At 50.1% G+C, this 57,671-nt stretch carries 51 protein-coding genes and 1 pseudogene (2 of these 52 cut by a window edge); 18 read left to right on the top strand and 34 right to left on the bottom strand.

Translation table 11 applies throughout. The annotated features are described in order from the left end of the window. The 4 genes from KCG43_RS03280 to KCG43_RS03265 all read right to left on the bottom strand — a co-directional run. Positions 1–261, bottom strand: partial view of a YciI family protein gene (locus KCG43_RS03280; protein ID WP_218383247.1) — the 5' portion only. Its footprint begins 591 nt before the window's first position; the window shows 261 of its 852 coding nt (coding positions 1–261); its start codon is at positions 259–261; its stop codon lies off the left edge, out of view. Between the two features lie 131 nt (positions 262–392). Continuing rightward, positions 393–1,670 carry an RNA polymerase sigma factor gene (locus KCG43_RS03275; RefSeq protein ID WP_218383246.1) on the bottom strand — a complete coding sequence of 426 codons (1,278 nt, stop codon included), beginning with the start codon at positions 1,668–1,670 and terminating at the stop codon, positions 393–395. Positions 1,671–1,731: 61 nt separating this feature from the next. Continuing rightward, the gene (locus KCG43_RS03270; RefSeq protein WP_192016793.1) at positions 1,732–2,424 is read right to left on the bottom strand and encodes an aspartate/glutamate racemase family protein; all 693 of its coding nucleotides are present in this window, start codon (positions 2,422–2,424) and stop codon (positions 1,732–1,734) included. Positions 2,425–2,564: 140 nt separating this feature from the next. Continuing rightward, positions 2,565–3,137 carry an acyloxyacyl hydrolase gene (locus KCG43_RS03265; RefSeq protein WP_218383245.1) on the bottom strand — a complete coding sequence of 191 codons (573 nt, stop codon included), beginning with the start codon at positions 3,135–3,137 and terminating at the stop codon, positions 2,565–2,567. 171 nt (positions 3,138–3,308) lie between these two features. Here KCG43_RS03265 and KCG43_RS03260 point away from each other — a divergent pair. Then, positions 3,309–4,265 (top strand): annotated as a pseudogene (locus tag KCG43_RS03260) (transposase). Between the two features lie 226 nt (positions 4,266–4,491). On the opposite strand, the gene KCG43_RS03255 reads toward KCG43_RS03260, so the two are convergent. From KCG43_RS03255 to KCG43_RS03210, 10 genes are all read right to left on the bottom strand, one after another. Beyond that, on the bottom strand, positions 4,492–4,962 hold the full coding sequence (locus KCG43_RS03255) for a GrpB family protein (protein ID WP_218383243.1): 471 nt from the start codon (positions 4,960–4,962) through the stop codon (positions 4,492–4,494). Positions 4,963–5,121: 159 nt separating this feature from the next. Next, complete coding sequence (locus tag KCG43_RS03250) at positions 5,122–6,126, bottom strand: S66 peptidase family protein (protein ID WP_218383240.1); 1,005 nt, start codon at positions 6,124–6,126, stop codon at positions 5,122–5,124. A 143-nt stretch (positions 6,127–6,269) separates the two neighbouring features. Next, entirely contained in the window at positions 6,270–6,827 is a 558-nt protein-coding gene (locus tag KCG43_RS03245; protein ID WP_218383237.1) for a hypothetical protein, read from the bottom strand. Positions 6,828–7,059: 232 nt separating this feature from the next. After that, positions 7,060–7,308 (bottom strand): DUF3297 family protein, encoded by a 249-nt coding sequence (locus KCG43_RS03240; protein ID WP_120511066.1) that lies wholly within the window; start codon positions 7,306–7,308, stop codon positions 7,060–7,062. 372 nt (positions 7,309–7,680) lie between these two features. Then, positions 7,681–8,805 carry a DUF3800 domain-containing protein gene (locus KCG43_RS03235; protein ID WP_218383235.1) on the bottom strand — a complete coding sequence of 375 codons (1,125 nt, stop codon included), beginning with the start codon at positions 8,803–8,805 and terminating at the stop codon, positions 7,681–7,683. 133 nt (positions 8,806–8,938) lie between these two features. After that, positions 8,939–9,964 (bottom strand): hypothetical protein, encoded by a 1,026-nt coding sequence (locus KCG43_RS03230; protein WP_218383233.1) that lies wholly within the window; start codon positions 9,962–9,964, stop codon positions 8,939–8,941. 478 nt (positions 9,965–10,442) lie between these two features. Next, complete coding sequence (locus KCG43_RS03225) at positions 10,443–10,976, bottom strand: copper-binding protein (protein WP_218383231.1); 534 nt, start codon at positions 10,974–10,976, stop codon at positions 10,443–10,445. Between the two features lie 87 nt (positions 10,977–11,063). Continuing rightward, the gene (locus KCG43_RS03220; protein WP_218383230.1) at positions 11,064–14,192 is read right to left on the bottom strand and encodes an efflux RND transporter permease subunit; all 3,129 of its coding nucleotides are present in this window, start codon (positions 14,190–14,192) and stop codon (positions 11,064–11,066) included. Next, positions 14,189–15,898, bottom strand: coding sequence for an efflux RND transporter periplasmic adaptor subunit (locus KCG43_RS03215; RefSeq protein WP_218383227.1), 1,710 nt, complete (start codon positions 15,896–15,898; stop codon positions 14,189–14,191). Before KCG43_RS03215 ends, KCG43_RS03220 begins: the two co-directional genes overlap by 4 nt. Before the next feature lie 2 nt (positions 15,899–15,900). Then, on the bottom strand, positions 15,901–17,277 hold the full coding sequence (locus KCG43_RS03210) for a TolC family protein (protein WP_370630662.1): 1,377 nt from the start codon (positions 17,275–17,277) through the stop codon (positions 15,901–15,903). A 692-nt stretch (positions 17,278–17,969) separates the two neighbouring features. Here KCG43_RS03210 and KCG43_RS03205 point away from each other — a divergent pair. Then, the gene (locus KCG43_RS03205) at positions 17,970–18,512 is read left to right on the top strand and encodes a hypothetical protein (RefSeq protein ID WP_218383223.1); all 543 of its coding nucleotides are present in this window, start codon (positions 17,970–17,972) and stop codon (positions 18,510–18,512) included. 50 nt (positions 18,513–18,562) lie between these two features. On the opposite strand, the gene KCG43_RS03200 is transcribed toward KCG43_RS03205, so the two are convergent. The 4 genes from KCG43_RS03200 to KCG43_RS03185 all read right to left on the bottom strand — a co-directional run bounded on the left by KCG43_RS03200 (position 18,563) and on the right by KCG43_RS03185 (position 22,152). Beyond that, positions 18,563–19,081: a protein disulfide oxidoreductase gene (locus KCG43_RS03200; RefSeq protein WP_192017473.1), complete on the bottom strand. Its 519-nt coding sequence runs from the start codon at positions 19,079–19,081 to the stop codon at positions 18,563–18,565. Positions 19,082–19,085: 4 nt separating this feature from the next. Then, positions 19,086–21,185, bottom strand: a complete 2,100-nt coding sequence (locus tag KCG43_RS03195) for a protein-disulfide reductase DsbD (protein WP_218383221.1) — start codon at positions 21,183–21,185, stop codon at positions 19,086–19,088. A gap of 59 nt (positions 21,186–21,244) precedes the next feature. Next, the gene (locus KCG43_RS03190) at positions 21,245–21,625 is read right to left on the bottom strand and encodes a hypothetical protein (protein ID WP_218383216.1); all 381 of its coding nucleotides are present in this window, start codon (positions 21,623–21,625) and stop codon (positions 21,245–21,247) included. A gap of 137 nt (positions 21,626–21,762) precedes the next feature. After that, positions 21,763–22,152, bottom strand: a complete 390-nt coding sequence (locus KCG43_RS03185; protein ID WP_218383215.1) for a DUF805 domain-containing protein — start codon at positions 22,150–22,152, stop codon at positions 21,763–21,765. 282 nt (positions 22,153–22,434) lie between these two features. Here KCG43_RS03185 and KCG43_RS03180 point away from each other — a divergent pair, with 282 nt between their 5' ends. Next, a complete protein-coding gene (locus KCG43_RS03180) occupies positions 22,435–25,254 on the top strand; it encodes an FAD-binding and (Fe-S)-binding domain-containing protein (RefSeq protein WP_218383214.1) in 2,820 nt (939 codons plus the stop codon). A 242-nt stretch (positions 25,255–25,496) separates the two neighbouring features. On the opposite strand, the gene KCG43_RS03175 is transcribed toward KCG43_RS03180, so the two are convergent. Together KCG43_RS03175 and KCG43_RS03170 are read right to left on the bottom strand one after the other, a co-directional pair. Further along, positions 25,497–27,161 carry a methyl-accepting chemotaxis protein gene (locus tag KCG43_RS03175; RefSeq protein WP_218383213.1) on the bottom strand — a complete coding sequence of 555 codons (1,665 nt, stop codon included), beginning with the start codon at positions 27,159–27,161 and terminating at the stop codon, positions 25,497–25,499. 257 nt (positions 27,162–27,418) lie between these two features. After that, positions 27,419–28,219, bottom strand: a complete 801-nt coding sequence (locus tag KCG43_RS03170; protein ID WP_192017480.1) for a THxN family PEP-CTERM protein — start codon at positions 28,217–28,219, stop codon at positions 27,419–27,421. 542 nt (positions 28,220–28,761) lie between these two features. Here KCG43_RS03170 and KCG43_RS03165 point away from each other — a divergent pair. The 7 genes from KCG43_RS03165 (at position 28,762) to KCG43_RS03135 (ending at position 35,144) form a co-directional block, all read left to right on the top strand. Beyond that, positions 28,762–29,580 (top strand): phosphate ABC transporter substrate-binding protein, encoded by an 819-nt coding sequence (locus tag KCG43_RS03165; RefSeq protein ID WP_218383210.1) that lies wholly within the window; start codon positions 28,762–28,764, stop codon positions 29,578–29,580. A gap of 91 nt (positions 29,581–29,671) precedes the next feature. Beyond that, on the top strand, positions 29,672–30,583 hold the full coding sequence (gene pstC / locus KCG43_RS03160) for a phosphate ABC transporter permease subunit PstC (protein ID WP_218383208.1): 912 nt from the start codon (positions 29,672–29,674) through the stop codon (positions 30,581–30,583). Positions 30,584–30,588: 5 nt separating this feature from the next. Next, the gene (gene pstA, locus KCG43_RS03155) at positions 30,589–31,473 is read left to right on the top strand and encodes a phosphate ABC transporter permease PstA (protein WP_161458648.1); all 885 of its coding nucleotides are present in this window, start codon (positions 30,589–30,591) and stop codon (positions 31,471–31,473) included. Positions 31,474–31,490: 17 nt separating this feature from the next. Beyond that, entirely contained in the window at positions 31,491–32,240 is a 750-nt protein-coding gene (gene pstB, locus KCG43_RS03150; protein ID WP_161446686.1) for a phosphate ABC transporter ATP-binding protein PstB, read from the top strand. 237 nt (positions 32,241–32,477) lie between these two features. After that, positions 32,478–32,858 (top strand): hypothetical protein, encoded by a 381-nt coding sequence (locus KCG43_RS03145; RefSeq protein ID WP_218383206.1) that lies wholly within the window; start codon positions 32,478–32,480, stop codon positions 32,856–32,858. Positions 32,859–32,970: 112 nt separating this feature from the next. Continuing rightward, a complete protein-coding gene (locus KCG43_RS03140; protein WP_218383204.1) occupies positions 32,971–34,608 on the top strand; it encodes a mechanosensitive ion channel family protein in 1,638 nt (545 codons plus the stop codon). Between the two features lie 101 nt (positions 34,609–34,709). After that, the gene (locus tag KCG43_RS03135) at positions 34,710–35,144 is read left to right on the top strand and encodes an META domain-containing protein (protein ID WP_192017486.1); all 435 of its coding nucleotides are present in this window, start codon (positions 34,710–34,712) and stop codon (positions 35,142–35,144) included. A gap of 25 nt (positions 35,145–35,169) precedes the next feature. Here KCG43_RS03135 and KCG43_RS03130 read toward each other — a convergent pair whose 3' ends face one another. Continuing rightward, positions 35,170–36,849 carry a CHASE domain-containing protein gene (locus KCG43_RS03130; protein WP_192017487.1) on the bottom strand — a complete coding sequence of 560 codons (1,680 nt, stop codon included), beginning with the start codon at positions 36,847–36,849 and terminating at the stop codon, positions 35,170–35,172. Between the two features lie 213 nt (positions 36,850–37,062). Here KCG43_RS03130 and metR point away from each other — a divergent pair, with 213 nt between their 5' ends. Next, on the top strand, positions 37,063–37,974 hold the full coding sequence (metR, locus tag KCG43_RS03125; protein ID WP_192017488.1) for an HTH-type transcriptional regulator MetR: 912 nt from the start codon (positions 37,063–37,065) through the stop codon (positions 37,972–37,974). A 56-nt stretch (positions 37,975–38,030) separates the two neighbouring features. Here the strand turns inward: metR and KCG43_RS03120 are convergent, their stop codons facing one another. Beyond that, positions 38,031–38,219 (bottom strand): DUF4250 domain-containing protein, encoded by a 189-nt coding sequence (locus KCG43_RS03120; protein WP_027253265.1) that lies wholly within the window; start codon positions 38,217–38,219, stop codon positions 38,031–38,033. A 115-nt stretch (positions 38,220–38,334) separates the two neighbouring features. Further along, positions 38,335–38,958, bottom strand: a complete 624-nt coding sequence (locus KCG43_RS03115) for a hypothetical protein (RefSeq protein ID WP_255557832.1) — start codon at positions 38,956–38,958, stop codon at positions 38,335–38,337. Positions 38,959–39,238: 280 nt separating this feature from the next. On the opposite strand from KCG43_RS03115, the gene KCG43_RS03110 reads away from it, so the two are divergent. After that, on the top strand, positions 39,239–40,447 hold the full coding sequence (locus tag KCG43_RS03110) for a GGDEF domain-containing protein (RefSeq protein WP_192017490.1): 1,209 nt from the start codon (positions 39,239–39,241) through the stop codon (positions 40,445–40,447). A 22-nt stretch (positions 40,448–40,469) separates the two neighbouring features. Here the strand turns inward: KCG43_RS03110 and KCG43_RS03105 are convergent, their stop codons facing one another. Next, positions 40,470–41,672 carry an MFS transporter gene (locus KCG43_RS03105; protein ID WP_192017491.1) on the bottom strand — a complete coding sequence of 401 codons (1,203 nt, stop codon included), beginning with the start codon at positions 41,670–41,672 and terminating at the stop codon, positions 40,470–40,472. 112 nt (positions 41,673–41,784) lie between these two features. Here KCG43_RS03105 and KCG43_RS03100 point away from each other — a divergent pair, with 112 nt between their 5' ends. Beyond that, a complete protein-coding gene (locus KCG43_RS03100; RefSeq protein ID WP_192017492.1) occupies positions 41,785–42,678 on the top strand; it encodes a LysR family transcriptional regulator in 894 nt (297 codons plus the stop codon). A gap of 280 nt (positions 42,679–42,958) precedes the next feature. After that, on the top strand, positions 42,959–44,149 hold the full coding sequence (locus KCG43_RS03095; RefSeq protein WP_192017493.1) for an amino acid aminotransferase: 1,191 nt from the start codon (positions 42,959–42,961) through the stop codon (positions 44,147–44,149). Positions 44,150–44,298: 149 nt separating this feature from the next. Here the strand turns inward: KCG43_RS03095 and KCG43_RS03090 are convergent, their stop codons facing one another. Together KCG43_RS03090 and KCG43_RS03085 are read right to left on the bottom strand one after the other, a co-directional pair. After that, the gene (locus KCG43_RS03090) at positions 44,299–44,604 is read right to left on the bottom strand and encodes a hypothetical protein (protein WP_027253270.1); all 306 of its coding nucleotides are present in this window, start codon (positions 44,602–44,604) and stop codon (positions 44,299–44,301) included. A 224-nt stretch (positions 44,605–44,828) separates the two neighbouring features. After that, a complete protein-coding gene (locus KCG43_RS03085; RefSeq protein ID WP_192017494.1) occupies positions 44,829–45,221 on the bottom strand; it encodes a MarR family transcriptional regulator in 393 nt (130 codons plus the stop codon). A gap of 355 nt (positions 45,222–45,576) precedes the next feature. Between KCG43_RS03085 and KCG43_RS03080 the strand changes: the two genes are divergently transcribed. Next, positions 45,577–46,242 (top strand): DUF2982 domain-containing protein, encoded by a 666-nt coding sequence (locus tag KCG43_RS03080; protein WP_255557831.1) that lies wholly within the window; start codon positions 45,577–45,579, stop codon positions 46,240–46,242. Between the two features lie 7 nt (positions 46,243–46,249). Here KCG43_RS03080 and KCG43_RS03075 read toward each other — a convergent pair whose 3' ends face one another. From KCG43_RS03075 to KCG43_RS03045, 7 genes are all read right to left on the bottom strand, one after another. Continuing rightward, the gene (locus KCG43_RS03075; protein ID WP_192017495.1) at positions 46,250–46,903 is read right to left on the bottom strand and encodes an MBL fold metallo-hydrolase; all 654 of its coding nucleotides are present in this window, start codon (positions 46,901–46,903) and stop codon (positions 46,250–46,252) included. Between the two features lie 66 nt (positions 46,904–46,969). Further along, complete coding sequence (locus KCG43_RS03070) at positions 46,970–47,521, bottom strand: YcbK family protein (RefSeq protein WP_027253274.1); 552 nt, start codon at positions 47,519–47,521, stop codon at positions 46,970–46,972. 155 nt (positions 47,522–47,676) lie between these two features. Continuing rightward, on the bottom strand, positions 47,677–49,464 hold the full coding sequence (locus tag KCG43_RS03065) for a murein L,D-transpeptidase (protein WP_218383201.1): 1,788 nt from the start codon (positions 49,462–49,464) through the stop codon (positions 47,677–47,679). 137 nt (positions 49,465–49,601) lie between these two features. After that, positions 49,602–50,744: a DUF1513 domain-containing protein gene (locus tag KCG43_RS03060; RefSeq protein ID WP_218383199.1), complete on the bottom strand. Its 1,143-nt coding sequence runs from the start codon at positions 50,742–50,744 to the stop codon at positions 49,602–49,604. Continuing rightward, positions 50,725–51,735, bottom strand: coding sequence for an imelysin family protein (locus KCG43_RS03055; RefSeq protein ID WP_218383198.1), 1,011 nt, complete (start codon positions 51,733–51,735; stop codon positions 50,725–50,727). Before KCG43_RS03055 ends, KCG43_RS03060 begins: the two co-directional genes overlap by 20 nt. A 9-nt stretch (positions 51,736–51,744) precedes the next feature. Continuing rightward, the gene (locus tag KCG43_RS03050) at positions 51,745–53,181 is read right to left on the bottom strand and encodes a di-heme oxidoredictase family protein (protein ID WP_218383196.1); all 1,437 of its coding nucleotides are present in this window, start codon (positions 53,179–53,181) and stop codon (positions 51,745–51,747) included. Positions 53,182–53,286: 105 nt separating this feature from the next. After that, entirely contained in the window at positions 53,287–54,540 is a 1,254-nt protein-coding gene (locus tag KCG43_RS03045; protein WP_218383194.1) for an imelysin family protein, read from the bottom strand. A gap of 558 nt (positions 54,541–55,098) precedes the next feature. On the opposite strand from KCG43_RS03045, the gene KCG43_RS03040 reads away from it, so the two are divergent. After that, positions 55,099–55,599: a MarR family winged helix-turn-helix transcriptional regulator gene (locus KCG43_RS03040; protein WP_192017501.1), complete on the top strand. Its 501-nt coding sequence runs from the start codon at positions 55,099–55,101 to the stop codon at positions 55,597–55,599. A gap of 134 nt (positions 55,600–55,733) precedes the next feature. Then, the gene (locus tag KCG43_RS03035; protein ID WP_192017502.1) at positions 55,734–56,594 is read left to right on the top strand and encodes a LysR family transcriptional regulator; all 861 of its coding nucleotides are present in this window, start codon (positions 55,734–55,736) and stop codon (positions 56,592–56,594) included. Here KCG43_RS03035 and KCG43_RS03030 read toward each other — a convergent pair. Next, positions 56,539–57,309 (bottom strand): TSUP family transporter, encoded by a 771-nt coding sequence (locus tag KCG43_RS03030; RefSeq protein ID WP_192017503.1) that lies wholly within the window; start codon positions 57,307–57,309, stop codon positions 56,539–56,541. The two genes, KCG43_RS03035 and KCG43_RS03030, sit on opposite strands and share 56 nt — an antisense overlap. A gap of 244 nt (positions 57,310–57,553) precedes the next feature. On the opposite strand from KCG43_RS03030, the gene KCG43_RS03025 reads away from it, so the two are divergent. After that, on the top strand, positions 57,554–57,671 hold the 5' portion of the coding sequence (locus tag KCG43_RS03025) for a hypothetical protein (protein ID WP_192017504.1). It continues 26 nt past the right edge of the window; 118 of the gene's 144 nt are visible here — the first part of the coding sequence; the start codon lies at positions 57,554–57,556; its stop codon lies beyond the right edge, outside the window.

The following is a 57,671-nucleotide window of genomic DNA, read 5'->3' as shown; positions in this document are numbered from 1 at the left end:
CATTGAGCTGACGTTCCAGACCCAATAACCGGCCACTAACTCATTGGTTTCGGCAAATGGCCCTTTAGTCACGGTACGCTCACTGCCCTTAAAACGTACGCGAATGCCTTCACTGCTGGGTTTTAAACCGTCGCCCGATGCCATGACACCGGCTTTCACCAGAGTTTCGTTGAACTCGCCCATGGCCAGTAACAATTCCTGGGTTGGCATCTTGCCGGCTTCCGAACTTTCACTGGCTTTCACAATTACCATGACTTTCATTGTGCTTCTCCTGTCTGTGTATTCAGGTTGATTTAAGAGCGGCTTCTTTTTGCTCTCTACACAATAGTCGAGTGAAGCTTTAGCAAATCGACAACCGGTGAAAATTTTTTGATCTTTTGACAGGTAACTATTTAAGGTGTTGTCAGCAGTGCCAGTTTTCGTCTGAGAATACGCTGTTCCGGGGCTTGCTGAACCAGGCTCAGAGCGTGCTCAAATGCTGAGATAGCTTCTTGCACCCGACCGGCACGGCTGAGCAATTCGCCATAGGTCGCATAGGTGAGGTGATAGGTTTGGAGGACTTTTTGTTCAAGCAGATTTTCAACGATCTCGATCCCTGCCTGCGGACCATCACGCATCGCCACGGCGACAGCCCGATTAAGCTCAATGACTGGCGAGGGTGCTACTTGAAGCAGCAGGGAATAAAGTGACACTATCTGGACCCAATCCGTGCTGGCCATATCCGCCGCCTGGGCGTGAACCGCCGCAATCGCGGCCTGTAATGTGTAATAGCCAATATTTCTGGTTTCCAGAGCACTCTGTACTAAGGCAATCCCCTCTTGTATCAGAACGGCATCCCACAACCTGCGATCCTGATCTTCCAGCAATACAATATCGCCTTGCTGATCTGTTCGGGCGCCTCGGCGGGATTCATTGAGCAGCATGAGCGCCAGCAGGCCAGACACTTCAGCATCGGGCAGCAAGGATCTCACTAAACGCGCCAAACGAATGGCTTCCGCCGTCAGCTCGGAACGTGTGACACGCTCCCCCGCCGACGCAGAGTAGCCTTCGTTATAGACCAGATAGATGACAGACAACACAGATTCAATTCTGTCCGGCAACTCAGTTTCTGAAGGCAGCTGAAAGGGAATGTTCGCTTCGCGGATTTTTGCCTTACCCCGCACAATGCGCTGGGCCATGGTGGATGGCGATGTCAGAAAGGCACTGGCAATTTCTTCCGTGGTCAAACCACACACTTCCCTCAGCGTCAGCGCGACCTGCACTTTGGCATCTATGGCCGGATGGCAGCAGGTAAAGATCAACCTCAGCTGATCGTCTTCAATCACCTGATCATCGAATTCGAATGGGCTTTCAGTGTCAGAGCGGATAAAGGATGTGTCATTGGGAGCATCGAACAGCTCTGAGACAATCTCGACTTGCCGTTTTTGCCGGCGCAGATGATCGATGGCTTTGAAGCGTCCGACAGACACCAGCCAGGCGCTGGGGTTATCAGGAATCCCCTCTTTCGGCCACTGAGTTAACGCCGTGCTGAACGCATCGTGCAAAGCCTCTTCTGCGAGATTAAAGTCACCCAACAAACGAATTAAGCTCGCATACACTTTACGGGCCTCGTTGCGATACAGGTTCTCTATTTTGCTTTGTACCGCTTGGCTTGTTACAGGTGATTTCATTCGTCTCTCTCGCGCTGTTCGGTTTCCTCTGAGCCGTCTGAAGCTGGCGGTTTGCAGCACTTCACGACATAGCCCATTCCACGGCTTTGGCGGCATGGATGGCCGTCGTGTCGTACAGAGGGATACCAGCATGCTCCTGAGAGATTAACATGCCTATTTCAGTGCACCCCAAAATAACAGCATCAACACCAGCCAGCTCTAATTCATTGACTATACGAATATACTCATGACGAGATGTCGCATTAATATTACCCAGGCAAAGTTCGTTATAAATGATGTCATGAACCAGCTTTCGATCTTTTTCGCTGGGTATGACAACCTCAAGACCATACTTTTCCGACAAACGATCTTTATAGAAAGATTGTTCCATTGTAAAAGCAGTGCCTAATAGACCCACCTTGCTGATCCCGTCTTTTACGAGTTCTTCGCCAGTTGCGTCAGCAATATGAAGCAGGGGAATCCTGATGCTCTGCTCTACCTCTGGGGCAACTTTATGCATGGTATTAGTGCAGATCAACACGAAGTCGGCCCCCGCAGACTCTACACTTTTTGCCGCATCAACCAGTATCTCAGCCGCACCTGTCCAGTTGCCACTGTGCTGTAATTTTTCAATAGGAGCAAAATCAACACTATGAAGAAGGATTTTAGCTGAGTGGAGACCACCCAACGTATTTTTTACACCTTGGTTAATTTTCCGATAGTACCCGATCGTACTTTCCCAACTCATTCCGCCTATCAGTCCAATTGTCTTCATGCGCTCTCACCGCTCCCTGAATATAGTCCTGCATATACAAATACGCGGACAGACACAACAAATGAATCACTCAGCCTGTTTAACGTGCCTGTCCTTGTTAGCACCGTATAACATGTCTGTCCCTGTAATCCCGCAAGCAATCAAAACCGATAGCTCAATTCAATCATGTGGAAATCAGCCCCTGTTGTATCAGATCCATTCACACCAGCATCGGAATAATGAAGAAAACGATAGCCTAACCCCAGATTGTTAAACAGCGGCACACCAACGCCAAAAGTCAGGGCAAACTGGAAAGGCCCGCCATAATCTTGCACTCCGAAGCGATACTTACTGAATAGTGCCCCACCGGCTCCTAAATCCAGCGTAAACCTGCCGTTTTCACTGCCCAGGGTCAATTCGGGGATAGCAGAGACAACAAAAGCATTTCCCCCGGTCGCCTGCAGCATTCCGGCACTCACCATCAAGCGCGTGCCCATTCCCCAACCTGAAGTTGAATAATCCTGCCATGGTAAGCTGAAATTCGCCGCCACGTCATACGCCTCAAAATCCTCCGGCGCATCATCTCCAAGTAATGTCTGCTCTGAAACACGGGCGCGAATACTAAGACTCTGTAATTTCAGCTCTTCCGGGTAGCTCTGGCTGGAGGAGAAAAGGCAACAAAGGGCAATCAACACCCGTCTGAGCAACATTAAATGGCGGTGAGAACCGATCATAGATCTACCAGGACAGACATCAGTTCTACAAGGACAGACAGGTGAAGAAAAAAACAACTTCATCAATTTCATGAGATTCTGACCCAGATCCCCACTTCGTGATTTGCTCCTTTTTCCGGCCAGCACAGACGTATACTGTATATTCATCCAGTTCAATTATTGTGACTCCCAATGACGACAGCACGCAGCCAACTTATCAGTATAGAAGCTACGCCCTAGTACCATTGTGTTTCCCGCTGTGTTCGCCGCTCCTTTCTTTGCGGCTACGATGAACTGACCCAGACCAGCTATGAACACCGGCGGGGATGGGTTGAGAAGCGGTTAAAACGGATTGCCAGTGTCTTTTGTGTGGATGTTTGCGCCTACGCCATTATGAGCAATCACTACCATGTCGTTCTGCATATCAACAAGGAGCAGGCCCACTGCCTCTCGAACCATGAAGTTATAGAGCGCTGGCTCACCTTACATCGCGCCCCTGTGCTGATTCAGCGGTTTTTGAAGCACGAGGCCTTATCCGAGGCCGAACAGTCTGCTTGCTTAACCCTCATCAAAACCTGGCGCGAGCGGCTTTGTTCCATCAGCTGGTTCATGCGCCTGCTCAATCAGTACATTGCCAGCAAAGCCAATCAGGAAGACGACTGCACTGGCCATTTTTGGGAAGGCCGCTTCAAAAGCCAGGCATTGCTGGATGACAATGCTTTAGCTGCCGCCATGGCGTACGTCGATTTAAATCCGATCCGGGCCGGTATCGCGGAGACACCGGAAACCTCCGCCTACACTTCCGTTAAAGCGCGCATTAAATCGCTTCAAAAGAACGAAGCAACGGCGCCCAATCTTTTTCCCTTCGCGGGCAATCCGCGCAGCAATATGCCAGAAGGACTGCCTTTTCACCTGTTCGATTATATTGAACTGGTTGAGTGGACCGGACAGCAAATCAGAGAAGGAAAACATCACCATATCCACTCAACCCAGCATCCCATCCTTGAACGGCTCGGTTTTAATACAGCTTCGTGGTTGAATATCTGCACCAAGATAGCAACAGGCCCCCTCATTGGCACCACCTCGTCAATTCAAGCTGTTTTGCCGAAATTGAACCGGCAGCGCCGAACCGGTGTACAGCTCCCTTAACCCATTCACAGCAAACAGATCCTCAACAGCGATACATTCGTATGCTGCTGCTCGCCTGGAAATCATGCCAGAGGTATAAAATCTCACTTTGCATTCCAGCACGCTGTAAATCAGTCTTTATAAAAAGAATATGAAAGCGAATTTTTGAATCTGGTACAGGTCTGTCTGGCTCTGACTTATGCGTGACTGTCCTTGTAACTATCATGACTGTCCTTATTATCTCTTGCTATACCTGCGCTAAAACGTGCTCAATAAACGTTGACTTCTTTTCACGGTACTCGTCGTGTGACAAACCCTCGCACGATTTCTTTAACACATTGTACTGAACCACTAAATCTGGAGATGCGCGTAACCTGTCACGAAAATCCACAAAGCACTCGAACTCTGAGCCTATCGCTACCACCTGAAAAGCCACATCTTCGCTTGTTGACTCAAGCATGCATAGTTCAGCTGTTCTCAGTGTGTTTCTCTTTTCTTGGAACCCCAAGGTGAGCAAAATACGCGCAGAAGCTTCCAGCTCGTGCGCATCAACGCCGATCAAGATATCAAGATCACCTTTTGAAATAGCGCCTGGAACAGATGACGCTCCCACATGCTCGACTCTTGCTGCTGGCAACAGCCTCCGTATTTGATTCAGATAATAATCAAACCGCTCATGACAGGCTTTTTGATACTGATCCGGACTAAGAAATTTCATATTTCCTCTTAATCATCAATTGTCCTAACTACGAATAGTATGCCTGTCCTGATAATGGCTATTGTCCTAACCACGCATAATATGTCTGTCCTGGTAATGGCTATTGTCCTAACCACGCATAATGTGTCTGTCCTGGTAACGAGCTCTCTGAATCATTGGTTATTTCCCGGCTAACCACTGGCTTTCCAGCTGAAAAATCTGATTATCAAAGTCAATGCTGGCTTGCACACCTAAAGGTGTCACCAACATGGGATGAGTATGACAACTGTCAAAGCCATATAATATTGGCATGTTCTGACCATTAAGAACTTCAAGCAAGACGTCTAATGGCGAACGATTTGTTCCTTTGTCATCAAAAAGCTCATGCTTACCAAGCACAATCGCTCCAACCTTGTTAAAGACGCCACAAGCCTTTAAGTGAGCAAACGAACGTTCAACAGTTTCAATTCCTTTTAATGAGTCTTCAATGAACAGTATGTCACCTGAGTGTATTTCAGGCATATAATGGCTTCCCCAAATACCTGCCATTGTATTTAGATTACCGCCAATAATACGCCCGGTGATTTTCCCGCCCCCAAGAAATATCCATTCGTTGCTGAAAACAGGCTTTGCCGTGTTTTGTGTTTCCCAATCCAGTTTAACGTCTGTCCAGCGTTCAGGCATGAGATATTTATATTCACTTTTCTCTGAACTCAATATATCCAGAAATGACTGAAAAGTGTCATCAACTAAAGGCGGAAACTCACCAAACGATGCCACTAAAGCGGGTCCATAAAAAGTGACAAGACCCGTTTGTGCATAAATACCAAGTAAAAGTGCAGTCACATCGGAATAACCAACAATGATTCTTGGATCTTTTCTCAGAGCCTTGTAATCAATATATGGCAATAATGAATTACTGTTATTACCGCCAATGGTCGACATAATGCATCGAATGCTTGGATCTCGGATAAGCTGATTGAACTCTTCAGCCCTGGCCTGAATTGATCCAGAGCGATATGAGTCTGAACATCCTGTCAAGGCTCCTTCAACCAGCTCAAACCCTTGACCTTCCAGGTAGGCTTTCGCTCTTGAAAATCGATTGGGTGCGAATACTGTTGCGGGTGAAGACGGTGAAAAGAAGCCTATTTTGTCACCAATAGTTAACGCTTTTGGGAATATCACAAGTCACAAGTCTCCATGATTTTAAGAACACAATAACACCTGCCGAAGGGATGTGAATCATGCTACCTGGATATGGTGTCATATAAGATGAAAACACAACGGCCTTTGACATTTCATGGCACAATCCCTTGCCATACAAACAGTCACAGTTTTTCTGATAACTTCTTAAGGTACGATTTTGCCAGGTCATTATTGCCACGACTTAGCCACTTGATGCAATCAAACAGTTCCCAGATTAAACCTTTATCACCGTTGATATATACTGGAAAATCATCATGCTTAGGAGCTGCTTCGTCTGTTAATCGGCTTTCTATTATACCCTTTTTATCGAAAAGCACGTTAAACGGCCTTGAAATATTAAAGGGTTCGCTTAAATCGAGGCAATGAATCTCTGCACTTGTCAAGTCATCAAATATGTACTTTTTGAAATAAGCATTCTCATTATGAAAACCGTCGAGACAATAAAAGATGTCTTTTTCTGATTCAAAATCTGAAAAACATGAATCAACCGAGCTATGACAAATATTTTGGGTAAAAATAATAATATCTGCGTCCGAAACACGGTCACCTGTGCCTGCTGCAAGTGAGCCCAGCAATACAGCTGCTATGACATTTTCATCAGGATAAAAAGCGGCACATGCAGAATTAATGAGTTCTTTTTGAAGTGGTAATTGCTCGAGTTTAAGACCTTCCTGGTTCAAAATCACCTCCTTTTATATAGCGCCACAATCAGGGATGAATAAGCACATTTTATAACTCATCAATGACGTAAACGTTTAAACTGCAATAAACGCCAAACATTTAGTAACAAGTATAAATAACGAGCATGGGGATATGAAAGCTGCCGATATGTTTATATAGACAGTTGAACCAACACATAGAGCCAGCAATTCTCTCACTCTATGTGTTGGATTATAAGCAGTAAAAAACCACTTATTTATAGAAAGCTTCTACTTCGCCTTTCAGTTTGATCAGCATTGGCTGACCAAAACGATCTTTTGCTTTCGGTGAAGGGATTTTGACCCAACCCTCACTGATGCAATATTCTTCAACATCAGTACGCTCTTTGCCATTCAGACGAATGCCGATATGGTGTTCAAAACACTCCGCCACATAGTGTGGGCTGCGAGGGTTACCGGCAAGATGATCGGGTAAAGCTGGTTTATCGTTAGTGTCGCTCATGTTCATGACCTGATGTATGAATAAAGTGCGCCATTGTAGACAATGCCCGCCCGAGGCTCAACAAGGTAACGAGACTATTTCGCCTGTGCTTTGACGTGACTGTCCTTGTAAATACACTCAGCTTGCCGACATGGCAGTTGTCTGTGAAAACCGAGCCATTGAAAGCAACACGGGACTGCCCAAGCTGCCAGCAAGCAATGCACTGCGTCGGCATCACCCGACCGAGATAGCCGAAAGGCAAACACAATAAGGAGAATGGCGCAGCATCATCAACGAGGAGAAAGCCAACGCAAGACCGAATTCAGGCGGTAACCCATTGAAGTGAAACACACCGTGGTCACTTCCCGGCTGCGCGACACGTATCCTTATTTGTTATATTTTTTTGTTAAACATGAAATCTGCATGCTTTATATGTTCTGATGCACTTGAAACGTAATGCAGCATTTGTTGGTCAACTCGATCCGTTTTTAAGATTAGCTCTTTTATTAACTCCAAATTTTGTTTCTGCAAAGGATTCAGTGTATCTTTGATGCTACTTATTTCATCTGTACATATATCATCAATAAATGTAAAATAATTTTTAAAAAGCCCGCTTATCACATCAGAAAGTTGAACTTCATAATAATCTTTTGAATTAACAAACTGATAGTCTCCTCCACTTAGTATTGGGTCATGATCCTTTATAAAGTTGAAGTGTTCCTCGATTTTGAACTCATTATCATATATATGGCTCGATGCAGGATATTGTTCTAGCCTGTAACGATAAAACACCTCCAAGCCATCAATTAAAACACCTTCATTTTCTTCATAAACTAGCTCTAGCTCAGATGCTTTTGAGCAAAGCTCAAACAGTTTCTGAAGTCTCTTAAGCTTCAGGTTATCCTCGCTTGATAACTTAAACTTCATTCGAGCTGCTGGTGAGGTAGCCAACTTACATATTTTTTTGAGCTCTTTAATGAGCTTCGTTACTTTCTTTCCTTTTACATTTGGGTAATCACAACTTTTCAGAGCAGCTATGAAAGGTTCTTTCCGGATTTTTAATAATAAATAGAGCGCATCTTTGTGATACTGAGTATAGTTATACCTCCCCCCTGCGGGGGCATAATTTAGTGCGCTATTTGAATCAGCATAATCACACAGATCATCGATAATATCTAAAACTGCCCAATACTCCATGTTCAAATTACTGTAATGTATTAAGTAGTCACTATCTTTAATCCAAGTCAGTAAGTTCCTTAATTTGGCAGACTTGAGGTTATCAAGAAAGGTACCTGTAGCGACATTTTTAAACTTCATTTCAGCGGAGTTTGCAGGCAGATTTATCTTCTTGTTTAAAAGTTGAATCTGACTTTCATCTACGGCAATACCAGAATCAGGTAAAGCAACCCCAGCTAACAAGAAACATGGCGATGGACTTTCATGTGCATCTGTATTGAAGCCATTACTCTTAATTCTCAACACACGGATATTATTTGATTCATCATAATAAAACTTCATATACATCCTCAATTTTTATTTCTATCGAAAAATATAACGCATTGCTAAACGGCAATAAAATATCTGGCTAAAATTAGCGAGGAACGAGCAAAATCCAGCTGTTTTTTGTCCGTTTAAGCAACTTGTTAAATGGCTAACTATTCATATATAAATACGAAGCTATAACGCCTGCAACAATATTTAGAGCTAAAGACCAGCCAGTTTGTTTTAAGAATAATTTTCCATGCTGCTTATTTCTATCTATTGATTCGGCATTTAGCTTTTTATCACCAGAGGTAAAATTAAATACAACTTTTTTCCCATTGATATTATCTAAAGCACCATAGACCTTACTCGCTAGGATATGCCCAATCTTTCCTATTGGATTGAAAGCGTACAATCCTAAAAATAACCAGATAGCCATAACATGCATCGGCATTGAGGCACTATAAATATTAGTATTAACCCATAAGAAACTTGAAACCCATAGCATTGCATACATGAAAATAACTGAGTGATGTGTTAATTCAGCAAGAGTTTGACGACGCTTTTTAAACCAGTAGTAGAAATCTGTAATCAAAGCAGGTTCTTTACGGCAACTCACCCAATCACTAACTTCATTAATTAGCTCTTTACTAATTTGCGCGTTAATAAAGTCAACTCTACAAAAAGCAGGAGCGGTCATAACATCTATTTGATCAAAGTCGTCAGAATTTCCTGAAGCCATCATTTGCATGAATTTACCAGGTTTCATGTCTGAAGATACACGTACAAGTAATGTATGTCTTTGAGGGGAATCGAATCCTTGAATGTCGACCATAAAATCCCATTTTATTACGATTTCCTCAATGCAGTCGGGCGACTGCCAATGATGTTCCGTAAATTCAGCCCAAGTACCAAACTCTTGAATATCCGCTCCTTCATATCCAATATTTAAAGATGTGATCTGAGCATATATATTGTGGACTTGTAATTTTCTCGTAATACAATCATTTAACTCTATAATATCATCAACATCCAAGAATAAAGGCTTATGGTAGACCTTTATTCTTGAGTCTGGTTTGCCAGAAAAAAGATAAAATAGTGACTTGAGTTGTTCTTTAGGTAGTTTAGCTACAACACCACCTTCCTTTTTAATAGAATCTTCATCCATTTCAATTACTGCATTTCCGTGAGTCATACTCTGAATTCTCCTTGCCATTTAACATTTTATTCAACGACATCATGTCGTATAACTCTGTCGTATATTTCTTCATACAGAACTATATATAAGTATCTGATATTAAACAAATTACCTGAGATTACCATATGATGTCGTATATCTCGCTTTTGTATCAATTTCTATGTAACTGATTCACATATGATTTCATCATTCATGTTCGTTGTATCGTCAATCAGTGACAAGTGATTCGAAATAATAAAGCGATATTCTATCGTCTCAGATCTGTTCTTAACCAGACACGCTACCGCCCTTCACATTGAAGTGAATCGCATGATGGAAATTTGACGCTTATATATGATATTCAGATATGGCTGCTGTTTCACGCTTTGGTGTGTTTTGAGTTGCATATCTGTGCATTAGGGCAAGTTCTGCGGCGTGAAAAAAGGAGGCGGTGCCTCCTTGGGTAGGTGGAGTGTAAGCTGTTGACGGGGTTGGATTACTGCACCATGATGCTTTTCACCATACCGGCTTCGGCGTGGCCGGGGATGTTGCAGGCGAGCTCGACCTCTGGTTCGCCGTGGAAGTGCCAGAGCAGGGTTTTGGCTTTACCCGGTTTTACCGTCACGGTTGAGCCGCTGTCGTGATCATGGCCGGTTGTCATGTTGCGCATCATTTCCCGGTGTTTGAGTTGTTCTTTCATTGAGCCGATGGAGAACTCATGGTCGATCTTGCCTGTGTTCATTACGACGAACTGCACCACATCGTTGGCTTCGATCTGCACGTCTTTCTTAAAGCGGATCTTCATGTCATCGGAGAGAATAACGTGAACCACTTTGTCGGGTTTGGCGCCTTTGGCGGGCATACCGACAGCAGACATGCCTTCCATTTTCATCCCTGAATGATCCATTTTACTGTGATCCATTTTCGAATAATCCATCGAGCCGTGGTCCATTGAACCGTGACCCATTTCATCCGCAAGGACAGGCGTCGAGGCCAGTGCCATGATCAGGGCGAGTACTGTTTTTTTCATCTGTATTTCCTTTGTGTTCAGCAAAATTATTCTGATGTGTTTACCTTTGTGCCCTTCTCCCGCCGGGCAGGAGAAAGGCAAAGATAGTTAACGGTTTGATGCAACTTCGCGCTGCTTCCACAGCTTGAAAATGGCGGGCAACACCAGCAAGGTGAGAATCAAGGCTGACGCCATGCCGCCAATCATAGGTGCGGCAATACGCTGCATGACTTCCGATCCTGTGCCCGAGCCGTACATGATGGGAATCAAGCCGATGATCACGGTGATCACTGTCATCATCACAGGGCGAACGCGCAGCCCGGCCCCTTCCCGGATAGCGTCGGTCAGATCCTGTGGCTGCAGGTGATTCTGCTGTTCTTCTGCCTGTAATTTGCGCCAGTGCCAGGCCTGATTGAGGTACACCAGCATGATCACGCCAATCTCGACCGCCACGCCTGCCAATGCGATAAACCCGACGCCTACCGCAATCGAGAAGTTGTATTGCAGGAGATACATCAGCCAGACGCCACCCACCATTGCCAGCGGCAGGGTGGCCATAATGACCAGCACTTCCCCTACCCGACGGAAGCTGAAATACAGCAGCAGCATAATGATCATCAGCGTAACAGGCGTAACCACACTGAGTTTTGCCTTAGCCCGTTCCATATATTCATACTGCCCGGACCAGGTCAGTGAATAACCGGCTGGCAGCGACAGTTCGCGGGCCACAATCTCTCTGGCTTCGGCAACGTAAGAGCCCAGATCACGATCTTCAATATCCACAAACACCCAGCCGTTGGGGCGGGCATTTTCTGTTTTGATCATCGGCGGCCCGTCTTCGTAGCGAATATCGGCCACATCGGCGAGGGCAATCCGGGCGCCGTTAGGCGTGACCAGTGGCAGGTTCTGCAGTTTCACCACGGAATCCCGATAGTCCTGCGGGTAGCGGACATTAATCGGATAACGCTCCAGCCCTTCAATGGTTTCGCCGACGTTCACACCGCCAATTGCAGAGGCAATCACCTGCTGAACGTCCTGGATGTTCAATCCGTAACGCGCAGCCTGGCGGCGCTTGATATCAATGGTGACATAGCGCCCGCCGGCAACCCGCTCGGCATAGACAGAAGCCGTGCCCGCTATCGCGTTGAGGATAGGCTCAATCTGCGCGCCGATGGTTTCTATTGTTTTCAGATCCGGCCCCGCAATTTTGATCCCTATCGGGGTTTTGATACCCGTTGCCAGCATATCGATGCGGGTTTTTATCGGCATCACCCAGGCATTGGTCAGGCCGGGAAACTGCACCAGATCGTCGAAAGTTTTACGCAGCGATTCTGTCGTCACGCCCTCGCGCCACTGATCGCGCGGTTTGAGCTGAATCACGGTTTCTATCATGGTCAGCGGCGCGGGATCGGTCGCGGTTTCTGCCCGGCCAATCTTGCCCCACACGGTTTCCACTTCCGGCACGGTTTTGATCAGCTTGTTGGTTTGCTGCAGCAGCTCACGCGCCTTGCCAACTGAAATGCCAGGATAGGTGGTTGGCATGTACATCAGATCGCCCTCGTCTAGCGGCGGAATGAACTCACTGCCCATTCTGGCGGCCGGATAGTAGGCTGATGCCAGCAGTGCCAGTGCCACTACAATCACGGCTTTAGGATAAGCCAAACTGAGATTCAGCAACGGCCGGTACAGGGCCACCAGCCCGCGGTTGGCCGGGTTTTTGTGCTCAGGCAACACCTTACCGCGGATAAAGTAGCCCATAAGCACCGGAACCAGCGTGATCGCCAGTCCGGCGGCTGCGGCCATGGCATAGGTTTTTGTGTAAGCCAGCGGCGAGAACATCTTGCCTTCCTGACCTTCCAGCGCGAACACAGGCACGAAGCTCAGGGTGATGATCAGCAACGAGAAAAACAAAGGCGCACCGACTTCTTCTGCCGCTTTGCCGATCACCTGCCAGCGGTTCTGATCCGTTAGCGGTGTGCGTTCGATGTGCTTGTGCACATTTTCAATCATCACAATCGCGCCATCGACCATCGCCCCGATGGCAATCGCAATCCCGCCGAGCGACATGATATTGGCATTGATCCCCTGCCAGTGCATGACGACAAAGGCCGCTAAAATACCGACCGGCAAACTGATAGCTATCACCAGTGAGGAGCGGATGTGGAACAGGAAGATGGCGCAAACAATCGCCACCACGATGAACTCTTCCGCCAGTTTCTGCCACAGATTCTCAACCGCAGCGTTAATCAGGGTTGAACGGTCATAAGTGGGCACTATCTCGACACCGTCCGGCAAGCTGCGCTGCAGTGCTGCCAGTTTGGCTTTCACCGCCTCAATTACCTGACTGGCGTTCTCGCCATAGCGCATCACAATCACACCGCCTACCGCTTCACCTTCGCCGTTCAGCTCGGAAATGCCGCGTCGCATTTGCGGGCCAATGTTGATATCGGCGATATCTCCCAGCAGCAAGGGGGTGCCTTTGGCTGTGGTTTTCAGTGGCAACGCTTTCAGATCGTCAACGCCGGTCAGGTAGCCGGTTGTTCTGACCATGTGCTCGGCTTCGGCCACTTCGATAACCGACGCGCCAACTTCCTGATTACCACGCTGAATGGCGTTGTTAACCTGCTGAAGCGTCAACCCGTAAGCGCGCAGCTTGGCTGGATCTATCTGCACCTGATACTGCTTCACCATGCCACCGACTGTGGCCACTTCCGACACCCCATTAACGGTTTGCAGTTCATACTTCAGAAACCAGTCCTGCAGACTGCGCAGCTCAGCCAGATCGTGCTGGCCGGTTTTATCCTGCAGCACATAACTGTATACCCAGCCAACGCCGGTCGCATCCGGACCCAGGGTCGGTTTCGCGTTCGCCGGCAGCTTAGGCGCAACCTGGCTGAGGTATTCCAGCACCCGGGAACGCGCCCAGTACATGTCGGTATCATCGTTGAAAATGATATACACGTACGAGTCGCCAAAGAAGGAATAGCCACGGACCGTATCGGCACCCGGCACTGCCAGCATGGCGGTGGTCAGCGGATACGTCACCTGATCTTCCACCACTTGCGGTGCCTGTCCCGGGTAGCTGGTTTTGATGATCACCTGTACATCGGATAAATCCGGCAGTGCATCGACCGGGGTATTTTTAACGCTGTACAGGCCCGCCAATGTCAGGAACAGGGCCGCTATCAGCACCAGAAAACGGTTGTGGAGTGACCAGCGAATAATGGCAGCTATCATTGCTCACCCCCGGCCGCATTCAGTTGTTTCAGGCTGTACTCACTGCCGTTGCGGACAATCAGAAAGCGGACGGTTTGTCCTTCTGTAAACGCAGACAGATCGATACTGTCATCGACGGTAAAGTTCATTTCGCCCGGCTGCCATTGCCATTCGGGCACCGCTGAATGTGACAGAGTGATCATCCCGAAATCCGCCATCAGCATTGTAATATCACCTTTTACCCAGATTTCCCGGGCAGCAGGCTGATCCTTGACGTTGAAATCCACCACCTGATACTGGCCGGATTCTAGTTTGGTAATTTCGAAATCCAGTGTCTGTCCCGTCTTCAGCGGTGCCATTTCCAGGCTTTCAGCCAGAGTGAAATTCATCACCATGCCCGGCCAGTCCCATTCCGGTACAGGCTGATGGTTTATCGTCAGCATCTTGTGATCGGCCATCACCTCGGTAATTTCACCGGTTGCCCAGACTGTGGCTTGTTCAGGTTCAACACCGTTGATGCGTGCCAGATCTGCCGACTGACTGGATTCTGAGTCCAGCAAGAAATGTGCAGAGGTCACAACACTGTCCTGCAGGCTTAATCCCTGCAGGACTTCAATCTGTTCTGCCGCCTGGCGGCCCACTTCTATCCGGGCAGAGCGATATTTCCCCTCACCTTCTGACAACACCACGCGCGTCATACCGCCGGAGCGAATCACCGCAGAGGCCGGAATCGTCATCACCGCTTTGTCTGTCTCGGGCTCCAGCACGATGTTGGCAAACATATTGGGTTTGAGTTCGCCCGCTGCATTGTTGAAATTCAGCCGCATCCGCAGAGTACGGGTGGCTGGGTCAAGAATGGGATAGACATAATCCACACGCCCCTGCCACGCTTTGCCCGGCAGGGCATCCAGCGTCATGGTGGCTTTACTGCCTGTTGTTATCCAATGCGCCTGGCGTTCAAACACCTCGGCATCGACCCAGACTGTATTCAAGGGCCCTGCGCTGATCACCGACTGCGCCGGTGACAGATACGCCCCTTCACGGACATTCAGGCTGGCGATCACCCCGTCTGCCGGGGCCTTCACTTTCACTGTCTGTACCGCTTTGCCGCTTCTGGCGATGGCCTGAATTTGTGCCTTATCAACTCCCAGCGACACCAAGCGCTCATAGGCGCCTTTAATCAGGCCATCACGTTTAGTGCGGTATGCATTCAATAGCTCTTCCTGGGCTTTGACCAGTTCCGGTGAATACAGGGTGAAGAGTACATCTCCTTGCTTCACCTGCTCACCAACCGCATTGATGTAAAGGTTCTCCACCCAGCCGCTGACACGCACGTTGGTTTGCCACAAGTGCCTTTCATCAAAAGCGACATACCCGACGGTTTCAATTCTGGGCGACAGTGGCTGGACAGACACCGCGGCCGTTTTCACGCCAAGGTTGTTTTCCACCGCCGGATCAATACGTACCGTGCCCGGTTTAGTCTTCGAACCGCCTTGGTCTTCTTCATAAACCGGGATCAAATCCATCCCCATCGGCGACTTTCCCGGCTGATCTCGCCGGTAGTTGGGGTCCATAGGTGCCACCCAGTACAGCGGGGCTTTGGGTGTATCCGCTGATGAGTCGCTGTTATTGGCTGACAGAGCCTGGCTGCTGAGGTATTGACTGCCCACATAGCCGATTGCGCTTCCAATGAGCAGCGCCAGCACAGTAATTGTTATTGTTTTCATTCTTATTTTCCTTGGTCTGTCAGTGATGGGGCGAGAGTTTGCAAGGCTTGACCACCCAGCAAAAATGCCAGCGTACTGCTGGTCTGGCTGAAATCGGCCGTCAAACGTGCCAACTCCAGTTCAAGTGCAAGTTCATCGCTGGCCGCATTGATCACATCACTGAACTGCGCGGTGTTATTCTGATAGCCGCGTTCCACGGCTTTGGTTCTTTCTTTCGCCTGCGGCAGCAAGCTGTTCTGATAACGTTCCAGCCGCTCTGCCTGGCTCTGTCTGTCAGCCAGCAAGGCATTCACCCTGGCGTTCATCTGAGCAAGGAGCAGGTCTTTCTGAGATTTGGCTGCGCCAACCTGATAATGCGCAGCAGCGCGGTTTCTGTCCTGCCGGTTGTCCGTAAACAGCGGAAGATCCACCGTCAGATAAGCACTGAGCAGATCTGAAGCCGGTTCGCCTCGCATATTATTGGCCTGCCGGTAGCCGTACATGACTTCCACGGCAAACTGAGGCTTGTAAGCTTCGCCAGCGATATCTGCCTGAGTCTGACTGGCTGAAATCGCCGCTTCAGTCATTGCCACCATGGGGTGCTGAGCCAGCAAAGTGTAAAACTGACTCGTGCCATTGTGCGACTTCAGCACAGCGTCCAGCGCTGCCCTGTCAAGTTGATAACCGGCAGCCAGTGAAGCATTCGCCGACAACCAGTCTGCCCCCAGCCATTCAGACATCTGCGACATCAATTTACGCTGGCTCTGCCGGTTGGCCTGAAGTTTATCGTCCAGCCGACTCACCTGAAGCTGGGCCTGAAGCAGGTCCTGGCTTTCACTTTTGCCAATCGCGTAATTGGTCTGGATAAAACCGGCCATTTCCGACATCAGGCGCTGATTTTCCCTTAACACGCGTTCAGCATATTGCTGATAGCCCAATTCAAGCCACAGCTGGGTAATACTGTTGGCGACCTCCCTTTGCCGGGCCTGAATTTGCCAGTCCACGCCTTCCGCTTGCTGACGCACTTTTCTGGCCTGCAGCTCAAGCGTGTCTCCCCGCTCGAACTGCTGCATCAGCCCGACTGAAATATTGGTCATGGGATCGTCATCAAACTGAAAGCTGTCCACAGGCAAGCCGCCGACACCGACTTTCAGTTTGGGATCCATTTGAGTGGCACTGGCGACGGCCGTTTCACGTAACGCACTGGACTGCGCAGCGAGCTGCGCCTGACTGGCGTCATTGCGTACAGCCAGCGCGATCAAGGTTTGTAACGATGCTGGCTGAGCTTCCTTGTGGGCGGAGACGGCCAGCGTCTCTGCTGCCCAGACCGGAAACTGCCATGCCGGGTACAGCCAGGCGGCACTGAGACTCAGCGCCAAAGCATGCATATGTTTTTTCACCATAACATCCATTCTGTTTGCTGCCGGAAAGCGGCAGAAAAACGATACTCACCGTCAGTTCACGGTGAGACAACTTACGAAGAATGGATTCAGGCGATGGGAGGACGGTAAAGGGACTGGGAAGTGTAAACCACAGAAACAACGCTCTCTGCTGGTCTCAAAGCTAACTGGCTCTTAAGAGGAAAAGGCTGATGCTGGACGGGCAGCACAAAAGCTGTACTACAAGTTGCGGTACAACAGGTGTGGGCCATGGTCATATCATGATCGCAACCGGGTGGCATCTGCACGCTGTGTTCTGAGTGCTCATTGTCAGCCGTGTGAGACATACCGGCACAGTGATGTTCAGCCATTACCATGCTGTCACTTATCATACTGAAGGTCATTAAAGGCGTGCTATTGACCACACTCGATACAACCAGTACCAGTGAAGTCAATAAGGTTAACCAGATTGTCCGACGTGATTTCCGACGCATAACCAGCCTATGAATATCTGAACGCCTACACCCTAAAGCTTTCCCTTAGGGGAAGGTCAATACTGATGGACTCCTCTATTAAAAAAATGATACCTGTGACAAGAAAAGTCAATCATGCAACACGGCTACTACGCCCTTTTCTCGTGCATTCTTACCCTTGCAACAAATACCGCGCCAGCCTGGTCATACTAAAGAGAGTGTTGTTACGGAATTCAACTGATGCGCAGATGGTCGGTTCCTACCTGGATACTTGTCGCTACAGGGCTGCTGCTCAATATCGTCTCGGCATTGATGACCAACTTTTATATCGACGGTGCCACGGTTGATGCCAACCAGCTCATTCAGCAGCAATACAATAATGAAAAGCTCATCAGCCTGACCTGGCAGCAGATTGAAGGGATAGAACGAAAGCGGGAGTTAGTGCTGAACCTAGTGTCGCTCAGTGAGCTAAGCGGCTCGCCACTTCCCACCCCGGTTCAGCAGGAAATACAAGATCAACTGGCACCATTACACAATGCGACATTCGCCGGTCTGGCAACAGACAAGCTGACAGGACTCATGGCTGCCTTCAATACCGAACAGGAACTGCTCAGAGAAAAGATCAATCAGCTCTTTATCGATAATCTCTCACTGGCCGATAAGCACACCCGCCTGATGGCGCACATCTCCGGTTTACGAAACCTCGCGCTATTTCTGCAGATCATCGGGCTGGCGCTGATTTTAGCCAGAGATCTCAGCCGTCGGCAGGATCTGTCCCGATAACATAAAGCCTGCCCGCCGATGAGGCAGACAGGCTTTACGATCAATCAGCTTCAGCTTAACCAGAGCCTTGCCAGCAAGCCCGGCGGGGTGGTGATGCCACTGGTGATAAAGGTAACCTTACCATCACGGACGATAAACACAGTCGGCGTAAACGCCACACCCCATTCACGACCCAGCACATTTTTTTCGTCATTCACATTCTGAAAATCCAGCCCTTTACTGGCAAAATACTGCTGCAGTTTTTGATCAGAACCGGACGACAGAGAAATCCCGATCGTTGGATAATACTGACTCAGCCAGTTAACACTCGGGGTGACAAAACGGCACACGCCGCACCAGGTTGCCCAGAAATACACTATCACAGGCTGCTCTTTACTGAGCGCGGCAATATCAACCGGCTCACCCTGTATGTCGAGCGCTTTCAGGGTAAAAGGTGCGTCATCCGGTACGGACTGACTTCGCCAGAGATCGACCCCCACTGAAACCACAGTCAGCAGCACAGTAAAAAAGAGGATTTCTCTCAGCCACTTTTTCCACTTCCCCGCGTGCCTTTTATGCTCTTCACTCATTGGCTTATCCTCCCTGAGCCTGTTGAATAGCAAGCATTACATCCTCGCTGGTGTAAATTACAGGTAACGCAATACCCTGAGGGGCACCCGGGCCGTAGACGATATTAAATGGTACGCCGAACCGACCATTTGCCTGCAAATAGGCGGTCACTGCATCGTTAGGAATTGTCCAGTCTCCCTGCATACGCACCAGACCGGGTTGCTGAATCGCGTCGTAAACCGGTTGCTGCAGCAGTACGCGAACCTTGTTGGCTTTACAGGTGATACACCAGTCTGCGGTCACATCCACGAACACGGTTTTTCCCTGCGCAACCTGCTTACTGATATCAGCAGCAATCAGCGGCTGCCAGCTTGGCTCCGGCGGCAAAGGTGTCGCCCACTTTTCAGCCGTCAGACTGGCTGCAAGCAGGGCAACAGCGCTGAACAGCAGAAACACGCTGCCCAGCACACCCACAGGCTTGCCGCCAAACACTTTAACGGAGCGCCACACAATCAGGCTCACACCCGCAATACCTGCCAGCCACAGCGACCAGATCGGCCAGTGTGGGGCCAGCAGAGTCAGCAGCCATAGCGTTGTCGCCAGCATCATTATCCCGAACAGGACTTTCATTTTGCCCATCCAGACACCCGGCTTAGGTAACCATCGCACCATAAACGGGAACAATGCGATAGCTATCCAGGGCAGTGCCATCCCCAGCCCCAGGCCGGTAAAGATCACGGCCAGATTGCCGATACTGCCCGCCAGAGCGAAGGCGACCGCCGTACCGAGAAACGGCGCAGAACAGGGCGTGGCAAGAAAGGTGGCAAACATACCTTGCGCATAATGCCCGGCATAGCCTTTGCCACCTTTGGTGCCCAGCCAGGTACTGATGCCCGATGGCAGGCTGATGGTGAACAGCCCCAGCATATTGGCACCAAACATGAAGGTCACCAGTACCATCACGGCAAGAAAGGCCCCACTCTGGAACTGTATCCCCCAGCCGATAGCCTGTCCGGACAGCTTCAGCGCCACCAGTGCCAGTGCAATCAGCCAGAATGCGCTGATGATCCCGCCGGCTGAAGCCAGAAACTGCAGTCGGATCTGTTGCTTTTCCTGCTTCTCGGCCGTCAGCACGGTAGAGAGTTTCATGCCCAGCACCGGCAGCACGCACGGCATGATATTGAGGATCAGTCCGCCCAGCAACGCCAGGCCGAACATGACCAGTAGGCTATGACCTGCCTGACCGGTAACGATACCGCTTTGCACCTGTAGGCTGTGTTCAGACAACACCGCATCGTCTGTCACTGTGACCGTGAGCGCTTGCTGGGCGAGATCCGGCTGACCGAACCAGCTCGACACGCTTATCTGCGCCGTCAGGGTTTCCCCCTCAATACTGATGTCCGGACGTGAGAAATGGCTGTCTTTAACGGCGTCGGAATCACCATCAATAAACAGATCAGGTTTGACCCAGCCCTGTTCGTTGCTCAAAACTACCTGCAGTTTGCTTTGCTCTGCATCCCAGATCGCTGATTTGATCTCAGCCAGCGAAGCGGCTTGCGGCACAGTGCTTAACGCTTGTGCATAGCGGCGCATGTCAGTCTCTGAAGGCGTCAGCTCTGAGGGAATAAAGGACAAATCGATCGGATAATCGGTGATCACACAAACCGTCGAGCACGAAGACAGGCTGAGAGTGGCCAGCAGAATCACAGGCTGAGAAAAATCCTCCACCTTGATGGTCATCGGAAAAATAACATCCTCAGCATAGCCTATGGTTTCCACACCGAGTACGTCATACCTTTGCGGTACAGGCCACTGCCAGTCCAGTTCGGCAATATTCGCCGAATCCTGCCAGTTCATACTGGGTGCCACGCCCCCTTCGCCGGGCGATCGCCAGTAGGTTTTCCAGCCCTGTTGCAAACGCACTTCCAGGTAACCGGCCACTGTGCCATTGACAGCATCTGTCTGTCCGGTTAACACAAAGCGTGTTTCAACCGGCGGATGATTGGGATCACTCAGCCAGCCCGTGCTGACGACTGATGCCTGGGCCACAGACATAAATAACAGGCACAGCCATAACCCGCTGCTTGTCAGCCATTTGATGGTCAATCGTAAATTTTTTTGCATTGTCTTTCCTAAGTAATAAACACACAGATTTTTTGGCATCACGCCAGATGCTATGTGTTTTATTCCCGGAAAATACAAAGTGTCAGATGAATGCGCCTTTTAGGGACTTTAGGCTCACGAGACGGAGGCGGAGAGAGACAGCCAGCGCCTAACAAGCCAGCAAGCAACAGTGTCAGTAGCAGAATGGGGATCAGGAAGAGAGTATCAAGCTGCTGATATTTCACCTGTAGTAGTTGTTCCGACAAATCACACTCAGAGGAATCTGCCGAGGCTTCAGGCTCAGCCAGTTCACTGGCAGAGAAGATTTGCACGACCTCAACAGGTTGATTCGGACAGAGCGCCAGCAGAGCCGTGTTTTTCGACAGACACACAAACACCACCCAGACCGTTAACAGTAACGCCCAGTGTGCTAAGAATTGTCGTCGGAAAAAATACTGCATGATTGCCCGTCTGTCTCGTACCCTGACCCGTGAAAATCTGATGCGCTGACTTAGGTTTCAGCATCAGCCACAGGAAAATACCACGAAACTGCGTCAGGGTAACCCACAGAGTGTTACCAGGCATGTCCGGCTGCTGCTTACATCGCCATATGGCCCATTCCGTTCTCTTCTTTTGGGTTATTGCCGTATTCATTCGGGCCGGGCTGGCCCGATCTGGCAAAGAAAAAGAGCAGAATGACGAAGCCCAATACCGGGATCAGGCTCAGTAACATCCACCAGCCTGATTTGCCGATGTCATGCAAGCGCCGAACCCCTACCGCGACAGAAGGAATCAGTACTGCCAGCGAGTACACACCGCCCAGTAAGCCTGTCCCCTCGCCCGCACCCGGAGTATTGAGAAGATTATCTGCTATGCCCAGCGCCAGAGTAACGACCAGGTTAATCAAAAAGAAATACCAGTACTCCTGTCGCTGCGCGCGACCTGAGAAAACCGCGTACTTTCTGAGTGCGTACAAATACCAGTTCATGCTCAATCCCTTGGGTTGGAGGCTGTCAGGTAAATTTCTGCAGGTGACCAGAGTCAGTTACACTCAAGTATAGATTCAGATCACAAATTTATGGTTTTTCTCTTCTGATAATAAGGAAAGCGATAGGGTTCACACCCTGTTAACAGAAATGCCGCTGAGCACCGAAAGCTGAGATCAAGAGCAAAGTCTGTTTGCTGTTACGCGCTACACTCAAAGTATCTTCATGATTCATAAATAAAAGCATCAGACTTTTTCACTTTTCGTCTACGAGCAAGGGCAACTATGACGGACAACTACCAGCAGCTGATCCAGCAGCTTGGCACCCTACTTAATGCCGAGCAGATCATCACAGATGAAGCCAAGCGCCTCGCCTACGGCACCGATGCCAGCTTCTATCGCCTGATCCCTAAGATAGTGCTTCGCCTGCACAACCAGAATCAGGTCATTGAGGTTATTCGCGCCTGCGCCGAGCTGGACATTCCCTACACCTACCGCGCCGCAGGCACCAGCCTGTCGGGACAGGCAGTCTCCGATTCGGTACTGATCACCCTGAGCGATCAGTGGCGAGGCCATCTCATTGAAGACAACGGGCTGAAAATTACCCTGCAACCCGGTGTTATCGGCGCGGATGCTAACCGCTATCTGGCCCCTTACGGACGCAAGATCGGGCCGGATCCCGCTTCGATCAACACCTGCAAAATTGGCGGGATCGCGGCCAACAATGCCAGTGGTATGTGCTGCGGTACGGCACAAAACTCCTATCGCACTGTAGATGGGATGACAGTTGTTCTGACCGATGGCACGGTACTGAACACCCGCGATGAAGAGAGTAAAGCCGCATTCCGCCGCAGCCATGCCTCATTACTCGGCGATTTGTCTGAACTGAAGAATGACGTCGACACTCACCCGGCACTGAAAGATAAAATTCAGCATAAGTACCGGCTGAAAAACACCACAGGTTACGCGCTGAATGCACTGACCGATTTCAGTGATCCTATTGATATTCTTGAACATCTGATGATCGGCTCGGAAGGCACGCTGGCCTTTATCTCCGACATCACTTACAAGACGGTTATCGAGCACCCTCACAAAGCCTCTGCTTTGCTGGTTTTCAGTAATATTGAGCACGCAAGTGAAGCGACCACAGTACTGGCCACCACCCCTGTCTCCGCCGTCGAAATGATGGACGGTCGCGCGATGCGCTCCGTTGCCGATAAAGCCGGAATGCCCGATTTTATTGCCCATCTGGATCTGGAAGCCGCCGCCTTGCTGGTTGAAAGCCGGGCAGGTACGCACGACGAACTGCTCAGTCAGTGCGACGCCATCATGGCCAGTTTGTCGGCGTTTACCATTATCGAATCTGTGCCCTTCACCTCTGAGCCGGCCACTGTCAATACACTGTGGGCGATCCGCAAAGGCATGTTCCCCGCCGTGGGAGCGGTACGGGAAACCGGCACCACTGTCATCATTGAAGATGTCGCCTTCCCTGTCGCAGATCTGGCTAAAGGCGTTCGTGATCTACAGGCCTTGTTTGCGCAGTTCCGGTATCACGAAGCCATCATTTTTGGCCATGCGCTGGAAGGTAATCTGCACTTTGTGTTCACCCAGGGGTTTGATGCTCAGAGTGAAATCGACCGTTACGGTGCCTTTATGGATGCCGTCGCCGAGTTGGTGGCCGTCAAGTATCAGGGCTCGCTGAAAGCCGAACATGGCACCGGCCGCAACATGGCGCCTTATGTCGAGCTGGAATGGGGCAAAGAAGGCTACCAGCTGATGCAGCGCATCAAGCGGCTGTTCGATCCGCAAGAGCTGCTGAATCCTGGGGTGATCATCAATGACGATCCGCACGCCCATCTTCGTCACCTGAAACCCATGCCTGCGGCCGACGAACTGGTGGATCGCTGCATTGAGTGTGGCTTCTGTGAACCTGTCTGTCCGTCGCGGACGCTGTCTTTATCCCCGCGTCAGCGCATTGTGTTATACCGCGAGCTGCAGCATCGCCATCGCAGCGGAGACGCAGTCGGCGCAAAAGCACTGGAATCTGTCTTTCAGTATCAGGGCGTTGACACCTGTGCGGCCACAGGGTTGTGTGCCGATCGCTGCCCGGTGGGCATTAACACAGGGGGTCTCATCAAAAAACTGCGTACCGACAAGTATCAGCGCTTTGCGCCGATTGCGCGCTGGACCGCGGATCACTTCGCCACCACTACCCGCTTAGTGAAAACCGGTCTTGGCGTGGCGCAGTCTGCCCAGTCTCTGCTTGGTGAGCACAGAATGACAGCGATCAGCAACGCAGCCAGACGCTGGAGCCACAACAGTACACCGCAGTGGCTGCCAGAGTTACCGGCAGTCAATCGCCATCAGTTAATTGAAACCGCCGGCAGCAGCCCGGCACACGGCGAGAAAAAAGTGGTATACCTGCCTTCCTGTGCCAGCCGCACTATGGGTCAGCAACCAGATAACCCGGATCAGCGCCCGCTCACAGAAGTGACAATGTCACTAATTTCAAAGGCAGGGTTTGATGTTGTTATCCCTCAGGCGGTAAACGATCTCTGCTGCGGTATGCCCTACGACAGCAAAGGGATGACAGAGCCTGCGGCGCAAAAAAGCCAGCAACTCGAAGACGCGCTCTGGCAAGCCAGTGAACAGGGCAAATACCCGATTCTGATTGATGCCAGCCCCTGCGCCAAACGCAGTGTGGAAAGTTTCAGCCGGCTGATGAATATTGTCGAGCCTGTTGGGCTGGTACTGCATTATCTGTTGCCACATATGGAACTGAAACGTCTGCATGAGACTGTGATGCTGCATATCACGTGCAGCAGCCGCAAAATGGGGCTAGAAGATGACATGCTGGAACTGGCGAAAGCCTGTGTCAGCACTGTGATAGTGCCGGAGCACATTCAGTGCTGTGGCTGGGCGGGCGATAAAGGATTTAGTATCCCTGAGCTTAACGCCGCCTCGCTGGAACCATTGAAGGCTCAGGTTCCGCCAGACTGCCGACGTGGTTTCAGCAACAGCCGTACCTGCGAAATCGGCCTCTCGCATCACAGTGGTGTGCCTTATCAGTCGATCTTGTATCTGGTGGATGAAGTCGCCCGTTAGTACACAACCGTTAGTACACAAAGGGTGAATACGCAATGAGTCACGGGCCAGTGAGTACACTGGCCTGCAATATTGTTATCTCGTGCTCAGATCTCAGCATTAAGACAGAAAAAGCAAACCGCTGACACTACTATAAATAGGCCTTTAGGTCTTACACAGTACGAAAAAACCCGCCAGTAATTTTATTGGCGGGTTTCTTATTTTTTATTAGCTTTCAATACGTTGTTCTATTTCCGCTTCATTTAGCTGGCCTTGATGCTGTGACCTTCACTCGCATTGGCTACCTGAAAAAAGCTGACCTGCTCAACCACTTCCTGGCTGACACGGTGCATGTCATCGCTGCATTGTACCGTTTCAGAGGCGATAGACGAGGTCTTATCCGACAACGCCTGCACCGTATGAATATTCTGGCTGATATCGGCGGCAACCGCGCTCTGCTCTTCCGCTGCCGTCGCAATCTGCTGAGTCTGCTCATTAACCTGATTGATCATGTTCATGATGTCTGCCAGTAACTGATTGGTTTCAGACATCCTCGCTTCGGCCTGATCGGCTTCTGTGGTGCTGTCTGCCATCATGTCAACCGCGCTGCTGCAGGCTTGTTGCAGCTGAGCCAGCATCTGCTCAATTTCGTTGACAGAAGTTTGTGAGCGCTGCGCCAGGCCGCGCACTTCATCGGCCACAACGGCAAAGCCCCGTCCCTGTTCACCGGCCCGGGCTGCTTCAATCGCCGCGTTCAGGGCCAGCAGGTTGGTCTGTTCAGCAATACCGCGTATCACTTCCAGAATACTTTCAATCTTGCGGGATTCGCCATGCAGCTCATTAACGACGCCCGAGGTATCTTGCAAGGTGGCAACCAGCCGCTGAACCACAGACTGGGTGTGCTCAGAAGATTCAATGCCCCTTTCCGCCAGTCCCATCATCTGATCAGATGCTCTGGCTGAATCTGAGGTATTGACCGCAATACTCTTACTGGTTGTCGAGAGCTCTTCAATCGCCGTCACGGCCTGAATGGTATGCTCTGATACCTCACCCGCCGCAACCTGAATATTGTTATTGGCATCTTGTAAAATACGGCTGTTCTCGGTCACCAGTGTGCTGGAACGCACTATGCCTGCAACAGTACTGTTCAGACGGTTGACTGTGCTGTCAATCGCGCTGCTCAGCTGGGCCACTTCGTCTGTCCCTTTAACATTGGACAGCACATCCAGATGGCCGCTGGCCAGGGCTTCGGCTGTTGCCTTAACCCGGCTGATCCCGCCAACCAGACCTCGCGCAATCCAGTGGCTCAATACAAACGCAATCAGCACCGACAGGATAATGGAGATATAAAAGACAGTATTAGCGGTTTTAATTGACTGCAAGGTATCCTGATTGGCCTGAATCGCCATCTGAGCGCTGGCCTGCTGGATTTTATCGAACTGCAGATTCAGGGCTTCATAGCTGTCAACAAAGGCTCTGAAAACTGGATAAGGTGCCTGATGGTTAGGTGCTGATTCCATATCCGACACAAACTGAAGCGTATTGGCCTGGTAGGTCGATAACTTTTGCTCAAAGTCCGCCAACATCTGAGGGTCACCTTTGTAGTCTTGCTTCAGCTCTTTCACCAGTTCCGGGGTGATCGCACTGTTTTTATCGACAATCGCATTAAATTCAGGCACTTGTTCATACAACCCCAGAAGGTACACCACCTGCAGCCCCCTGACATTACCGATAATATCGGCCTGCGCCTGGCGAATCTGGCTGATTAATTGCGACACTTTATAGTTATGCTGGTAAAACTCACGGAAATTACTGCCAATACGGTCATTAGCTGATTTAATGAATAACATTGCAATCACGAACATCAGTGAGACTGCACCACCTAAAACCAAAATTTTATTGCGGATTGAGAAATGACTAAGCTGCATTGACGCGCCCCAAACAACGATTTGATGTAATTTTGTCCTCACTATTCACAAAAAGAAAAATAAAGGCAAACAAATGCCACAAGGGAATGACAGAATGCTACTCAAGCTCAAATTTTTGCATAAATAGTACAAATATATTTAATTCTGACTTGCAAGTCAGTAAAACTCCTGCCTGAAAAATTTCATGCCCCGAAGAATAAATATTCGCTGTTCAGGCAAAGAAAAAGCCGCAGGTTCTGCGGCTGAATGAGATTGGGTTATGAGCTGAGATTCTGCCGTTGATTCTGCCGTTTACGGCGGCGTATCATGGCAATGCCGGCCAGCACCGTACCCAGAATGGCAACACTGGCAGGTTCTGGTACCGGCACCTCAGTCAGTGCAGAAATATTAGCCTGAATGAAAGCCTGATTGGTGCTTTGCTCAACGGTTTCAAACCGATCAGCAAATAGACCGTTGACCAGAAAACCCTGAATGTTCACCGTATACTGGATGCCGTTTACGGTAGTGACATCCGTGAACTGCGAGGTGGATACCGTAATGATGTCCGCACAGCCGTTCACGTTCACCCCAACGCCATTCGCTTCCCCGTTCGCGCAGGGATCCGCGCTGTTGCTGGTCTCGTTATGGGTAAAGTTAAACACAAACTGCACATCCACCGGCGTTCCGCCGTCAATAGACACTGTCGTGCTCAGTTGCAAATCGACACTTTGCAGGCTGGCACCTGAGCTCAGAATGACATTATTTAAGTGGGTAAAAGTCCCCAGCTGAAAATCATCGCTGGTGCCGGTATCTGTATCAAACGTGGTGTCGAAGCTGGCTGCAGAGGCAAAATCATAGCCGCTCTGCGGACCCGAAGACGGCGATGGCAGCCCCCAGCGTAACATAGGGTTATCCGTCGCATTGCCGATCGTCATTGGCTGACCACTGCCGGAATCTGCCACCGCGTTAACCCAGGAACCCGTAAATGCGCCAAACTCAACAGTGACTAATGCGGCATTGACATGAGCACTTGCCAGCATCGCCAGACTGAACATCGTTATTTTTGTCACAGGTTTCATTGCACACCCCCAACCCAACTTTATTGTCGTTTTTGTGTTCGTGCAGGAGTGCTTCAAGTTCTGTGCCATCGCAGCCTGAACGAAAAACAGCGCAGTAACGGAAGCGGAACTTTTCAGGAAATGACCTCAGTAAATCAAGGCTATAGCGCTCACCAAGCTGTATGGGGATTTTCCGGGTAATTTTGCGTTTTTTTCATACCTGCCTGCCCAGAACCCTTTACGTCTTGCTGTGTAAAAAAAGGTGACACCGGGATACCTGACCCTGATCTGCCATGGCAGACCCGCGGCTCAAGTGAGAAATGCCTTCCAGAATTCATCATGCAGCCAGGCATCATTTATACCTCATGAGTATTATTGATGGCCTTTCATCAGTCTACGATTTCACATTAACTGCAATTATTGATGTATATCAGCCACTTAGTTTCATCTTCATAGAGTGTTCAACAAACTGCAACAAACCTGTCATAAAACTCTCCTAACCTGTGCCTCGTTCGTTAAACAACTGATTGGCAATTCCGCCAAATTCGAAAGGATATGGAAAAATGAAAGCAAAGGTTATCGGTGCTATCACACTGGCTGGCTCAATGATGTTTAACCCGGCTATGGCGGCTGAAACAATTTCTGTTGTAGGCTCTTCTTCTGTAACGCCATTGATGGAAGTATTCGGCGAGACTTACGCAAAATCCCATGATGTTGTGGTTGAGGTTCAGGGACCGGGTTCTTCTGCCGGTATCCGCACTGCCCACGACGGTTCTGCAGATCTGGGTATGAGCTCCCGTGATCTGAAATCATCTGAAAAAGCGTCTGACATTACCGAAGTGGTGATTGCCCGTGACGGTATCGCTGTTGTTATCCACAATTCAAACCCGGTAAAAGACCTGAGCAAAGAGCAGGTTGCTCAAATTTATAAAGGCGAAATCACCAACTGGAAACAAGTAGGCGGTGAAGACAAGCCTATCGTTGTGGCTACCCGTGATACCGCCTCAGGCACCCGCGGTGCATTCGAAGATATCATGTCTCTGAAGCGCAAAGTCAACGGTAAAACCGTTACTGCTATCTCTCAGCGTGCACAGGTTGCCAGCGGTAACGGTCAGCTGAAAACCATGGTTGCCAGCAACCCGTTCTCTATCGGTTACATTTCTCTGAGCTCTGTAGACGACTCTGTGAAAGCGCTGTCTATCGAAGGGCACACGCCATCGGTTGAAGCGATTAAAGCCGGTGATTACAGCGTACAACGCCCATTCCTGGTGGTTTACAAAGACGGTCGCCCTTCTAAAGCCGCTCTGGATTTCCTGAGCTGGATGAAAACCGCTGACGCACAAAAAATCGTTTCTGAGCAAGGTTTGATTTCAACTCACTAATTTGCAATACCTTTCCGGCCTGATATGCAGGCCGGATATTTCGATTTCTCAGTACCTGAAGTTTTTGGTTCAGCGTCTGGAGTAATGCAAAATGACCATCGCGAACAATATTGAGAACACGCAGAAGAAGCCTCAGCTTGCTGCTGCAAATAAAATTGACTGGCGTGAACTCTTTTTCAAATACCTTTTCCTGGCTAGTGCTGTCATTGGGATTTTATCGCTGATCACCATCGGCTATTTCATTTTCCGTGAAGGCTATGCGGCTTTCGCTGAAGCCGGTTTCTCTGGCATTGTGCTGGGTGACGAATGGTTACCACCTGCCTTGTTCGGCATCTTCCCTATGATCGTCGCTTCTGTGGTTTCTACCGCAGGTGCTGTGATTGTCGGTGTGCCGATTGGTGTGATGACCGCGATTTTTATCGCTGAAGTGGCTCCCAAGCGCCTGGCCGACATCATTCGCCCTATGGTTGAACTGCTGGCGGGTATCCCCTCTGTGGTTTACGGTTTCTTCGGTCTGGTGATTATCGTTCCTCTGATCCAGAACGTATTTAATGTACCGGCGGGTAACACGGTGCTGGCGGGTATCATAGTACTGGCAGTCATGATTCTGCCCACAGTGATCACTGTGTCTGAAACCTCCATTCGTGCTGTGCCTCGCAGCTATAAAGAAGGCTCGCTGGCGCTGGGTGCATCGCATATTTTCACCATTTTCAAACTGCTGGTACCGGCTGCGCGTTCCGGCATTATGACGGGCGTTATTCTGGGTATCGCACGTGCATTAGGTGAAACCATGGCCATCATCATGGTAATGGGTAACTCCCCGGCTATGCCTGAGGGCATTCTGGATTCAGCACGTACCCTCACCGCCAATATCGCGATTGAAATGTCGTACGCCACCGGTATTCACGCCAGCGCCCTGTATGCCACAGGTATTGTTCTGCTGGTGTTCATCATGATGCTGAATGCTGCCCTGCTCTACCTGAACCGTGAGCGCGCGAGGTAATCACAATGACGCTATCAACAAACACACATTTGCAGGCAAGTAACCCTGCCAGACAGCAACTTAAAGACAAAATCTACCTCAGTGTGATCTGGACCTCGGCCACGGTAACGGTCGGCTTCCTGCTGTGGGTCGTCTGGTACATTCTGAGCAACGGCCTTGCCTACGTCGACTGGACATTTATCTCCAGCAACTATACAACGCTGGGCGAGGAGTCGGGCATCTGGCCGATGATCGTTGCCACGCTGTACATGGTGCTGGCGTCAATTCTGGTTGCCGCGCCCATGGGGATCATGACCGCAATATACCTGACAGAATATGCCAAAGTCGGCAGCCGGCTGGTGAAAGTGATCCGCTTCTGTACCGAGTCACTGGCGGGTATTCCTTCTATTATTTACGGCCTGTTCGGTATGACTTTCTTTGTGGTCGTGCTTGGCTTTGGTTTCTCGATTTTGTCTGGTGCCCTGACACTGAGCATTCTGATTCTGCCCGTGATCATTCGCACCACAGAAGAAGCCTTGATGGCGGTGCCGCAAACTTACCGTGAAGGGTCTTACGGACTGGGCGCATCCAAAATTTACACCATCTGGCGCCTGATATTGCCAAGCGCAATGCCAGGCATAGTCACTTCTATCATCCTCAGTGTAGGTCGTGTTATCGGTGAATCGGCACCGGTATTCATGACAGCAGGCATGGTGGCACGTCTTCCGGAGAGTCTGCTTGATTCCGGCCGGACACTCACCGTGCACCTGTACAAGCTGACTCAGGAACTCTACACCATTCACGAATGGCATCAGGCTTACGCCACTGCCACGATTCTGATTGTGATTGTTCTGATCATCAACCTGTGCACCAAACTGCTTGCCAAACGTTTTAACACTGCGACTTACTGATTTCGGGGAAACACATTATGAACAAATTTAATATTGAAAATCTGGATCTGTTTTACGGCGACAACCAGGCACTGAAAAAAATCAATCTGCCGATTCCTAATCGCCAGGTGACAGCATTAATCGGCCCGTCTGGTTGCGGTAAATCTACGCTTTTGCGCTGCCTTAACCGCATGAATGACCTGATTGAAGGTGTGAAGATCAAAGGCAAACTGTCGATGGACGGAGAAGACGTTTACGGCAACATAGACGTTTCCAGACTGCGCATTAAGGTGGGCATGGTGTTCCAGAAGCCTAACCCCTTCCCGATGAGCATATACGAGAACGTGGCTTACGGCCTGCGTGCTCAGGGTGTGACCGACAAAAAACGTCTGGATGAAGTGGTAGAGCAATCGCTGCGCGGTGCCGCATTGTGGGATGAAGTGAAAGATCGCCTGAAATCACACGCCTTCGGTCTGTCTGGTGGTCAGCAGCAGCGTCTGTGTATCGCCCGTACCATCGCTATGGAGCCTGAGGTCATTTTAATGGATGAACCAACCTCAGCGCTGGATCCGATTGCGACCAAGAAAATTGAAGATCTGATGGAGTCTCTGAAAAAGAACTTCACTATCGTTATCGTCACTCACTCTATGCAGCAGGCACGCCGAATTTCAGATCGTACCGCCTTCTTCCTGATGGGTGAGCTGGTCGAACACGATGATACTTATGCGCTGTTCAACAGTCCGCGTGATGACCGTACCCGCGGCTATGTGAACGGCGACTTCGGCTAAGCCTGGATTCCAGACGGCATAGCATGCCGTGAAATCCGGCCTGCCCCCGACACAACAGATACCCGAAACGACAGATAATAAAAGCGATGGTAAGTACTTGCCCCCAACCTTGGGGGCTTTTTTTTGCTCTTTTTTTACCCATTCCTGACATTTCACACAACAGCCGGATTTACACTCAAATGAACACTGATTAATTCTATTGGCGCCGGACATTCAGGCCAAGGTCAGACAGGTGAGATGATGCAAAAGAATCATGAAATTTCACATGCTAAATCCTGGATTCACAAACTCGCAGCAATGGATGCTCACCCCAAACTCACTGGTATTCTGCAATCTTCGCGGATCATGACGCAACAGTATGCCGCCTTTTGCCGTTTACATAACCTGATGGCCTTTACCTATTCACAAAATGGCCACCAGCAGCTGCTTGCAGACACCCTTGCGGCTTCAGGATGCGACACCCTCATCTGTGATCAGCGCCACTACCCTGCACTCTGGTATATGCTGCATCAGATTAACCGGCCTATGCTGATCATTCTGAATCAGGAAATGTGGACGCCGGACTGGTGCTGGCAATTTGATCATCATCAGTTCCTTTGCCAGCAGGATTTGCTCTGACCTCACCCACAACGGTTAGCATGTTATAATCACGGCACTCATTCTCATCGCGGCACACCCGTTGCCGCGATGTACTTGTATTTATCTCCCTGAACCGGAATACCGCTCTACTATGCGCAAGCTTTTACTCATTTTTACGTTGCTTACATACAGCCTCAATGTCTTTGCCCAGGCTGAAACACCGCCCTCTCAGCTGGATGAACTGTCGCAGTTGAACCAGGAAGTCATGGAGCTGTATCAGGCCGGCCAGAGCCGTACCGGTACCACACGTGATGTACTGCGCATGCAGGTACTGAATAAGAACAATGAACTGCGCGACAAGATCGGGGAATTAATCAGTGAGCCGCCGGAAGGGGCAACCGCCACCCTGCTGGATTACGTCAAACGACAGGAACGCTATACCGACAATACGGCAACCTATCTGAGCAACAAGATTCTGGCTGATGAAAAAGCACTGGACAAAGCCTCGCAGGAAGAACAGCTGCTCAAGCTCAAGCAATTGAATGAAGAGCGCATGCTGTCTGTTCAGATGCTGGGCGAGCAGTGGGAAAACTACCGCTGGATGGAACAGCTTGGCCATAATGCCGATCAGAAAAAAAACAAACTGGCTAAAGCCATCAGCAACCGCTTAGAGTTTGTCTCTGCTTCACTGGATTACAACAACCAGCAGGAAAAAGTGCTGGCTAAGCAGCTCAAAGAGGCGTCAGAGGGTGAGAAAGCCTCACTGCAACTGATGCACATTCTGGCACAACGCAAACTGTCGAGCGATATTGACCGCTTAAACTACTTAATCAACCTCGGTGATCAGGCACAGATAGATACGTCGAACTACAAAAAGCAGCAATTTGAAGTGACCGGTGATCTCACCAATGACATCCTGAATCCGCGGGTAATCTATTCGATTGTCTCAGCCTGGGCCGACAACCTGAAAAAGTGGCTGATTGATAATACCCCGCAGGTGCTGTTCAAGGTGTTGATCTTCGCCCTGGTCCTTTTGCTGTTCCGGCTGTTAAAAAACCTGACACGTAAAGTGGTTAAGCGCGCCGTGGCGTCACCCAATCTCAAGATGTCGCAGTTGATGCAGGACTTCTTCATTTCCATGTCGGGCAAAGCGGTCTTTTTTCTCGGGCTGTTAATTGCCCTGTCACAGGTCGGGCTTAACCTTGCGCCGATACTGACAGGTTTCGGTGTGGCCGGTGTGATCATCGGTTTTGCTTTGCAGGACACCTTGTCTAATTTTGCTTCAGGCATGATGCTGCTGATTTACCGCCCTTTTGATGTCGGCGATTTTGTTGAGGCTGGTGGGGTGTCTGGTAAGGTCAGCCACATGAGCCTGGTCAATACCACTATCCGTACCTTTGATAACCAGATCATCATAGTGCCGAACAGTAAAATCTGGGGGGACACAATCAAGAATGTTACGCACGAGCGCGTCCGCCGTGTCGATATGGTATTTGGGATCGGCTATAAAGACAGCATTGAGCAAGCCGAAGCCATTTTACATGACATTATTGATAACCATCCGGCTGTGCTGCGTGCCCCGGAGAAAACCATCAAAGTACACACACTAAACACCTCTTCGGTGGACTTTATTGTTCGGCCCTGGGTGAAAACGGATGACTACTGGGATGTGTACTGGGATGTCACGCGCGAAGTCAAACTGCGGTTCGACAAAGAAGGCGTTTCTATCCCCTTCCCGCAGCAGGATGTGCATTTACACATGGTCAGCCCGGAAAAGAACGATGCGTAAAAACATCCAAGTTGAATTGCTTCTACACTAAAAAACACGGTTTACGGAATTTTTTGTCTTACCGTCAGTCAAAAATCTTCGAATCCATTTGGGGAAATACAATGAAAAAACACCTGCTGACCGCCATGGGCACTGCCCTGCTGTTATCTGCCTGCGCCGGAACCGGTGGCAACACAACAGCTGGCTCTTCTGCTGATCTGACGCAATATGAATGGGAACTGTCAAAGATCGACAATCAGGCCGTCACCATCCCGAGTATGGGAGCCGTGCCGACCCTGGGGTTTGAAAATAACACAATGGCACATGGGCATTCCGGCTGTAACCGCTACTTCGGTTCTGCCGAAGTTAAAGACGGCCAGTTCCGGATTGAAAAAATGGGCATGACCATGATGGCCTGCCCGGATGATGCGATGAAACTGGAACGTGTGATGAGTGATACCTTAAGCCAGTGGAGCAAAGCCGAAGTCAAAGGAAATACGCTGACGCTCAGTAATAGTCAGCATACTCTGACTTTCACCGCCACTCAGCCAATGTAATTCGCCACCCTTCTGTCTGACAGCATCAACTGAGCGCGTTCTCAGTTGATGCTTGTGGCTGACGAACCTTTGCACTCACTTTGTTAAATCCTTCCTGCTGTGCCTGATACAGCAAAGCTTCTGTTTGATGGAACAGGGTTTCTGCTGTTAACCCCTGAATGTCGAAGACTGTCATCGCGCCCACAGACACCGTCAGATAGGGATTGGCACTCATTTCTGTATTGGCCAGATTCAAACGTTCAGCCGCAGTGCGCAGATGGCGGGCAACCACTTCACCATTGTTAGTATTCGGCAATACGGCGGCAAACCTGTCATCATCGAGCCGTGCCACCATATCAGCGGGGCGTTTTAATGTTCTGCCCAGCTCGTTGGCCAGCCTCCTGAGGCCGGACTCATACATGTCCTGCGGACACTGGCTGACAAAGTGCGCGTAATCATCAATTTGGATCAACACCACCACCAGCGGGGATTGTTCCCGCCGTGCGACTCTGACCGCTTTATCCAGACTTTCTTCAAACGCTCGCTGATTAGCGATACCCGTCAGCGGGTCAATCAGGCTCATGCGTTCCAGCTTTTCGTTAACGGCCAGCAGTCTGTCATGTTGCTGATTCAGAGTATCCAGATATTGCTGGCCCCGTTGAAACACGAAGAAACTCACCAAGGCTGCGACAGCAAAAAATGCATTGACTCCCCAGAAGACCCACCAGGGTGTTAATGACTGATGCTGGCGAATATAGTCCTGCATAGGTGTGGCTTCAATCACCCAGCGGCGTCCGCCTTTGCTCAACACCTGATGAACATAGCGGTAATCAGGCGCATACTCGCGGGTGAGAACCTCCTGGGTCAGCCTTTTCTGGCTATAGTGGTAATGCTTTTGCTGGCTAACCGGGCCGGTATCCAACGTCGGCACCAGGCTGAATACCAATTTATTTGACTGGGGTGCCAGGGTATCAATCAGTGTCAGTGCAAAAGGCTTGACCTGAGTTAAGCCGGGTGATGAGAGAAAAATCTGCGCGGGATTAAACACCCCTGCCACAAAGCCCAGCAAGCTGTCCTGCCGCTCCGCCTCTGACATAGGTTCAGGGAATTCGTACACAGGCAACAGGCTGAGGATGCCCTGTGCGGTGACATCATTGCGCTGAATCTGGAGCGGGACAGTCAGTTGCAATTGCCCGGTATCTCTGGCGCGCTGAACCGCTTCAAAACGCAGAGAGTGCGAGCCCATGTCGTAACCTATTACCGCCTCGTTTCCGGTGACAGGCTCGACGTAATAAACCGGATAGTAAACAGCTCGCTCGCTGGCCGCTACACGCTCTCCGGACGCGACCTGTTCGGTAATCACATATCCGGGCAGCCATTCATTGGCCCGTTGTTCTAAGCTGGCACGGTCTGCCTGTTCCACTTCGGGAATCCATTCCAGGGCAGTGATTGCCGGAAAACGGGTAAGAATTTTATCTGTCAGTGCCGCGAAACCCTTGGCATCCGGAATGCCGTTGGTGTCCAGATTAAGCTGCAGGGTATAAAGTGCTTCAAAGTGGCTGTTCATCGCCTGAATAAAGGCGTGTGAGGCTTCCGTGACATCCGATTCAAATTCCTGCTGAATACGGCGGGTTTCCAGATGAGAGAAGAAAAGCAGCATCACAATCGACAAGATCAACCCGGCAAACAAGAGTAAGCCAATAAATGTAAGACGTTGTCGCTTCATCAAGTTCCCTTAAACAATTTAGTTACACCGGGTTTCAATCCTATTTTCAGCCAGGCGTCATCTATTTGCCAGTTTGGTTTCAGATAACAGATACAAGATCACTATGCGACACTCATTACGCCCTAATGTAATCGATTATAGACGTCTGGATGTTTACACTTCTCTTGATAACCAGTACTCTGAACAGCAGTAATCTTCAGGGACTGAGTGAACATGATTGAAATTAAACACCTTCGCACATTAGCGGTACTGAGAGACACCGGTTCCCTGACAGCAACAGCCAACACCCTTTGTCTGACCCAGTCGGCGTTGTCTCACCAAATTAAGGATCTTGAGCAGCGGATTGGCGCACCACTGTTTTTACGCAAGACACGCCCGGTCAGATTCACCGCAGAAGGCGATATCCTGCTGAAACTGGCCGATGATTTAATGCCCCGTATCGCACGCGCCGAGCATGAACTTGCCAATTTAAAAGAAGACGCAAAAGGTCGGCTGCATATGGCAATTGAGTGCCATTCCTGCTTCCAGTGGCTGATGCCTGCGCTGAAGGAATACCAGATTAACTGGCCAACGGTGAGCCTGGATTTTTCATCCGGTTTTAGTTTCGAGCCTATCCCGGCTCTGGCTGCCGGGGAACTCGATCTGGTGATAACATCTGACATTAACCCGCGATCGGAAGTGCACTATGAACCCCTGTTCGACTTTGAGATGCGCCTGGTAGTTTCGCCGCAGTCTCCCCTGGCCGAGTTGAGCACAATTAAACCGGCCGATCTTGCCAGCCAAACCATGCTGACCTACCCGGTACAAAAAAACCGCTTAGATGTGGTGAAACATTTTCTGCAGCCTGCGGGCATTGAACCTAAGATATGGAAGCAAGCCGATAATACCCTGATGCTGGTGCAAATGGTCTCGGCAGGCTTGGGAGTTGCTGCCCTGCCCAACTGGGCAATCCATGATTTTGCCCGCCAGGGATTAATCGCCAGCAAGCCACTGGGTAAAGGCTTGTGGCGAAGACTGTATGCGGCGATTCGCGCATCAGAAAAAGAGCGCCATTATCTTCAAGCCTTCTTTGCGACGGCCCGGCAGCAGTGCCAGACACACCTTGAGGGCATTAAAGCAGCCTGAGGCAAGTCTACAATAGACCTGAAAAAACAAAGGGCACCGAGACGGGTGCCCTTTATTCATTTAAATTGATTAGAAATGGGATCATAGCGGTAGCCGAGGGCTGCCATTTTTTGTCGCAATTGTTCCTGATCCAGCTCGTAGCGGCTGGAAAGATCGTCAATCGTATCGCATTCCAGGCGCAATCTTTCGTTCACTATGCCCAGCACTATGTTAGCGTCCATGTTCAGCAAGTTACTGATTTCCACCTCTCCCTCCTCCGGCTACTGCCGTTAGAACATCAGACCCGGAGTCAAACAACTCCTCTTGTTGTTAGCATAGACGCTCTACCTATCATTCGACCAGTCAGAGCACTTCATTCAATCAGAACACTGAAAGCTGGCATCCTGCTGAGGCAGACAGCAATAAAAGCACACCGGACAATTGCCAGACTTTGACCGGTTTCGCCAACACAATATGGCCGACCCAAATCACCTGAGCAGCAATCAGTAATAACAATGCCGCACAAATCGCCAGTAACTGGCTTTCCACCTGTGCCTGAGGCACAGAGTAATAGAGCTGGCCTGAAAACAGCAACACACTCAGCATGGCACTCACCAGGCCTGCTGCGGGTAATACCCGGTGAAAAGCCTGCAACCGCGTTCGTGATTGAGTCAGCAACAGGTGCGCCAGGGCGGCGCCAAACATCACCACGGCAATCAGGCTCTGCGCTTTTTCTGACCATGACAGCGAAGAGAGTGCCATCAGCCAGCTCAGCACTGCCATCGCACACGAGGCATACAACAGCTTCAACGGCCCCTGATCCCGCGTCTTACCGGTTTTTACCTGGAAAGTGAACAAGCCGACACCCAGAAGCGGCAACAGTGCCACTGGCTGGTTGATGCATGCGATTAACCAACCCAGCAACAGTACAGGAAGCATCTTATGGACCCGGCCTCGCTGGCCCGGACAGATCTCCCCTTTCGTTAAAACGAGAGTGAGAATCATCTGTGCTCCCAACAGGGCAGAGACGAGTAAAGTGGTATAAGTCATATTCATGAAAGGCTACAGAAGAAAGAGAAAAACGCCCGAAATTATATCAGAACAGTACTAAAAACATCCATCGCTCAAATTTCCCGACAATTAACCTGGTTTCACATGTATTATATGAATCAAGATCACGGTTTTGGCGACCGTCTTGTAGAATAATTGTTCGATTATAAAAATAAAGGGCGTTTACCGTCTGTTTTTTCTCACAAAACAGATGTCAGATGAGCTGGAAGCAAAGATGATATCGACTTATAACCACTACCATAGGCTGTTGTGCCATGCGCTCAAGCTCTATATTCCGGATCTATGGAGTGCTAAAGCACACACCCAGAGCTTCCAGAATACGCGAAGCGGATATCTGCGCAGCCGAATTTCTCTGCTCTGCATTGTATGGGCAGTACTGATCATAGCATGGATACCTTTTGACTTTTTTTACCTCAATACAGGAGAAGATACCCGAATTGCCAGTGCCCGTTTACTTCTCGCGTTATTTTTAATGGGTATTGCCAAAGTCAACGAGACTCACACCACCTTGCGTCAGTCGCAATGGTGCATGGCACTCATGGTTCTGGGACTGAACCTCTTCTACACCTATTGCATCTGGGTATTGGGTTTTCCCGAAGTATACAGCGGTTTTGAATACGGCTATACGCTGTTGCCTATTTTGCATGTCGCCATTTTAACTATCCTGCCGATTACACTGAAGGAAAGCCTGTGCCTGCTGGCATTCACCGCTGTCACAGAAATCGCAGTCGATTTACAGACAGGCACGGTGCTGATGCCGGAAACACTGGCCAATTACTGGCTGCAGAACGTGCTGGCTATTGTCGTCATCTGGTCACAGTTATCCAAGCTTTACATGTTGATGCGTTTGTACCGCCAGGCAACCCTGGATCCGTTAACCGGGATATACAATCGCAGAATGTTACTGCAACAAGCCCAGAAAGCCATGGAAAACTGTCAGGCCAAACGCCAGCCTTTTTCTCTGCTGCTGTTTGATATCGATCGTTTCAAACGCATCAATGATACCTGGGGCCATGGCGTTGGTGACAAAGTACTGCGCGGTTTTGCCGATCATCTGCAACTGGCATCGCGGAAAACCGATCTGTTCGGACGTTATGGCGGCGAAGAGTTCATTCTTTGCCTGCCCTGCTGCGATACCTTAACAGCGCAAAAAATTGCAGACCGGATGTTAGCCGATATCCGCTCACTGCAACTGCCGACTGATATAGAAGAAACACATGTGTCAATCACAGCCTGCATCGGCATTGCGACTTTTACCTCAGGCGACAGCCTGATGACCATGATAGACCGTGCCGACCGCGCATTGTACGAGTGCAAAGATGCCGGTCGCGACTGCTACCGGTTCCACCCGTATGGCTATCAGTACCGCGACAGACGCAAGCCATTAGAACCCCTGGTCAGTGAAGCCAGCAGCGAGGTTTAACCCAGTCTGACCAGGGTATATGTTAAACAGCCACCGATGCCACTGGCTCGGTGGCCTGCTTTCTTCCCAGGCGCCAGCACAAGGCATACAGAGCCAAATACAGCACACTGCCGCCCACCAGCACGCCGTGCCAGTTCCAGTGTTGCCAGCAGGTGATCAGGTAAAACCCGCCCAGGCTGCCGCCGACATAATAGTGCACCAGGTAAAGGGCCGTGGCCGTGGCTTTTCCTGTCTTCGCTTTCTGGCTCACCCAGGCATACGCCAGAGAATGGGTAAAAAACGCACCGGAACTGATTAACAACAAACCGCTCAGCATGGCCGACACAGAGTCCAGCGCGGCAACCCACATCCCCAGCGCACTGATTGTCGTACCCAGTATCATGCCACTCACCGGTTTATACCTGATGCTCCAGCTGCCACTGAGTTTTGCGGTAAGCGTCCCGCTCAGATAACACAGAAATATCAAAGACGCCCAGCTGACCGGCAAGGAATAAGGCGGTGAGACCAGCCTGAAGCCCATCACAGAATACAGGTTCACAAACAAGGCAAAATTGATACCGCCAATCAGCATAGGGATCCACAATACCGGTTGCTGTAAATGCCGGATCACATGTTTTGTGTGATGCCTGAGCTGCCCGCGCTGAGGGGTAAAATGTTGCTGCTGCGGCAATAATCTGGCGACCACCAAAGCGCCAACCAAACTAAAAAGTGCCATACCCAGCACAGCCCCCTGCCAGCCCCAGGCGTCTGACGCAAAGCCGCCGAATAATCGCCCGGCAATGCCGCCCAGTGAGTTAGCGCTGATGTATCCGCCTACCGCCAGCGACAGGGCTTTAGGTGAAAACTCTTCAGCCATATAGGCCACTGCAACCGCTGCAAACCCTGCCAGCGAGGCGCCCATCAGTGCCCGGGCAAGACTCAGCATCAGCAAGCTCTCAGCCAATAGCATCAGTACGCCCACCACAGGCAGCAAGAACAGACTCAGCAACATCACCTTACGCCGTCCAATCATTTCGGAGCTGACAGCCCATGGCACCAGAGTTAGCGCCAGAGCCAGTGTACCTGCTGCCAACAACCAGTTAACTTTGGTGGCACTCACGGAAAAAGCCTCCGTCATTACAGGCAACAATGGCTGGAAGAGATACAAATTACAAAACACCAGAAATGAACCAAGAGCCAGAGCAAAACTGGCCCGACGATAGGCAGAACTATGGATTTCTATCACAGACAGGCACCAGACGATGAAGAGTTGCTGAAACAGTAGCAATTTCCCTCTGATAGTGAAAATATATTAAAAATATCGGATCCATATCTTTTATTAATAGCAAGAGTAACCAATGGACATTCGCCAGCTCACTTATTTCATTGCCATTGCAGAGGCCGGCAGTTTCACGAAAGCCGCGGAAAAACTGCACATAGCCCAGCCGGCTTTAAGCATCGCAATAAAGAAATTCGAGCAACAGCTAGAGATGCCGTTGTTTCACCGCAGCGATCGCCAGATAGTGCTGACTCACGAAGGTGAAGTACTGATTCAGCATGCCCGCCTGATTTTGCAGCAGGTGGGTGATGCAAAGATCGCCATGGCGGAATTGAAGGGATTGCAAAAAGGCGAAGTCCGGCTGGGTGTACCCAGTATGCTGGGGTCGTATTTTTTTCCCGATATCCTGATGGGGTTTAAATCTCGCTACCCCAATCTCAAACTGACGCTGGTCGAAGCCGGTACCCAGTCGATCCGCTTGATGCTGCTTAACGGAGAGCTGGATTTAGGTGTGATCCGAAGTGCTGATCTCCCCGACAGCCTTGAAGCCGAGCCGTTACTCACGTCAGAAATGGTGGCTGTCGTCAGCCCGAACCACGAATTTGCCCGGCAGTCCTCGGTGTCGTTCGAACAGTTTTTCAGCCAGGAGCTGGTTATGTTCAAGCAAGGGTACTTTCATCGCGACTACATCGACCATGTCTGTCAGGCACATCAGCTCAAACAGCACATCGCGTTTGAAACAAACCTGTTGCCCATGATCCTGAGTATTATCAGACAGGAGTTTGCCATATCAGCCTTACTGGAAATGGTCACCCGCCACGAGCCCGGTTTAGCAGCCGTGCCTTTCGAACAACCGGTACAGCTCAATCTGGCTATCGCCTGGCGAAAAAATGGCTACTTATCGATGGCTGATCGAGCATTCATGGAATTTATCAAAGAGCATCAACGCCATCGCCGATTGCATTCAGCGTGATCCGGCATTTCAGGATGGGTATATGAAAAATTGCAAATTCGCAATGTGATCAAGCTCACGTGAAAATTTCCAATAGATGATGTTTGTGTTTCATTTTCTTTTACAATGGATGTTTGCTTGGGAGCCTGATCGCACCGGAATGTCAAAAGCCAGACCGGATTTCTGTCTGCCAGATCCTTGAAGGACTGCAGAATTTCGATCAGAGTCACATGGCCATTGAAAAATTATGGTCTTTCCAGGCACGTCGACCGTATCACTGACTAGCATGGATGATTCACGAATGTTTGAAAAAATCGTTGCCGCACCAGCTGACCCTATCCTGGGATTGACTGAAGAATTCAAAAATGACACTCGCGCTGAGAAAATTAATCTTGGCGTTGGCATCTACAAAGATGAATCGGGTAATACCCCGGTTCTGGCGACAGTGAAAAAAGCTGAAGCTATCCTGCTGGAAAAAGAAACCACCAAATCTTATCTGAGTATTCCCGGTACAGCAGAATACGGTCTGGCTGTTCAGGAACTGCTGTTTGGCAAAGGTGCCGCCATTATTACTGACAAACGTGCTCAAACGGCTCAAGCGCCGGGTGGTACGGGTGCACTGCGCGTAGCGGCAGAATTCATTAAACGCCAGCTGGGCGATGTGACCGTTTGGATCAGCAACCCAACCTGGGCAAACCATTTTGGTGTCTTTGGCGCTGCTGGCCTGCAGACAGAACAATATGCTTACTACAATGCCGAAACCAAGAGCATGGATTTCGATGCTTTGCTGAGTTCTCTGGCAAATGCTAAAGCAGGTGATGTGGTATTGCTGCACGGTTGCTGCCATAACCCTACCGGTATCGACCCGGATGCCGATCAATGGCTGGCTTTAGCAAAATTCTGTGCAGAGAAAAACCTGCTGCCAATGTTCGACTTTGCTTATCAGGGCTTTGCCAAAGGCGTTGAAGAAGATGCAACCGGTTTGCGTATTTTTACTGAACACAACAGTGAACTGCTGATCGCCAGCTCTTTCTCCAAGAACTTTGGCCTGTACAACGAGCGTGTGGGCGCCTTCACTCTGGTGGCTAAAACCGCTGAAGTGGCCAGCACGTCATTCAGCCAGGTTAAAAGCATTGCCCGTGTGATCTACTCTAACCCACCGGCTCACGGCGCAGCGATTGTGACTGAAATTCTGAACAATGCCGAATTGCGTGCAGAGTGGGAACAGGAAGTCGCAGACATGCGTGACCGCATTCAGGAAATGCGTACCCTGTTTGTTCAGACACTGAAAGATTTGGGTGTAGACGCCGACTTCAGCTTTATTGAGCGCCAGAACGGCATGTTCTCATTCTCTGGCTTGAATAAAGATCAGGTGACACGCCTGAAAGAAGAATTTGCTATTTATATCGTAGGCTCTGGCCGTATCAGCGTGGCGGGTATGACCAAAGATAACATGCAGCCTCTGTGCAATGGCATTGCCGCTGTCCTGTAACTTTCAGGCTCAGTAACCTGCACAGAAGGGGGCGCTCACAGGGCGCCCCCTTCTTTTGACTGTCTTTTGGCTTTCTGTTTAATGCTCTGGTGCATTTTGCTGTATTTGTTATTCACTGTGCTTTCGGTGCACTGTCTGCCTGCTTCACATCAACCGGATTTATCCAGCGGTAACACATTACAAAACAGCTCACGCTCATATTGTCGTTCCAGCTGGTCTCGCCACGACTTCTTGGAAATATGGACCAGATAAAAATTTTCCCGTGATGTATCTGTTACGAATGCCATATCAAACTGCATTAACTCGTAATGAATATCATGCACAAATCCCAGCGAGAAACTTTGCCGGCCAGTCAGCTGATTAATGTCCTCCCGGGTTAAACACACACCCTGTTCATCCTCAGCAAAACGGTTACGTAACCATTCGGAAAACTCTCGAGCACTGATCATTGTCATATTACCTCATCTGTGAGTGCCTACATCCGTGAATAATCCGATCCTCTTAAATAGGTATAGCAGAATAAGACTAGTTCGTCAGACCGAAACGAAATTGCGCAATAAAATCAGCCATGAATGGTCGGCTGTAAGAAATGCTGATTACGAGGAAAAAAGGAGATAAATGATTGAAAAAGGCAAGAAAGGTAACCCGCTCCTGATAATTCAGGAACGGGGAAGGACAATTATAGCGCTTTATATACGACTTTATTGCCAGCAAGCTGAATTCGCTCAACAAGCCCTTCTTCAACCAGTTTTTTCAGTGCCCCCGTTGCCCAGGAAGCGGCTTTGCTGTCTTCCTGGCCGGCTTCTAGGCCGATACTTTTCGGGTTAATACCTTCTGCATTGTTTGCCACTATGCCCAGCACCTGCTGCTGCTTAGGTGTCAGCGATACAGTAACCGCGACTTTACCCGCTGGTGCTTCTGTTTTTTTCACATCAACCTGAGGCTTTGCTGCCGCTACCGGGGCTGCCTGCTTCACCGCTGCTTTGGTGACAGGTTTTTGAGTCACTGCCGTGGCCGCTTTGATGCGTTTTTGCAGTTTAAGCTGTACTTTACGTTTGTGAGAGATTCTCATTAACTTCCTACTCCGTTGTACTACTTTCAGTCGCCAGTTTGGATGCCCAGCGGGAAAAAAAGTAGCGCGAGTTATATCAAGGATGTCAGAGGAATGCCAGCAAACGGCTATTTTAAGCACAATAAAAGCCATATTTTGCGTATTTTAAGCGACAAGATCTCATTTTTATCTTTTTCAAGTTCATGCAATTAATGGAATAAATACCGACTTTCATGCAAACTAGCCCTTACGCATTGCATAAACAGTCGTCAGTGATTTGACACCCATATCGCTAACCACAACCTGTGAGTAATATCTCTGGACAATTTGCCATACTTTATAAAGATGACATCTTCATGCTCTCTCTGGAGTTAATTTGAATAGCGTATATATTCAGTCGCCGCATCCCAATCCCGGTGCTTATCTGATCTGGCTGAGCCTGCTGGCTATACTCGTGCTCGGGCTGACCGTCTTTACCTTTCCCGACATTAACGGCGTGGCCGTCGCGCTGTTATTGCTCGCCATGATGACCTTGTTACTCATAGGGGTGAAACTCAACCGACAGTCACCGATTACTTTCACCCTCACTTTCATGCACCTTCAGTACCACAGTCCGCACGGCGGCTGGCTGACCCGGTGGCAAAATGTCGCGGATATAGGACGCGCGTCTGTCAGCACTCAGGGCTGGCACAAGCCCTTGCCCTGGATTGGCATCAGACTCAAACATTACGATGAGTTCCTGGACAGCATCTGCCCCCGTATTGCCAGCCAGATATTAATGGAACAGCGCGGTTTGATGATCATGGCGTACAAGCGTGCAGACAACCCGCCTCATGAAATAGAAGATATGTTATTTGATGACAAACACTATGTGGGGGAAAACGGTAAAATAAACAAGGGGTTGTTGGCTATGCTGGCAAATCGCATGCGCTACAACAGAGAACTGATGGGGTATGATTTTTTTATTTCAGAAGATCTGCTCGACAGGCCAGCCGATGACTTTATCGGTCTGGCTCGTCGTTTTCTGGCTCAGTCCAGGTAACAATCAATTACCAGAGCGGCATAGCATCAGCCACGTGCGGGTTACTGGCACGCTCTTCACCAAAAGTCGACATTGGACCGTGGCCGGGAATAAAACGCGTGTCATTACCCAGTGGCCATAGCTTGGTTTTGATCGACGCAATCAATGTGCCATGGTCACCACGCGGAAAATCGGTTCGGCCGATACTGCCGTTAAACAGCACATCGCCCACAGCCGCCAGTCCGGCTTCTTCACTGTGCAGAACAACATGTCCCGGCGTATGGCCCGGTGTATGATACACAGCCAGACTCTGCTCACCAAAGTGGATACAGTCTCCCTCATCGAGCCAGCGATCAGGCTGAAACGAGGTCACGGGAGGAAAGCCAAACATCTGGCACTGCTGTTGCAGCGAATCCAGCCAGAACGCATCGTCTTGGTGCGGTCCCCATACAGGCACCTCAAGCTGGGACGATAAAGGTGCTGTGCCGCCGACATGATCCAGGTGACCATGCGTCAGAACGATTTTCACCACCCTGATGCCTAATGACGTAATACGGGCCGTGATACGCTCAATATCCCCGCCGGGATCGACAACCACACCTTCCAGTGTTTTATCACACCACAGAATTGAGCAATTCTGCTGAAACGGGGTCACTGGCACGATTTCAAACTGCAGACTCATACACTTGTCCTAACTGTTGCAAAACCGCGCCAGCATACCACACCCCTGCTCTTCTGCGTACTGTGCTTACCAGCGACGCACAGGACCTGTATCAATATGCACAAACCCGCTGCGAGGATAATAACCAACACCACCCAATTTCAGATCCAGTGCTGCACTGCGGACACGAGACAAAGAAATACCTTCCAGATTAAAATCAATGGCTTGACCTGTCATATGGTAGCTTTTCTTTGCCACTCCTTTGGTGGAGCCGCGCAGCATTTGATTGGTTTTGGGCGAACGGTAGCCAGATATGATACGAACCTGACCTTTATGGCTCAATTCTTCACGGATCTGGGAAATCGCATCGAACAGGCGTCGGTCCATTGGCGCAACTTCATTCTGACGGAAGTCACGGCAAATATGGTTCATGCGCTTTAACTCTTTGTCCAGATAGAACTTCCCATCAAAGTAACGTGTTTCCAATTCTTCTTTGGTATGAATGTTACATAGGTACAGCTCTCGGGCACTTTTCGCGGTATATGGACTCGCAATCGCCATTTTTGGCAACATAAAGGCGCCTAATGTCAGCCCGCTCGCGATCAGGAGCTGACGACGCTTATTATCTACTTCTGACATCCTGAAAAACTCAACTGTAAAACACAAAAAACAAGCGCAAAAGCCTGTAAACGACTGCACGATAGCCGTGTGTTTTCGATGAGTCAACGCACGAATGTCAAAAAACAGACATCAAAAAAGCCATTAAATTGACTAACTATTGACGTATAAGGAATTTAATTTTTGTAAATTGATGCAAATTTTTCAGAGTCTGGTGAATTTTTATCCTGCTCATCGTATTGGTACACATCATTGCGATAGTTCACCAGCCCCTGTTCGTCAATCCACGCAGTCTGATAAATCAGGAACACTTGAATTTTCTGTTTCACGCCGACGGTTCTGGTCGAGCTTCGCCCGGCCAACTGATCAAAGCGCTGCTCTGATACACCTGCATAGCTTAACAAGACTTTCGCCATCTCATCCGCGCCCTGAACACGGATACAGCCGGAGCTGAACGCTCTGAAATCTTTATTGAACAGACTTTTTGACGGCGTATCGTGAAGATAAATAGCCTGATTATTCGGGATAGTGAACTTAAAACGTCCCAGTGCATTATGCGCACCTGGTTTTTGCCGTAACCGGTACGGGAAGTTCTTCGCCGTCACATAGCGCCAGTTGATAGAGCTGATGGGAATTTTTTCATTACTGTTCCAACCGCGGAGTACGTCGTAATGATGGCGGTACAAGTAGCCGCTGTCGTACCGGGCTTTAGGCAGAATGTCTTTTCTCATGATAGAGTTAGGGACATTCCAGTACGGATTAAACACCACAGCGGACAGGTTCGAGATCATGACAGGCGTTGGCCGTTTGGGTTGCCCGACTATGACTCTGGCATCAAACACCATGCGGTTATCCAGCCACAGATTCAGCGCAAAATCGGGAATATTCACAACCAGCCTGGACGGAAAATCTGACGTCCACACCCGGCTGCGCTGGGCATTTAATGCCAGCAGGCGAATACGCTCCTGAGGCGTCACCGCTAGCCAGGCACGGGTTTGCGGGCCAATTGCACCGTCCACTTTTAATCCATGCCGTTGCTGGAAGTGCTTCACCGCTTCTGCCAGATCGATATTGTAGTGTTTCTTGCCCGCGGTTCTGAGCTGCTCTGCCTGGTAGTCAGTTAAGTCACCCAAACGTTCCAGCATGGTGATTAAGATATCCGGCTCTCTCAGCCAGGCGCCCAGGCGGATAATGCCGGGCTGACTGAACACTGGCCAGGGCTTCTCCGCAATGGTTTCCATTCGGTTGATGGCCTGCAGAAACTGGTTGTAGTGGCGTCCGGTAGGTTTGAGCGACGCCACGAAAACATTGAGCTGATCTCGTTCCAGCACTGCCATCAGCTCAGCCAGACTTTCATCCGAAGGCGCAGGCATGCGCGTGGGCACTTCCTCGCTAAACAGCCACTGCGTGCGGTTATCAATGACATTTTCAATGAAACTGAGGTATGCCAGTAAGGTGTCTGTCGCGAGCAGATCATACTGACGCCAATCCTGACTTTGCTTCAGCCGTTTGAGCTGCTTCAGACGATAGTTAAAATCCGGGCTGGTTTCCGCGAGTGTCAGCACCCATAACTGCTGCTCAAAATCAGTCACAGTGAAGCTGTCTTGCCAGAGAGGCACATAACCTAACCCGTGATACAGCTGAGCAAGTTGCTGTTTATATCGCAATCCCGGTAACTGAGCAGACACTTCATCGACCCAGGCCAGTGACTTTTGCCGGATAAGCGCTAATTCGTCCGCGTGTTTCTGAGCCTGAATCTGCTCCGGGGTTGGCGCAATGGCCGCCGCCTCGGCCGCAGGAGCCGGTTCAGCCATGGCACTTGTTTCAGCTTCTGGTGCAACAGGCGCGTCAATGTTTACACTGATCTCTGACTCAGGATCTGTGTTTGACGCATCCTGTGCATGCAGAGTATATGAAACACTGCTGACTACCAGAAGAAGCCCGATACGACCTAGCCTAGTCATGTGCGCTCTCCGCTACCATCACTATCATTATGGCAAAGCGAAGCGATTATCGCTTGAAATCAAACGATAACTCGATGCTTTCCCTGTTTATAGTTATAAAGGTAGTGAGATATTCGAAAGCCCGTTGTTTCAAAGTTTCAACTGAACAGCAATTTCCAGTGGTTGTCCCACATCACTGCAGATTGAGCGATCCGGCCCGGACGTAGCGGCGTGCGGGTCAGAATTTTTCCCGCCCCTGAGCCAACCAGCCACTGCCCCTGGCTGACTGCCACCCCTGACGCATCCGTCAAAGGCTGTAGATCCACCAGCTCGCCAGTCTCTTCACGCCAGATGCCATAGCAGTTGCCTCGTGGTGAGGTTGCCAGCAGATAACCGTCCAGGCTGGCAATACTGGCAATATAGTGATTAAACCGCATCCAGTCCTCTTCATCCGCCAGCAGCGGGCGAAGCGCGCCGCCACGTGTATGCAGATGAACAAGCGGCGCGGCCTGCTCTGGCAGCCCCCGATATTGCTGACCGCAGGCGATGTCTCCGGTATCTGTCACGGCAAGGTGCCGGATACTCAGCCGTTTATCTGACAGCACGGCTTTCTCGACAACTTTCCCGCTCTGAATATCGAGATACACTAATGCAGGTTGCATGGTCTCCAGGTTCAGCGGTTCCCGGCCGAGGGTATGTACGCCCCCGACACCAACCGCCAAAGTTTCCGGATCGGCCAGCACCACTTCATGAGGCCCAATACCAAACCCTGTGTATTCAGCCACTTTTTGCAGTCCGGCTGTCGTATCATAAACGCCAATCACGCCTTCACTGGTTGTGCTCATCCCTTCGGTTGCGTACAGGTAACGGCCGTCAGCGGAAAATGCGCCATGACCATAGTAGTGGCGGTTCTGATCCGCACGGCGAAGCGGCTGTTTCTCTCCCGTTGCCGGGTAAAAAGCCTGCATATAAGCACCCGGACGACGAGCAAACGCCACCGCCAGTGCTCCGCCAGGCTGAATCGCCACACCGTGTCCGCGCTCAGGCAGAGCTATCTGATGTATGGGCCGACCGTGCGAGTCTGCCACAACAACCGCATAACGGCCGTCAGCGGTTCTGCTGCAGCCGATGATGCGATCCCCGGTTGCTGTGCCGGTTGACTGTCCCATGGTAAGTTGCTCCTTGGCGAGCTCCGCTGAAGCACAGGCAGACAGCATCCCGGCAGCCGGAAGCAAAATAGCGGTGCCCAGCGCCTTTTTCAGCAGTGCCCGCCTTGTTAAATCAGTCACCATCGGTTGCATTAAATCCTACGACAATGCCCAAAGCAGGCGATACCTCATCATGGAGTGCGAAACGAAGGTACTCCATGCCGTTAAAAATGCTGATGAGTTCGCGATACCCATCGCGTGTTTTCAGTAACTCGCCCATACTGGCACTTTGCGGCCAGCCAGCGATCAGGCTGTTAAACTGCCCGGCAATACGATCAGCCAGTGCAGCTTCTCCCTGCGCCCGCAATAAAGCATCCAGCCCTTTCCCATCCGCCAGGTACAGCGACTGCATTGCCTGTACATTGGCTTTCAGATTGTTCATGGATGTTTGAGAGCGCCAGGACTCCGCCTGATAAGGACGCGGATGACCCGGCTTGCCCATAGGTAATGTCAGCTTCTTCAGGGCAAAGTCCAGCTGATTGGTCAGGGCGCCAACGTATTCGCCCAGTGCCAGCTGCGGTGTCATTGCCTGCCAGGGATTGGCTTTCCAGGCCTCAGCCAGTGCTTCCCCACTGTCTATCAGGCGCTGGCTGACTGCCGTTGCCAGCGCACAGCCGTTAGGCTGGCTTAACTTGTCAGGGTTGGCATACATCAACCACTCCATCGCCCCCAGCCCCTGTACGGCCACGCTTTGTTCAGCCAGCAATTCGGCTGTCCATTTTGTGTCCTGCGCCAACAGCTGCTCCATTTTTCGACCCGTAATGTCTTTCTTGTCCGGCCAGAACTGGATCTGCCAGGCTAAAGCCAGTGCTTGTTCACTGCCTTTCTCCCGGCCTTGAAATACCATCCAGTCTTGCATCAATACCTGCCAGGCTGATCGACTGGCCGCCAGCGTTTTTTCTGTTTGTGCCTGACACACTTCACCGACAGCGCTTCCCAACACGCGGGCAGCGTCGGAAAAGGCGTCTGCCGCTTTAATATGTTGCTGATGAATTACCGCACTGCTGGTTTCTTGGTTATCGTTGCAAGCGGTCAGTCCGGCCAGTGCAGAGATAAGGCTCAGTGCAACTATCGTTCTTCTCATTTCATGTCCTTACAGTGATTGCAGGAAAGCGATTAACGCTTCCCGATCCTGTCTACCCAGCTGGAGCACCTGATCGCGGCTGGCCTGCGCTTCACCGCCATGCCAGAGCACAGCTTCCATCAGGTTGCGGGCCCGGCCGTCATGCAGGAAATACGTATGACCATTCACTTCTTCGGTATAGCCAATCCCCCACAGCGGTGCGGTTCGCCATTCCCGGCCGTTGGCCAGAAACTCACCACGGCCATCCGCCAGGCCTTCTCCCATGTCATGCAACAGCAAATCGGTATAAGGGTGGATGGTCTGCTCCGACAAAGCCGGTAAACTGTCAACTTTGGCTGTCTGTAGCTTGCTCTGGTGGCAAGATCCGCACCCTGCTTCAGCAAATAAGCGCTCACCGCGTTTTACTTGCGGATCATCCAGATTGCGGCGCACAGGCACAGCCAGATGACGGGAATAGAATTCAACAAAATTCATGATCTTATCGCTGACTTCGGGGGAGCCGCCATTGGGCAGTGTTTGACATACGTCCTGACCGCTGGTGCAGTTTTCAACCGGAAACAAACGACTTGTCAGGCCAAGATCGCCGTTAAACGCGCCGGCGTTTTGCTGCATCAGTGTCGGCTGGCCCGCTTTCCAGCCAAATCGCCCGGCTACGGTTTGCTGTTTTTCCACATCCCATACCCGGTTCAGCCTGCCGGAAATCCCTTTATTTTCCAGTAGTTGTGCTGCCGCGAGGGATTCCAGGGTCTGCTCGGGGATCTGCTCCAGCAACCCCAGGCCAATCATGGGCGGTGCGATACGCGCCGACATCATGATGTCCGGATGCAGGTCGCCGTAGTTCAGATCAAGAATCGTCAGTGTGGGTTTACGCAATGTGACGATGTCGCCATCCGAAAAAGTAACCGGCACCTCACTGTACGTCACTGTGATCTGGCCTTCGGGCTTGGCGTCAGGCAGTGCAAAATCCTGCAGTTGACCGCCATAGACAGGATCTGGAATCACACCATCCAGAATCAGGGCTTTCTTTTGTTCCGGTGTCAGGGCCGGGATGCTTAACCGCACCAGCATAGACACAGCATTGGTATCCCCTTCTTCCGGCGGATGCCCCCGGCCATCTTTGATGTGGCAATTCTGGCAGCCATTGGTGTTGAACAAGGGCCCCAGCCCGTCGCGGGCATCTGTGGTCGCGGGGGCCTGTACCCAAGGGTTACGGAAAAAACTGTTGCCGACACTAAAATCCAGACGGTGAACCAAAGGCAGGTTCGCCGCAGGCATGGAGAAAGCATTGGCACCGGTTTTAGTGACACTGGTCGCCCCACCGGATTTCAGTAAAGAAAGATCAGCCGTAGCCGCGGTTTCACTGCTTTGCTGGGCCACGGCAGGAAAAGCGATCGCTAACGGCAGAAAACATACAGCTATTCTGGCTGCAAAAGGCTTGAACTTCATGCTTGTACACGCTCACATTCTAAAGGCTTCAAATAACCCGTTATGACGGCAAAAGGGCTCAGATGAGCCCTTGTTTTTGTTTTTATTGATTCATGCCATCACAGTTTAAAACTGATGGTCAGCGGTATCCGGATTCAGGTTTGTGACACCCAGAATACTGGCCGCGCGCTCGATTTCCGCCGTTTGTTTCACCAGCGACATGATGGCGTCATTAACCAGCTTGTTACCCGCTTTATTACCCGCCGCAATCAACTGATCAAAATGCTGATTATTCTTCTCTGCAGACTCAACCAGGCTATAAACCTGCGAGCGAGCATTGTCGAACTCAGTATGAATCGCTTTGGCTGCTTGCTGATCTTTCTCAGCCACCAGATCGTGGATACTCGGCCCTGTCACTGTGCTGCCATCAACACGCTTGTAAGTACCGGTATAAACGTTATAAATACCCTGCTCATTGTAGAAGTGTGAGTTATGGGTGTTGTCTGAGAAACAGTCATGCTCATCTTCGGTCGAGTTGGCTTCCAGCGCCACTTTCATACGCTCACCGGCCAGTTCACCCAGCGACAGTGATCCCATCCCGAACAGCATTTTCCGCAAGCCGTTATCCGCTGAATCCGCCAGCAACTCGCTGCGGTAATTGCCTTTCTCGGTGACAGACCATTGCTTAACCATCCAGTCCAGATCTGTCAGCAGCAGCTCAGATGTCGCTTTCAGGTAAGCACGGCGGCGATCACAATGGCCGTTAGTACAAGCTTCACCATTTGCAAAATCGGTATAGGCACGCTCACCGGCACCAGCAGAGGTACCATTCAAATCCTGGCCCCACAGCAAAAACTCAATAGCATGATAACCGGTGGCGACGTTAGCTTCTGAACCACCGACTTCATTCATATCCGCCAGTAACTCAGGAGTAATTTGCACCGCATTGATCGTTGCATTACCCACCTGAATCGTTTCATTTGCAATGATATTAGCGGTGGCACCGTCATTACCAAGCTCATAGTGGTAACCCTGAGCAACATAATCGATCAGACCTTCATCCAAAGGCCAGGCATTCAACTGACCTTCCCAGTCGTCTACAACTGTGTTACCAAAACGAAACACTTCCGATTGCTGATAAGGGATACGAGCCAGCTTCCAGGCCTCTCTGGCTTCAGCCAGCGTCTTTTCAGAAGGAGCAGCAATCAAAGCATCAATGGCTTTGTCCAGATTTTGTGCCGTTGTCCGGGCATCACTGAAAACATTAAAAGCAATATCTGCGTAGTGGCTGACCACATCTTGCTTAGAAACAGCAGCATGCGCTGAAGCGGAGGCCACGACAGAAGCAGCCAGCAGAGAAAGGGTAAAAGTCTTCTTCATCTTGGGCGTATCGTCCTTGGTGAAATTAAAAATAATGAGGCTTATATTGAGAATTATTATTATTCACGAAAACAACAATAACAAGTAACAAGTAGAAACAATTTGAAAAACAGTGACCAAAATCCGTACAAACAAAAAAATACGATACGCAGTGGTTAAGGTTTAGCCATTTTCATTAGTGTGCCTCAGAATAGTCCACCGCTCCTTATCGAGATTTCGGTGTGGGTCCGATAACTATTCCATTAATCTACAATAGAAATTATCAGCAGGAATCGACAGCTAATCTGTTTATCAGGAATTACCTGAGTTGTTCGTCGCTGCTTCCTGATGTCAGAAGCCGATAAATCGAGCAAATCATGGTTTTTACAGCATTTTTGATAGCTGGCTTATTAATTGGCGTGCTAGAATTTTGGCTTTACTGAAGGTCTGGCTGAAAAAGATAAACCATCACGTCAGCTAACTACTCAGACAACCTGAATCAATAAGTGCTTTTGCCGTTTCTATCACGCAACAATCCATCGCCTGATGTTCCGTGCGGCAACAAGGTGGGAGAGCAACATGGACAAACATGAAGAAGTCCTCATCGCCCTGCGACAAATAATCCGAGCGATCGACCTGCATTCAAGACAACTGAACAAATCAACCGGTCTGACCGGACCGCAATTGGTACTCATGAAAGCCATACGCGATTCAGGTGAAGTGACTATTCGCCAGCTTTCCAGCAACACCAATATGAGTCAGGCAACAGCAACAACGATTCTTGACCGATTGGAAAAACGTGGCCTTGTCATCAGGGAAAGAAGCAAGCTGGATAAACGAAAAGTACATGCGCATCTCACCGCGGAAGGCTTGGCTAATCTGGATAAAGCCCCGCTGCCTTTGCAGGAAAGTTTTGTTTCCCGTTTTCAGCAGTTAGACGAGTGGGAACAGTCGCTGCTGCTATCGTCGGTACAGCGCATTTCTTCCATGATGAATGCCGAACATCTGGATGTGGCACCTATGCTTGAAGTGGGCAGTATTACGCAGACGCATCCCGACGATACCTCAGGCCACCACTAAGCTTCCTTTCTGATAAACCGCCGGACAGTTTACTGGCGGTTTATCTGTTATTTTCCCGCTCGACCATCGCCTCCCCCCGCTGGCTTTGCTATCATCGATTCCAACTATTCATCAATAATGCACCAGGAGCTATTGTGCTGCTTGAAGGTGTGGAAACATTACTGGTACTTGCAAAAGAAGGCACTATGAGCCGTGCCGGCAGCCGTTTATACATCAGCCAGAGTGCTGTCAGTAAACGTATCGCCAGGCTTGAACAACGGTTAGGCAAAAAGCTGATTGTGCCTGATGGCCGGAATATCAAGTTAACCCCGGATGCGCAGGCATTAGTGGCGCAGGTCGGCCCCGGTTTCAATGAATTGAAAGGCCAGATCTTCGATCAACAGGCCATCCGGGATCATAGCCCGGTTATTCTGGCCTGTTCTGAAACCCTGGTCGCTGGTTATCTTGCCGCCTTAATGGGAAGCTTTCTGAAAGACGACCCTCATATAGTGCTCAATACCCACCACACTCCCGTTATTGTAGAGAGAGTACAGGCCGGTGATGCAACCGTCGGGTTTTGTGCCGGTCACCTGCCCGCCCATCACGGACTTCAGGCCAGGCATCTATTCGATGAGCCTTTTACTGTGGTGTTCAATCAGCCGCTGGATGAGGCACCAGAGTGCCTGCTGACCAATGATCTCAGCAATCCTGCCAATGCCTATCAGGCGGGATTATTGCAGCAGGCGGGGATCCGCCCTTTGATGGAAATGGACTCTTACACCGCAGCCGCCAAACTGGCATTGGGCGGAGCAGCCCCTGCACTGGTGCCGCTTTCTGTGGTGAAAACACTGGCAATCAAAGAACAGCATTGCCAGCATTTTGCGTTTCTTGATGGCTTTGCCCGGCCCATTTATCTTTGCTACCGACAACACAGCTACCGCTCAGAACGTGTTAAGCACCTTATTGAAACCATTGCGGATTTTGTTCCCACAGCAGCTTTACTGCCATCAGCATAGACATGATCACCACCATAGGACGAATTAACTTTCGTCCGTTACTGACCACAATTTTGGCACCGATCCTGGCACCGATGAATCCACCTACCGCCATCACCAGGCCAATCTCCCATACCGGCAGCCCTGCCATGATAAAGAACATCAGTGCGGCAATGTTGGAAGTGAAATTCAGCACTTTGGTACGGGCTGTCGCTTCCACTATGCCCAGACCGGCTAAAGTGACAAAGCAAATGGTAAACAATGAGCCGGTTCCCGGCCCGAAAAAACCATCATAAAAACCAATGCTGGTGCCGACAGTAAAGGCAAAAAGACCGTCAGAAATCTTAGCTTTACCGCCATGTACACTGGCCTGGGGCGCAAACAGAAAATACAGAGAAATAACAATCAGCAAAGCAGGAATCATAGTCGTCAGCAACCCTGCATCAATCACTTGCACCAATTCCGCACCCACGGCTGAACCGACAAAAGTACAGATTATTGCCAGCACCATTTGCCGGAGATCGACCAGGCCGTTACGCACAAAATAATAGGTAGCCGAAAAACTGCCAAAGGAGCTTTGCAGTTTATTGGTTGCCAGAGCCTGTGTTGGCGGCACGCCGGCTGCCAATAACGCAGGCACGGTCAGCAACCCGCCGCCACCCGCAATAGCATCAATAAAAGCAGCCAGACCGGCCACAAAGAATAAAATAGCGAGAATGTCTAAAGAGATGTCCATACTTCTTCCTGAAAACGATGGGGACCTGTACCCATAGGCCGGAAAAATTAGCATCACTCAGAACCCGTTAACAGCGAAAGCTGAGATATCAATTCATTCCCTAATGGAATCAATCAAGCACTAAGACGACTTGAGTGCCTGTCCGTCTTTGGCGGCCGGTTTTGGGGCAGCCGGTTTTGGGCGACCGGTTTGGCCGTCCGGCGCTGGCGTAACAGATCTACACTTAACATGGAGGTAGAAGCGTATGTATATCGAGATTCAGCGCTCTGAGCTCAGTGCCGGTTTGTCACAAGCAGGAAACTTACAGGAGTGGGTAGATGCTGCTATTCAGGCGCTGGAGGACTTACTGAAGTCCCCGCAAG

This window comes from Photobacterium sp. WH24, assembly GCF_019204055.1.
Classification (GTDB): Bacteria; Pseudomonadota; Gammaproteobacteria; order Enterobacterales; family Vibrionaceae; genus Photobacterium; species Photobacterium arenosum.
Note: the sequence above shows the minus strand (reverse complement) of the source record. Positions and strands in the feature narration are given on the sequence as shown.

Excerpts from the sequence above, each read along its gene's own strand:
- KCG43_RS03275 (WP_218383246.1), bottom strand. The coding sequence starts at position 1,670 with ATGAAATCACCTGTAACAAGCCAAGCGGTACAAAGCAAAATAGAGAAC.
- KCG43_RS03270 (WP_192016793.1), bottom strand. The coding sequence starts at position 2,424 with ATGAAGACAATTGGACTGATAGGCGGAATGAGTTGGGAAAGTACGATC.
- KCG43_RS03265 (WP_218383245.1), bottom strand. The coding sequence starts at position 3,137 with ATGATCGGTTCTCACCGCCATTTAATGTTGCTCAGACGGGTGTTGATT.
- KCG43_RS03255 (WP_218383243.1), bottom strand. The coding sequence starts at position 4,962 with ATGAAATTTCTTAGTCCGGATCAGTATCAAAAAGCCTGTCATGAGCGG.
- KCG43_RS03240 (WP_120511066.1), bottom strand. The coding sequence starts at position 7,308 with ATGAGCGACACTAACGATAAACCAGCTTTACCCGATCATCTTGCCGGT.
- KCG43_RS03235 (WP_218383235.1), bottom strand. The coding sequence starts at position 8,805 with ATGAAGTTTTATTATGATGAATCAAATAATATCCGTGTGTTGAGAATT.
- KCG43_RS03230 (WP_218383233.1), bottom strand. The coding sequence starts at position 9,964 with ATGACTCACGGAAATGCAGTAATTGAAATGGATGAAGATTCTATTAAA.
- KCG43_RS03225 (WP_218383231.1), bottom strand. The coding sequence starts at position 10,976 with ATGAAAAAAACAGTACTCGCCCTGATCATGGCACTGGCCTCGACGCCT.
- KCG43_RS03220 (WP_218383230.1), bottom strand. The coding sequence starts at position 14,192 with ATGATAGCTGCCATTATTCGCTGGTCACTCCACAACCGTTTTCTGGTG.
- KCG43_RS03215 (WP_218383227.1), bottom strand. The coding sequence starts at position 15,898 with ATGAAAACAATAACAATTACTGTGCTGGCGCTGCTCATTGGAAGCGCA.
- KCG43_RS03205 (WP_218383223.1), top strand. The coding sequence starts at position 17,970 with ATGCGCAGATGGTCGGTTCCTACCTGGATACTTGTCGCTACAGGGCTG.
- KCG43_RS03200 (WP_192017473.1), bottom strand. The coding sequence starts at position 19,081 with ATGAGTGAAGAGCATAAAAGGCACGCGGGGAAGTGGAAAAAGTGGCTG.
- KCG43_RS03195 (WP_218383221.1), bottom strand. The coding sequence starts at position 21,185 with ATGCAAAAAAATTTACGATTGACCATCAAATGGCTGACAAGCAGCGGG.
- KCG43_RS03190 (WP_218383216.1), bottom strand. The coding sequence starts at position 21,625 with ATGCAGTATTTTTTCCGACGACAATTCTTAGCACACTGGGCGTTACTG.
- KCG43_RS03185 (WP_218383215.1), bottom strand. The coding sequence starts at position 22,152 with ATGAACTGGTATTTGTACGCACTCAGAAAGTACGCGGTTTTCTCAGGT.
- KCG43_RS03180 (WP_218383214.1), top strand. The coding sequence starts at position 22,435 with ATGACGGACAACTACCAGCAGCTGATCCAGCAGCTTGGCACCCTACTT.
- KCG43_RS03175 (WP_218383213.1), bottom strand. The coding sequence starts at position 27,161 with ATGCAGCTTAGTCATTTCTCAATCCGCAATAAAATTTTGGTTTTAGGT.
- KCG43_RS03170 (WP_192017480.1), bottom strand. The coding sequence starts at position 28,219 with ATGAAACCTGTGACAAAAATAACGATGTTCAGTCTGGCGATGCTGGCA.
- KCG43_RS03165 (WP_218383210.1), top strand. The coding sequence starts at position 28,762 with ATGAAAGCAAAGGTTATCGGTGCTATCACACTGGCTGGCTCAATGATG.
- pstC (WP_218383208.1), top strand. The coding sequence starts at position 29,672 with ATGACCATCGCGAACAATATTGAGAACACGCAGAAGAAGCCTCAGCTT.
- pstA (WP_161458648.1), top strand. The coding sequence starts at position 30,589 with ATGACGCTATCAACAAACACACATTTGCAGGCAAGTAACCCTGCCAGA.
- pstB (WP_161446686.1), top strand. The coding sequence starts at position 31,491 with ATGAACAAATTTAATATTGAAAATCTGGATCTGTTTTACGGCGACAAC.
- KCG43_RS03145 (WP_218383206.1), top strand. The coding sequence starts at position 32,478 with ATGATGCAAAAGAATCATGAAATTTCACATGCTAAATCCTGGATTCAC.
- KCG43_RS03140 (WP_218383204.1), top strand. The coding sequence starts at position 32,971 with ATGCGCAAGCTTTTACTCATTTTTACGTTGCTTACATACAGCCTCAAT.
- KCG43_RS03135 (WP_192017486.1), top strand. The coding sequence starts at position 34,710 with ATGAAAAAACACCTGCTGACCGCCATGGGCACTGCCCTGCTGTTATCT.
- KCG43_RS03130 (WP_192017487.1), bottom strand. The coding sequence starts at position 36,849 with ATGAAGCGACAACGTCTTACATTTATTGGCTTACTCTTGTTTGCCGGG.
- metR (WP_192017488.1), top strand. The coding sequence starts at position 37,063 with ATGATTGAAATTAAACACCTTCGCACATTAGCGGTACTGAGAGACACC.
- KCG43_RS03115 (WP_255557832.1), bottom strand. The coding sequence starts at position 38,958 with ATGATTCTCACTCTCGTTTTAACGAAAGGGGAGATCTGTCCGGGCCAG.
- KCG43_RS03110 (WP_192017490.1), top strand. The coding sequence starts at position 39,239 with ATGATATCGACTTATAACCACTACCATAGGCTGTTGTGCCATGCGCTC.
- KCG43_RS03100 (WP_192017492.1), top strand. The coding sequence starts at position 41,785 with ATGGACATTCGCCAGCTCACTTATTTCATTGCCATTGCAGAGGCCGGC.
- KCG43_RS03095 (WP_192017493.1), top strand. The coding sequence starts at position 42,959 with ATGTTTGAAAAAATCGTTGCCGCACCAGCTGACCCTATCCTGGGATTG.
- KCG43_RS03090 (WP_027253270.1), bottom strand. The coding sequence starts at position 44,604 with ATGACAATGATCAGTGCTCGAGAGTTTTCCGAATGGTTACGTAACCGT.
- KCG43_RS03085 (WP_192017494.1), bottom strand. The coding sequence starts at position 45,221 with ATGAGAATCTCTCACAAACGTAAAGTACAGCTTAAACTGCAAAAACGC.
- KCG43_RS03075 (WP_192017495.1), bottom strand. The coding sequence starts at position 46,903 with ATGAGTCTGCAGTTTGAAATCGTGCCAGTGACCCCGTTTCAGCAGAAT.
- KCG43_RS03070 (WP_027253274.1), bottom strand. The coding sequence starts at position 47,521 with ATGTCAGAAGTAGATAATAAGCGTCGTCAGCTCCTGATCGCGAGCGGG.
- KCG43_RS03065 (WP_218383201.1), bottom strand. The coding sequence starts at position 49,464 with ATGACTAGGCTAGGTCGTATCGGGCTTCTTCTGGTAGTCAGCAGTGTT.
- KCG43_RS03060 (WP_218383199.1), bottom strand. The coding sequence starts at position 50,744 with ATGCAACCGATGGTGACTGATTTAACAAGGCGGGCACTGCTGAAAAAG.
- KCG43_RS03055 (WP_218383198.1), bottom strand. The coding sequence starts at position 51,735 with ATGAGAAGAACGATAGTTGCACTGAGCCTTATCTCTGCACTGGCCGGA.
- KCG43_RS03050 (WP_218383196.1), bottom strand. The coding sequence starts at position 53,181 with ATGAAGTTCAAGCCTTTTGCAGCCAGAATAGCTGTATGTTTTCTGCCG.
- KCG43_RS03045 (WP_218383194.1), bottom strand. The coding sequence starts at position 54,540 with ATGAAGAAGACTTTTACCCTTTCTCTGCTGGCTGCTTCTGTCGTGGCC.
- KCG43_RS03040 (WP_192017501.1), top strand. The coding sequence starts at position 55,099 with ATGGACAAACATGAAGAAGTCCTCATCGCCCTGCGACAAATAATCCGA.
- KCG43_RS03030 (WP_192017503.1), bottom strand. The coding sequence starts at position 57,309 with ATGGACATCTCTTTAGACATTCTCGCTATTTTATTCTTTGTGGCCGGT.